This window comes from Tepidiforma sp., assembly GCF_034433535.1.
In the GTDB taxonomy this organism is placed as follows: domain Bacteria; phylum Chloroflexota; class Dehalococcoidia; order Tepidiformales; family Tepidiformaceae; genus Tepidiforma.
This window is the reverse complement of record NZ_DAOUAO010000122.1, coordinates 1-56,862: the sequence shown is the minus strand read 5'-3', so window position 1 is coordinate 56,862 and position 56,862 is coordinate 1. Positions and strand designations below refer to the sequence as shown.

52 protein-coding genes (1 of these 52 only partly in view) are annotated in these 56,862 nt (G+C 69.0%); 36 read left to right on the top strand and 16 right to left on the bottom strand.

All coding sequences use genetic code 11. The features are described from left to right. The 3 genes in view from VAE46_RS06775 to VAE46_RS06765 are tightly spaced (at most 1 nt apart) and all read left to right on the top strand, a layout consistent with a single transcriptional unit that may run on beyond the window. Positions 1–1,332, top strand: the 3' portion of a protein-coding gene (locus VAE46_RS06775) for a class II fumarate hydratase (protein WP_322796165.1). Its footprint begins 60 nt before the window's first position; 1,332 of the gene's 1,392 nt are visible here — the last part of the coding sequence; its start codon lies beyond the left edge, outside the window; it ends in the stop codon at positions 1,330–1,332. Position 1,333: 1 nt separating this feature from the next. Beyond that, on the top strand, positions 1,334–3,088 hold the full coding sequence (locus tag VAE46_RS06770) for a sensor histidine kinase (RefSeq protein ID WP_322796164.1): 1,755 nt from the start codon (positions 1,334–1,336) through the stop codon (positions 3,086–3,088). Further along, positions 3,078–3,806 (top strand): response regulator transcription factor, encoded by a 729-nt coding sequence (locus tag VAE46_RS06765; RefSeq protein WP_322796163.1) that lies wholly within the window; start codon positions 3,078–3,080, stop codon positions 3,804–3,806. Before VAE46_RS06770 ends, VAE46_RS06765 begins: the two co-directional genes overlap by 11 nt. On the opposite strand, the gene VAE46_RS06760 is transcribed toward VAE46_RS06765, so the two are convergent. Further along, on the bottom strand, positions 3,796–5,082 hold the full coding sequence (locus VAE46_RS06760; protein WP_322796162.1) for a DUF1015 domain-containing protein: 1,287 nt from the start codon (positions 5,080–5,082) through the stop codon (positions 3,796–3,798). The genes VAE46_RS06765 and VAE46_RS06760 overlap by 11 nt on opposite strands. 61 nt (positions 5,083–5,143) lie before the next feature. Here VAE46_RS06760 and VAE46_RS06755 point away from each other — a divergent pair, with 61 nt between their 5' ends. Next, entirely contained in the window at positions 5,144–5,476 is a 333-nt protein-coding gene (locus tag VAE46_RS06755) for an HIT family protein (protein ID WP_322796161.1), read from the top strand. On the opposite strand, the gene rph is transcribed toward VAE46_RS06755, so the two are convergent. Both rph and VAE46_RS06745 read right to left on the bottom strand, forming a co-directional pair. Further along, a complete protein-coding gene (gene rph / locus VAE46_RS06750) occupies positions 5,473–6,201 on the bottom strand; it encodes a ribonuclease PH (protein WP_322796160.1) in 729 nt (242 codons plus the stop codon). The two genes, VAE46_RS06755 and rph, sit on opposite strands and share 4 nt — an antisense overlap. Positions 6,202–6,272: 71 nt before the next feature. Next, positions 6,273–8,585, bottom strand: coding sequence for a DNA internalization-related competence protein ComEC/Rec2 (locus VAE46_RS06745; RefSeq protein WP_322796159.1), 2,313 nt, complete (start codon positions 8,583–8,585; stop codon positions 6,273–6,275). A gap of 124 nt (positions 8,586–8,709) precedes the next feature. Here VAE46_RS06745 and VAE46_RS06740 point away from each other — a divergent pair, with 124 nt between their 5' ends. Continuing rightward, positions 8,710–9,903: a thiolase C-terminal domain-containing protein gene (locus VAE46_RS06740; protein ID WP_322796158.1), complete on the top strand. Its 1,194-nt coding sequence runs from the start codon at positions 8,710–8,712 to the stop codon at positions 9,901–9,903. Between the two features lie 2 nt (positions 9,904–9,905). Beyond that, a complete protein-coding gene (locus VAE46_RS06735) occupies positions 9,906–10,313 on the top strand; it encodes a Zn-ribbon domain-containing OB-fold protein (protein ID WP_322796157.1) in 408 nt (135 codons plus the stop codon). Between the two features lie 58 nt (positions 10,314–10,371). Here the strand turns inward: VAE46_RS06735 and VAE46_RS06730 are convergent, their stop codons facing one another. Both VAE46_RS06730 and VAE46_RS06725 read right to left on the bottom strand, forming a co-directional pair. Continuing rightward, positions 10,372–11,031: an NYN domain-containing protein gene (locus VAE46_RS06730; RefSeq protein ID WP_322796156.1), complete on the bottom strand. Its 660-nt coding sequence runs from the start codon at positions 11,029–11,031 to the stop codon at positions 10,372–10,374. 480 nt (positions 11,032–11,511) lie between these two features. Further along, positions 11,512–12,579, bottom strand: a complete 1,068-nt coding sequence (locus VAE46_RS06725; RefSeq protein ID WP_322796155.1) for an Mrp/NBP35 family ATP-binding protein — start codon at positions 12,577–12,579, stop codon at positions 11,512–11,514. A gap of 220 nt (positions 12,580–12,799) precedes the next feature. Between VAE46_RS06725 and VAE46_RS06720 the strand changes: the two genes are divergently transcribed. The 16 genes from VAE46_RS06720 to VAE46_RS06645 all read left to right on the top strand — a co-directional run bounded on the left by VAE46_RS06720 (position 12,800) and on the right by VAE46_RS06645 (position 29,564). Continuing rightward, complete coding sequence (locus VAE46_RS06720; protein ID WP_322796154.1) at positions 12,800–13,015, top strand: hypothetical protein; 216 nt, start codon at positions 12,800–12,802, stop codon at positions 13,013–13,015. 72 nt (positions 13,016–13,087) lie between these two features. Then, on the top strand, positions 13,088–14,029 hold the full coding sequence (locus VAE46_RS06715) for a dihydroorotate dehydrogenase (protein ID WP_322796153.1): 942 nt from the start codon (positions 13,088–13,090) through the stop codon (positions 14,027–14,029). Between the two features lie 4 nt (positions 14,030–14,033). Further along, complete coding sequence (locus VAE46_RS06710; protein WP_322796152.1) at positions 14,034–15,053, top strand: zinc-dependent alcohol dehydrogenase family protein; 1,020 nt, start codon at positions 14,034–14,036, stop codon at positions 15,051–15,053. A gap of 10 nt (positions 15,054–15,063) precedes the next feature. After that, a complete protein-coding gene (argC, locus tag VAE46_RS06705; protein ID WP_322796151.1) occupies positions 15,064–16,095 on the top strand; it encodes an N-acetyl-gamma-glutamyl-phosphate reductase in 1,032 nt (343 codons plus the stop codon). Then, entirely contained in the window at positions 16,095–17,288 is a 1,194-nt protein-coding gene (gene argJ / locus VAE46_RS06700; RefSeq protein ID WP_322796150.1) for a bifunctional glutamate N-acetyltransferase/amino-acid acetyltransferase ArgJ, read from the top strand. The genes argC and argJ overlap by 1 nt, the downstream gene beginning before the upstream one ends. Further along, positions 17,285–18,049 carry an acetylglutamate kinase gene (argB, locus tag VAE46_RS06695; RefSeq protein ID WP_322796149.1) on the top strand — a complete coding sequence of 255 codons (765 nt, stop codon included), beginning with the start codon at positions 17,285–17,287 and terminating at the stop codon, positions 18,047–18,049. The genes argJ and argB overlap by 4 nt, the downstream gene beginning before the upstream one ends. 61 nt (positions 18,050–18,110) lie before the next feature. After that, entirely contained in the window at positions 18,111–20,216 is a 2,106-nt protein-coding gene (gene ppk1 / locus VAE46_RS06690) for a polyphosphate kinase 1 (protein ID WP_322796148.1), read from the top strand. Positions 20,217–20,283: 67 nt separating this feature from the next. Continuing rightward, positions 20,284–21,486: an acetylornithine transaminase gene (locus VAE46_RS06685; RefSeq protein WP_322796147.1), complete on the top strand. Its 1,203-nt coding sequence runs from the start codon at positions 20,284–20,286 to the stop codon at positions 21,484–21,486. Between the two features lie 26 nt (positions 21,487–21,512). Beyond that, complete coding sequence (locus VAE46_RS06680) at positions 21,513–21,869, top strand: SdpI family protein (protein ID WP_322796146.1); 357 nt, start codon at positions 21,513–21,515, stop codon at positions 21,867–21,869. A gap of 66 nt (positions 21,870–21,935) precedes the next feature. Further along, positions 21,936–23,171, top strand: coding sequence for an argininosuccinate synthase (locus tag VAE46_RS06675; RefSeq protein WP_322796145.1), 1,236 nt, complete (start codon positions 21,936–21,938; stop codon positions 23,169–23,171). 14 nt (positions 23,172–23,185) lie between these two features. After that, entirely contained in the window at positions 23,186–23,539 is a 354-nt protein-coding gene (locus tag VAE46_RS06670; RefSeq protein ID WP_322796144.1) for a hypothetical protein, read from the top strand. A gap of 5 nt (positions 23,540–23,544) precedes the next feature. Further along, a complete protein-coding gene (locus tag VAE46_RS06665; protein ID WP_322796143.1) occupies positions 23,545–25,164 on the top strand; it encodes an alpha-amylase family glycosyl hydrolase in 1,620 nt (539 codons plus the stop codon). Between the two features lie 24 nt (positions 25,165–25,188). After that, the gene (locus tag VAE46_RS06660; RefSeq protein WP_322796142.1) at positions 25,189–25,758 is read left to right on the top strand and encodes a hydrolase; all 570 of its coding nucleotides are present in this window, start codon (positions 25,189–25,191) and stop codon (positions 25,756–25,758) included. Continuing rightward, a complete protein-coding gene (locus VAE46_RS06655) occupies positions 25,755–26,228 on the top strand; it encodes an MgtC/SapB family protein (RefSeq protein ID WP_322796141.1) in 474 nt (157 codons plus the stop codon). The genes VAE46_RS06660 and VAE46_RS06655 overlap by 4 nt, the downstream gene beginning before the upstream one ends. Before the next feature lie 91 nt (positions 26,229–26,319). Further along, positions 26,320–28,773 (top strand): leucine--tRNA ligase, encoded by a 2,454-nt coding sequence (gene leuS / locus VAE46_RS06650; protein WP_322796140.1) that lies wholly within the window; start codon positions 26,320–26,322, stop codon positions 28,771–28,773. 131 nt (positions 28,774–28,904) lie between these two features. Continuing rightward, on the top strand, positions 28,905–29,564 hold the full coding sequence (locus VAE46_RS06645) for a polymer-forming cytoskeletal protein (protein ID WP_322796139.1): 660 nt from the start codon (positions 28,905–28,907) through the stop codon (positions 29,562–29,564). 152 nt (positions 29,565–29,716) lie between these two features. Here VAE46_RS06645 and VAE46_RS06640 read toward each other — a convergent pair whose 3' ends face one another. The 6 genes from VAE46_RS06640 to VAE46_RS06615 form a co-directional block, all read right to left on the bottom strand. Beyond that, positions 29,717–29,971, bottom strand: a complete 255-nt coding sequence (locus VAE46_RS06640) for a hypothetical protein (protein WP_322796138.1) — start codon at positions 29,969–29,971, stop codon at positions 29,717–29,719. A gap of 117 nt (positions 29,972–30,088) precedes the next feature. Beyond that, positions 30,089–30,622 (bottom strand): hypothetical protein, encoded by a 534-nt coding sequence (locus VAE46_RS06635; RefSeq protein WP_322796137.1) that lies wholly within the window; start codon positions 30,620–30,622, stop codon positions 30,089–30,091. A 2-nt stretch (positions 30,623–30,624) separates the two neighbouring features. Beyond that, positions 30,625–31,107 (bottom strand): pantetheine-phosphate adenylyltransferase, encoded by a 483-nt coding sequence (gene coaD, locus VAE46_RS06630; RefSeq protein WP_322796136.1) that lies wholly within the window; start codon positions 31,105–31,107, stop codon positions 30,625–30,627. Continuing rightward, entirely contained in the window at positions 31,104–31,664 is a 561-nt protein-coding gene (gene rsmD / locus VAE46_RS06625) for a 16S rRNA (guanine(966)-N(2))-methyltransferase RsmD (protein ID WP_322796135.1), read from the bottom strand. The genes coaD and rsmD overlap by 4 nt, the downstream gene beginning before the upstream one ends. Beyond that, positions 31,664–33,271 (bottom strand): glycosyl hydrolase family 18 protein, encoded by a 1,608-nt coding sequence (locus tag VAE46_RS06620; RefSeq protein ID WP_322796134.1) that lies wholly within the window; start codon positions 33,269–33,271, stop codon positions 31,664–31,666. The genes rsmD and VAE46_RS06620 overlap by 1 nt, the downstream gene beginning before the upstream one ends. 117 nt (positions 33,272–33,388) lie before the next feature. Next, positions 33,389–34,432, bottom strand: a complete 1,044-nt coding sequence (locus VAE46_RS06615) for a S1C family serine protease (RefSeq protein WP_322796133.1) — start codon at positions 34,430–34,432, stop codon at positions 33,389–33,391. 280 nt (positions 34,433–34,712) lie between these two features. Here VAE46_RS06615 and greA point away from each other — a divergent pair, with 280 nt between their 5' ends. From greA to sucC, 7 genes are all read left to right on the top strand, one after another. After that, entirely contained in the window at positions 34,713–35,180 is a 468-nt protein-coding gene (gene greA / locus VAE46_RS06610; protein WP_416223951.1) for a transcription elongation factor GreA, read from the top strand. A 99-nt stretch (positions 35,181–35,279) separates the two neighbouring features. After that, positions 35,280–36,737 (top strand): lysine--tRNA ligase, encoded by a 1,458-nt coding sequence (gene lysS, locus VAE46_RS06605; protein WP_416223950.1) that lies wholly within the window; start codon positions 35,280–35,282, stop codon positions 36,735–36,737. Continuing rightward, a complete protein-coding gene (locus tag VAE46_RS06600) occupies positions 36,737–37,240 on the top strand; it encodes an NUDIX hydrolase (RefSeq protein WP_322796130.1) in 504 nt (167 codons plus the stop codon). The genes lysS and VAE46_RS06600 overlap by 1 nt, the downstream gene beginning before the upstream one ends. After that, positions 37,240–38,532 carry a serine--tRNA ligase gene (gene serS, locus VAE46_RS06595; protein WP_322796129.1) on the top strand — a complete coding sequence of 431 codons (1,293 nt, stop codon included), beginning with the start codon at positions 37,240–37,242 and terminating at the stop codon, positions 38,530–38,532. Before VAE46_RS06600 ends, serS begins: the two co-directional genes overlap by 1 nt. A 143-nt stretch (positions 38,533–38,675) precedes the next feature. Further along, a complete protein-coding gene (locus VAE46_RS06590) occupies positions 38,676–39,242 on the top strand; it encodes a hypothetical protein (protein ID WP_322796128.1) in 567 nt (188 codons plus the stop codon). A 69-nt stretch (positions 39,243–39,311) separates the two neighbouring features. Then, on the top strand, positions 39,312–40,028 hold the full coding sequence (locus VAE46_RS06585; protein WP_322796127.1) for a PP2C family protein-serine/threonine phosphatase: 717 nt from the start codon (positions 39,312–39,314) through the stop codon (positions 40,026–40,028). A 48-nt stretch (positions 40,029–40,076) separates the two neighbouring features. Then, positions 40,077–41,339: an ADP-forming succinate--CoA ligase subunit beta gene (gene sucC, locus VAE46_RS06580; RefSeq protein WP_322796126.1), complete on the top strand. Its 1,263-nt coding sequence runs from the start codon at positions 40,077–40,079 to the stop codon at positions 41,337–41,339. Positions 41,340–41,444: 105 nt separating this feature from the next. On the opposite strand, the gene VAE46_RS06575 is transcribed toward sucC, so the two are convergent. Next, positions 41,445–42,059 (bottom strand): ATP-dependent Clp protease proteolytic subunit, encoded by a 615-nt coding sequence (locus VAE46_RS06575; protein WP_416223949.1) that lies wholly within the window; start codon positions 42,057–42,059, stop codon positions 41,445–41,447. 197 nt (positions 42,060–42,256) lie between these two features. Between VAE46_RS06575 and typA the strand changes: the two genes are divergently transcribed. The 6 genes from typA to VAE46_RS06545 all read left to right on the top strand — a co-directional run bounded on the left by typA (position 42,257) and on the right by VAE46_RS06545 (position 48,030). Then, on the top strand, positions 42,257–44,107 hold the full coding sequence (typA, locus tag VAE46_RS06570) for a translational GTPase TypA (protein ID WP_322796124.1): 1,851 nt from the start codon (positions 42,257–42,259) through the stop codon (positions 44,105–44,107). Between the two features lie 39 nt (positions 44,108–44,146). Further along, positions 44,147–45,214: an alanine racemase gene (locus tag VAE46_RS06565; RefSeq protein WP_322796123.1), complete on the top strand. Its 1,068-nt coding sequence runs from the start codon at positions 44,147–44,149 to the stop codon at positions 45,212–45,214. Between the two features lie 66 nt (positions 45,215–45,280). Continuing rightward, the gene (locus tag VAE46_RS06560; RefSeq protein WP_322796122.1) at positions 45,281–45,430 is read left to right on the top strand and encodes a hypothetical protein; all 150 of its coding nucleotides are present in this window, start codon (positions 45,281–45,283) and stop codon (positions 45,428–45,430) included. 61 nt (positions 45,431–45,491) lie between these two features. Beyond that, on the top strand, positions 45,492–46,658 hold the full coding sequence (locus tag VAE46_RS06555; RefSeq protein ID WP_322796121.1) for an acyl-CoA dehydrogenase family protein: 1,167 nt from the start codon (positions 45,492–45,494) through the stop codon (positions 46,656–46,658). Between the two features lie 11 nt (positions 46,659–46,669). After that, complete coding sequence (locus tag VAE46_RS06550; protein ID WP_322796120.1) at positions 46,670–47,329, top strand: nitroreductase family protein; 660 nt, start codon at positions 46,670–46,672, stop codon at positions 47,327–47,329. Positions 47,330–47,445: 116 nt separating this feature from the next. After that, the gene (locus tag VAE46_RS06545) at positions 47,446–48,030 is read left to right on the top strand and encodes a VOC family protein (RefSeq protein WP_322796119.1); all 585 of its coding nucleotides are present in this window, start codon (positions 47,446–47,448) and stop codon (positions 48,028–48,030) included. Here the strand turns inward: VAE46_RS06545 and eis are convergent. The 4 genes from eis to VAE46_RS06525 are packed head-to-tail and all read right to left on the bottom strand — an operon-like array spanning position 48,027 to position 53,234. Continuing rightward, the gene (gene eis, locus VAE46_RS06540) at positions 48,027–49,244 is read right to left on the bottom strand and encodes a GNAT family N-acetyltransferase (protein ID WP_322796118.1); all 1,218 of its coding nucleotides are present in this window, start codon (positions 49,242–49,244) and stop codon (positions 48,027–48,029) included. The two genes, VAE46_RS06545 and eis, sit on opposite strands and share 4 nt — an antisense overlap. 19 nt (positions 49,245–49,263) lie before the next feature. Further along, positions 49,264–51,072 (bottom strand): CSLREA domain-containing protein, encoded by a 1,809-nt coding sequence (locus VAE46_RS06535; protein WP_322796117.1) that lies wholly within the window; start codon positions 51,070–51,072, stop codon positions 49,264–49,266. A gap of 39 nt (positions 51,073–51,111) precedes the next feature. Continuing rightward, positions 51,112–51,948, bottom strand: a complete 837-nt coding sequence (locus VAE46_RS06530) for an MBL fold metallo-hydrolase (RefSeq protein WP_322796116.1) — start codon at positions 51,946–51,948, stop codon at positions 51,112–51,114. A gap of 53 nt (positions 51,949–52,001) precedes the next feature. After that, a complete protein-coding gene (locus VAE46_RS06525) occupies positions 52,002–53,234 on the bottom strand; it encodes a PLP-dependent aminotransferase family protein (protein WP_322796115.1) in 1,233 nt (410 codons plus the stop codon). A gap of 236 nt (positions 53,235–53,470) precedes the next feature. Here VAE46_RS06525 and gltB point away from each other — a divergent pair. After that, the coding region (gene gltB, locus VAE46_RS06520; protein ID WP_322796114.1) for a glutamate synthase large subunit at positions 53,471–56,862 on the top strand (3,392 nt) is incomplete at its 3' end.

Sequence of the window (56,862 nt, the reverse complement as noted above, 5' to 3'; positions counted from 1 at the left end):
GCGCTCTACGGCATCGACACCGCGCGGGCGGTGCAGAACTTCCCCATCTCCGGCCAGCGCATGCCGCTGCCTATCATCCGCGCCCTCGCCCTGCTCAAGCTCGGGGCAGCCCGCGCGAACCGCGACCTCGGCCTGCTCGACCCCGCCCTCGCCGAGGCCATCATCACCGCCGCAAGGGAGGTCGTCGAAGGTCGCTGGGATGACCAGTTCCCGGTCGACATCTACCAGACTGGCTCCGGCACCTCGACGAACATGAACGCCAACGAGGTCATCGCCAACCGCGCCAACGAGCTGCTCGGCGGCGGCCCCCGCGGCGTCTACCGCCCGGTGCACCCGAACGACCACGTCAACCGCGGGCAATCGTCGAACGACGTCATCCCGACGGCCATCCATCTCGCCGCCGTCCAGCGGATTCGCGAGCACCTGCTCCCAGCGCTGTACCGGCTCGAAGCCGTCCTCCAGGCGAAGGCCGCCGAGTTCGACGGCATTGTCAAGACCGGCCGGACCCACCTCATGGACGCCGTGCCCATCCGCCTCGGCCAGGAGTTCCGCGGCTATGCGGGCCAGGTCGAACGCACGCGCCGCAGGGTCACCGCGGCAGGCGAAGCCCTGCGCGAGGTCCCGCTGGGCGGCACCGCCGTCGGCACCGGGCTCAACACACACCCGGAATTCGCCGGCCGGGTCCTTGCTGCCGTCTCCGAGATCGCCCGCGTCCAGCTGGTCGAAACCAGCAACCACTTCCAGGCCCAGGCCGCCATCGACCCCATCGTGGAGGCCAGCGGCCACCTCCGCACGTGCGCCATCGCGCTCGTCAAGGTCGCGAACGACCTCCGCCTGATGGCGAGCGGGCCCCGGGCCGGGCTCGGCGAAATCGAGCTGCCCGCCCTCCAGCCGGGCAGCAGCATCATGCCCGGGAAGGTGAACCCGGTGATCCCCGAGGCCGTGATCCAGGTCGCGGCGCGGGTGGTTGGCAACGATGCCACCATCGCGATGTCGGGTCAGTGGGGATTCTTCGAGCTGAACACCATGCTCCCGGTGGCCGGCAGCGCCCTGCTGGAGTCCATCGAGCTCCTCGGGGCGGCTGCCGGGGTCTTCGCCGAGAAGTGCATCGCCGGCATCCGCGCCACCGACCGCGGTCCGGCCATGGTCGAGCAGGGCCTCGCCGTGGCGACCCCGCTCGCGCTCGAGATTGGCTACGAGCGGGCGGCGGCCCTGGTGAACATCGCTCTCGCCGAGGGCCTGACCATCCGCGAGGCCGCCCGTCGCGAGCTTGGCCTCAGCGAGCGCGAACTCGACCGGCTGTTCGACTACCGCCGCATGACGGGACCCTGAGATGACTGCCCCGCAGGCCGGCCAGCCTTCGGGCGAGCGCCTGTCCGCCGTCCCCGGGCCGCTGGTAGTGCCGCCGCAGCGGCTGCAGGGCCTGCTCCGCTGGGTCGCTGAGCGCGACCAGCCCCAGCGCGCCCGCGGCTACGCCCTCGCGGTTGCCACCGTCGCTGCGGCCGCCGGGCTGAGGGCAGCGCTCGACCTCGCTGTCGGCGGCCTCGCGCCCACCCTGTTCATTTTTCTCGGAGCGGTGGCTGCAGCCGCCATCTTCGCGGGTGCGGGCCCCGCGCTCGTCGCGGCAACACTTTCGGTGCTCATCGCCAACTACTTCTTTATCGGCGAACGAACCGGCTTCGACCTCGCAGCCGGGGACCTCGTAGCGGGAGCCGCCTTCCTCATCGAAGGAGGCCTGTTCGCGCTCTTCGGTGGGCGCCTGCGCAGCCTCCTCCGTCGCCAGCTGAACCGCGAGGCGGCCATTGCCGGGCTCTACCAGGCCGCCGTCCGCAGCGAGCATGAACTCCGGCGGGCGAATTACTCGCTCCAGCTCCTGGCCGATGCCGGCCTGGCGCTCAACGCCAGCCTCGACCCATCCGAAACGCTCCCGGCGCTGGCCCGGCGCCTGGTGCCGGAGTTCGCCGGGGCCTGCCTGGTCGACCTCCGTGACGGCCGCACCACCCGGCGGGTGGCCGAGGCGTTCGAAACCCCCGAGGTCAGCGACGTGGTCGCCGGGCTGCTCGCGGTCGACCTCTCGGGCGGGCTCCCTCACGCGATGTCGGCCGCAGCCAACGACGGGGTCGCCTGGTTTGTCGGCGCTGCCGAACCGGCAACGTTGCGCCGCCTCTTCGGCCTCCTGCCCGGCGGCGAAGGCGGACCATGCCAGCCGCGCTCCGCGATCGTCGTCCCCGTCGAATCCGGGCGCCAGGTCTTCGGCGCCATGGCCTTCCTCCGATTTGCCCCCTCCGCGCCGTTCCATGGCGCGGACCTGGTGATCGCGCGGCAGCTTGGAACACGGGTCGGCCTGGCCATCGAAAACGCCCGCCTCTACGCGGACGCCCGCCGCGCGAACGACGCCAAGGACGAGTTCCTCGGCGTCATGTCGCACGAGTTGCGCACCCCGGTGACCGTCATCCAGGGCGGCGTCCGCTACCTGCGCGACCATCACGGTTCCCGGCTCGACCCGGCCGCCGATGCCGTCCTGGCCGACCTCGAGCGCGAATCCCTTCGGCTCGCTCGCATGCTCCAGGACCTCCTCGCACTCTCGCGCGCCGAACTCGACGCCCTGGCCACGTCCGAGCCGGTGCTCCTCCAGAGGCTCATTCCGCGTCTCTGCGCGGGGCTCGACCCCGGCAACTCCTGCCGCCTCGAGGTCCGCGGGGACGAAACCCTCCCGCCCGTTTCCGCCGACCCGGTCGCGGTGGAGCACATCCTTCGCAACCTGGTCCACAACGCGGCCCGCTACGGCCCTCCGGGTGGTCCCATCGAAGTCAGCCTGCACGAGGTGCCCGATGGTGTGGCGGTAACCGTCGCCGACCGCGGGCCCGGTGTCGCCCCGGACGAGCTGAACAGGATCTTCGAGCGCTTCTACCGGTCGCCCGCCACCGCCCAGAACACCACGGGTGCCGGTCTCGGCCTGGCCGTTTGCCGCCGACTGGTCGAAGCAATGGGCGGAACTATCACCGCCGGGCTCCGGGAGGGCGGCGGCCTCGCGGTTACGTTCGTCCTTCCCCGATTCCCGGAACCGGAGGTGCACGATGACCTCTGAACCTGTGCTGCTGGTTGTCGACGATGAGCCCGCGGTCGTCCGGGTGCTCGAAATGGAGCTCGCCGGGCGAGGATTCCGCATCCTCACTGCGGCCAGCGCACGTGATGCGCTTCGCGTCTTCGCCGAGCAGCGACCCGATGCGGTGCTGCTCGACGTAATGATGCCTGGCGTCTCCGGGCTCGACCTCCTCCGTCAGCTGCGTGAACGGTCGCCGGTCCCGGTCATCCTCCTCACCGCCCGCGACAGTCCCCGCGAAAAGGTCCGCGGGCTCGAACTTGGCGCCGATGACTACGTCGTCAAGCCGTTCCACCCCGACGAGCTCGCGGCCCGCATCCGGGCGGTGCTCCGGCGCACCCGTCCCCCGGAAGGACCCCGCATCGTCCGCGCGGGGAGCCTGTCCGTCGACCTGGAGCGGCGCCTCGCCGAGAAGGACGGGCACCCGCTTCCGCTTACCCGCACGGAGTGGCAGCTGCTCCAGGAGCTGGCGGCAAGCGCCGGCCGGGTCATCCATGCCCCGGAGCTTCTTACCCGGGTCTGGGGCCCCGAATACCGGGACGACCTGCAGTACCTGCGCGTCTGGGTCTCGAGGCTCCGGGCAAAAATCGAAGACGACCCGGCCAACCCGGCGGTCATCCGCACGCTCCCGGGGATCGGCTACCTGTTCCAGGCCGATGAAGCCGACCCCGCACCCGGCGAGGCCGCCGCGACTACGGATTGAGCGGGTAGAACACCAGTCCCGTGCCCAGTTTCGGGTGAAAGAACGTCGACTTCTGGGGCATGCGCTCGCCCTGGTCGGCGAGGCGCATCACGTCCTGCACCGTCACCGGGTTCAGCAGCAACGCCGTCGACGCGCCCGGGTGCCGGTCGAGGAAGTCGAACACGTCCTCCAGGTCGTGCGTGTACTCCACGGCCCCGGCGCGCAGGTCCTCGTCGCTGATGCCCCAGAGCGGCTCGAGCACTCCGTAGCGCAGCAGGTTCGGCGGAATGCCGAGCCACTGGTCCGAATGCCCGGCGGGCGGCGAGCCGGCAAGCGGCACCCCGGGTTTGCGGCGCAGCGCATGCACCTGGCGCGGCTCGAGTTCGAACGCGACGGTATCGCAGGACTCGAGCAGCGCGAGAATCTCCGCCCGCTGCTCTGCACGGTCGCCGGCGAGTTTCACATGCTCGATGTCGAATGCCCCACCGAGGCGATCCCGCCAGTCGGCCGGCGCCGGCCGCGGCACCAGCCGGTGAATCGGGCGCAGCACCAGCCCGGGGTCATCCGCCGCGACGATCGCCGCCATCGTGAAGCGGGCCGGGTGGTCGGGCGGCAGCTGTTCCTTCGCGAGCCGCCAGTTGCGGTAGTTCACTGCCGTCTCGTAGCGATGGTGCCCATCGGCGATGTAGAACGACTCGGCGAGGAGCGGCGCCAGCTGCCGCATTTCATACCTCCCTGCCTCCACGGCCCAGAAGCGGTGGTGGTCACCCTCGAGGCTCGTCGCGATGGCAGTCGGCGGCTGTTCCGCGATGGTCCGTTCGATGAATTGCCGCAGCTGCCCGGCCCGGTCCCGCGCGATGCAGAACACCGGGCTGAACTGGATGCCCGTCGCCTGCAGCAGCTTCAGGCGGTCCTCCTTCGGCCCCGACATGGTGAACTCGTGCGGCTTGACCGCGCCTTCCTCCCACGGCTGCGCCTCCACGGCCGCCATCACCGCCCGCCGCGTGAACACGTGCCCGCCTTCGATGAACTCCTGCTCGTAGACATACAGCTGCGGGCGTTCGTCGCGCGCCAGCACGCCGCGCGCAATCCAGTCTTCGACCAGCCGCGCCACCCGCTCGTACCGCTCCTCGCCGCCTTCGGCCAGCTCGAGGTGGACGGCGTTGTGCGGGTTGCGGTTCGCGAGGGTCCGCTGCATCGCCGGGCCGATCACGTCATACGGGGGGGCGAGCAGGTCATCGAGCGGGCCGGCAGCGTTGGTGTAGCGGAGCCCGCGGAAGGGCAGGAACTGTGGCATCGAAGCTCCAGGGTCTGTCGTTTGTTTGGGGCTGCCCCGGACCGGTAAGATCCGAATCCCCATGCCGCCAACATACTGCGTCTTTTGCAACATTGTCGCGGGCCGAGAGCCCGCGAACATCATCTACGAGGATGACGAGATTATCGTCATTCAGAATATCCTGCGCTGGGTTCCTGTGATGCTCCTGGCGATGACGAAGCAGCACACCACCCAGGCCGAACTCTGGACCTACCACATGGGCAAGGTTGCCCCCATCGCAACGGCGATCGGCCAGCAGCTCTGCCCCGGCGGATTCCGCCTGCTTTCGAACTTCGGCTACGACGCCATGCAGAGCCAGGAGCACGGCCACCTGCACATCCTCGGCGGCACCTTCCTCGGGCACTACGTGGGCTAACTGGCGCCTTCGAGCGCCGCGCGCTGCCGTTCGAACAGCTCCAGGATGCCGCGCTTCGCAAGGTCGAGCAGCCCGTCCATCGCTGCCCGGCTGAACGGCTTGCCCTCCGCGGTTCCCTGCACTTCCACGAACGCGTCCTCGCCGGTCATGACCACGTTGAAATCGACCTCGGCGGTCGAATCCTCCTCGTAGCACAGGTCGAGCAGCGGCACGCCCTGCACAATGCCGACCGAGACCGCAGCCACCGGCGAAACCACGCACGCCTCCGACACCAGCCCGCTGCGGGCCAGCTTCGCGACGGCGAGCTTCAGCGCCACGTAGGCGCCGGTGATCGAAGCCGTGCGGGTTCCGCCGTCCGCCTGCAGCACATCGCAGTCGAGCGTGATCGTGCGCGGCCCCAGCAGCTCGAGGTCGACCACCCCCCGCAGCGATCTGCCGATCAGGCGCTGGATCTCCTGGGTGCGCCCCCCCGGCCGGCCGCGCTCCACCTCGCGCTGGCTGCGGGTGTGGGTCGCCCGCGGGAGCATCGCGTATTCGGCCGTCACCCAGCCGCTCTGGGTGCCCCGGAGGAACGGCGGCTGGCGGTCTTCGACGCTGGCCGCGCAGAGGACGCGGGTTCGCCCGAACTCCACCAGGCAGCTGCCCTCGGCGAAGTCGAGCACATTCACGGCGAGGTGCACCGGGCGCAGCTGGTCGGGCGCACGCCCGTCGATTCGGGTGGTCATCGGGATTGCTCCGGGGTGTACGGGGTAGGTCGTTGCGAGGGTACCGGCCCTCACGGTCCTGCTCAAATGCGCTACCGCTGTGTGGCGACGCGCACCTCGCCATCATGCACCCGGATGGTGATGCGGCCATCGAGGTCGGTGCGAAAGACGGCGGCGCCCTCCAGCGCGGCCAGTGTGTTCGGGTGCGGGTGCCCATAGCGATTGCCCGCGCCGACGCTGATCACGGCCACGCGCGCCCCCGTCTGGCGCAGGAAATTGGGGTCGCTCGTCCGGGAGCCGTGGTGCGGCACCTTCAGGATATCCACCCTGCCGGCCACCGCCTCCGCGAGCACCTGCTGCGCCCCGGCCTCGATATCCCCGGTCAGCAGGATGGCGGTGCCTTCGTAGCTCACTTCGATCACGAGCGACCGCTCGTTCAGGTCTCCGTCGTCGCCTTGCCGCGGCCAGAGAACCCGGAACACCACGCCATCGAGCTCGAACGAATCGCCGGCGCCCGCGGTGACCGCCTCGAATCGCTGCGCAGTTAGCGCCGCAGTCGCAGTCCGGTTGCTGTCACCGTTGGAAACCGCCGGACCGACCCGGAAGCGCTCCGCCAGCGCCGGGAGCCCCCCGATGTGGTCCTCCTGCGGGTGGCTGATGATGACCAGCTCGATCGAGCGGTCCCAGTGGGGCATCACCGCCCCCAGCTCCCGCGCCAGCCGGAGGCCGCTGGGACCGCCATCGACCAGCACCTGCCGGCCCGCGGGCGTGGTCAACAGGATGGCGTCGCCCTGCCCGACATCGAGCACGTCGATGCGCAGGCCTTCCTCGCGCCCCATACCGCTGACCACCACGACAGCCAGCGCCGCCAGCGCGCCGCCCGCCAGGAGCCGCTGCCCGGCCTTCGCGCGCGACTCCGCCCGCCGGGACGGCGCCTCGACAGGTGCCAGCCGCGCATATGCCAGCCACCCGGCTGCCGCAACCACCGCTCCCGCCGTCAGCGGCAGCCAGCCGCCGGCCGTTTCCGGCGCCGCGCTCGCCCCCGGCACCGATGCGGCCCATTCTGCCGCCTCGACCACGTAGCGGAGCGGGTAGTACGCCGCAAGCCCGGCCAGCCAGCCGAGCCCGGGCGAAACCGCTCCCAGTAGCGCCGTCAGCAGGCTCGCCCAGAACGCCAGCACCACCGCCGGCTGGACCGCGACGTTCGCCAGCGGCCCGATGAGCGACACCCGGTCGAACTGGGCCCACTGGATTGGCAGCGTGGCCAGCGTCGCGGCGCACGAAATGGCCGCAACCTCTCCAACCCAGCCGGGCAGCCACTCGCCCGGTCCGGTGCGGCGCACTTTCTCGAACCCTGCCCGGAACCAGCCGCCGAACGCCAGCAGTCCGGCAGTCGCCGACACGCTGAGCTGGAACCCTGCATCCAGCATCAGGCCCGGCTCCAACCCGGTCATAACAATCGCCGCCAGCGCGAGCGCCGGCATGCCCGCCTGCGGCCGCCCGACCAGTTCTCCCCCCAGCAGCACCGCGGCCATGATCGCGGCCCGCACGACGCTCGGTTCGAAACCCGCCAGCAGCACGTACAGCGCCAGCAGGAGCCCCGCCGGCAGCAACGCCCACCGGCGGCCCACGGTCGCCACGGCCAGCGCCGTCCCGACGGCTGACACCAGCACCAGATTCGAACCGGAGACCGCGACCAGGTGCCGCAGGCCGCTCTCGTTGAACGCGGCCTTGAGGTCCCGCGAGAGCCCGTCGTCCCGCCCGAAGGCGATGCCGGCGCCGAGCGACGCCTCGGGCTCCGGAAGGGCCCGCTGGAGCGCTCCATCGAGGGCGAGGCGCATTTCCGTCAGCACCCGGCCCGGCGAGGGTCCGCCTCCCTCCTCGAGCTCCACGCGCGGGTAGAGCATCGTCCCTGCGATGCCCCGGCGCTGGAGGTACGCCCGGTAGTCGAAGCCATCGAAGACCGGCGCCGGCTCGAGGTCACCTTCCAGCCGAACGCGGTCCCCCGGGAGCAGCTCGGTGTACTGCCCGAGCGTCGCCCGGATGGCCCCGGCGTCCGTCACCGCTTCTCCATCCGCTTCGAGGCGGTCAACCCGGATGTCATAACTGGTCGAAAGGTCGCCCTGGTCGGGTTCAGAGACCACCGTCCCCCAGATCACGACCTCCCGGCCGAGGAAGCTGGCGACGGCGGCCGGGTCTCGCCCGAGCGCCGCGTCCATCCGCCAGCCCGCGGCTCCCGCCAGCACCACGCCCGCAGCAGCCAGTCGCCACCGCTGGGGATGCCGTGCGAGCACCCCCGTTGCCGCACACCCGGTCCAGAGCGATCCCATCCACCACGGCGCCCCCCACGCTGCGACCGGGAACAACCCCGCCAGCCAGGCCGCTCCCGCAACGATGAGCACCATCGCCGCGGAACGCTAGCAGATTCGTCCGCCGGGTGTCCCCCGCGTTTGACGGCGCTCCCGGCCGTCCGTAGAGTCCCGCAGCGCAAGCACCATTCGATTCCCTCGAACCACGCAGGAGCAGTTCATGGTCAGCCAGCGCAGGGATGCCGCCATCGTCGGCATCTACGAATACCCAAAGCGCAAAGCCCCCGGCGTCACTCCGCTCCAGATCAAGGCCGAGTGCGCGGCGCGTGCCCTCGAAGATGCCGGCCTCAGCTGGAAGGACGTCGATGGCCTCTACGACGCCCAGGATGGCGCCGGGATGGCCGGCCTGAGCCTCGCGGAGTACTTCGGCTTTCGCCCGAACGTGATCGACACCACGGCAGTGGGCGGCAGCTCCTACGAATTCCACGCCGCCCACGCGAAGCGCGACATCGCCGCCGGCCGCTGCAAGGTTGCCCTGCTCACTTATGGCTCCACCGCCCACAGCGACGCCCGCCGCATCGGGACGATGGGGGGCGGTGGTGGCGGCGCCCCGAGCCCGCTTTCGAACATGACCGACCCCTACGGCATGACGCTGATTTCCAATTACGCCATGGTCGCCCGGCGCCACATGCACCAGTACGGCACCACCAGCGAGCAGCTCGCCCGCATCGCCGTCGCCACCCGCGCCCACGCCATGCGCAACCCCGAAGCGGTCCAGGCCATGACCGACCTCGAATTCGTGGGCGTCAACGAGATCACCGTCGACGACGTCCTGAATTCCCGCATGATCGCCGACCCGCTCCACCTGCTCGATTGCTGCATGGTGTCCGATGGCGGCGGCGCCGTGGTGATCGCCGCTCCGGAGGTGGCCCGGGATTGCCGCAAGAAGCCGGTCTGGATCATCGGCGCCGGCGAGGCCACCAGTTACTCCGAAAACGGCAGCGATATCACCGTCAGCGCCGCAGCGCAGTCCGGTCCCCGCGCCTGGGCCGAGGCCGACGTCCGGCCCGACGAGATCGACGTCGCGATGATCTACGACTCGTTCACCATCACCGTCCTGGTGATGCTGGAAGACCTCGGCTTCTGCAAAAAGGGCGAAGGCGGCGCCTTCGTCTCGGAGCAGCGCCTCCGCTTCGATAGCCCGCTCAAGCCGGCCCTGAACACCGACGGCGGCGGCCTCAGCTCGAACCACCCGGGCATGCGCGGCATCTTCCTGCTCATCGAGTCCACCCGACAGCTTCGCGGGGAGTCGACCTCCCAGGTCAAGGATGCCCGCCTCGCCGTTGCCCATGGCAACGGCGGCATGCTCGCCACCAGCCACACCGGCGGCACGATCGTACTCGCGAGGGATTGACCATGGACCGGCCACAGCCACGCTTCCCTGAACCCGATACCCAGCCCTTCTGGGAGGCAACCAAAGAGCACCGCCTCCTCTACCAGGTCGACCGCGACACCGGCGACGTGGTCTTCTTCCCGCGCCGCCATAACCCGAAGAACGGCTCTTCGAACCTCGAATGGCGCGAGTCGAAGGGCGAGGGCACGGTCTACACCTTCAGCGTCGTCCGCCTCAATCGGCACCCGGCGTTCGCCAACCTCGGCCCGTACGCCGTTGCCTACGTCGACCTCGACGAGGGCTTCCGCATGCTGACCAACATCGTTGGCGTGGAAGACCCCACGAAGGACATCTACATCGGCCAGCGTGTCCGCGTCACCTGGCTCGACCAGTCGACCGGCATCTCCATCCCGGTTTTCACGCCGATCTGATGCGAAGGGGCCCGGCCGGGAGGCCGGGCCCCATTTCCGCCGTCGTGTACCTCCAGCCTCAGGCGCGGACGCGCTGCAGGATCGACTGGATGTCGATGAAGCGGTCCGCGGCCTGGCGCAGGTTCGATGCCGTGCTCGAACCGACCGAGACGACCTCGACCCGCACGCCCTTGGACTGGATCACTTCGACAAGCCGCTGGAAGTCCCCGTCGCCGGAGACGAGCACGACCACGTCGAGGCGGTCGAGCATCTCGAGGATGTCGAGCGCCATCTCAATATCGACGTTCGCCTTGATCGTCCCGTCCGAGAACCGCCGCAGCGGCTTGGTCACCACCCGGTACCCCTTCTCGAGGAACGGCTCGGCGAAGCGCTGAGTTTCGAGGCTCACTCCCGGGTCGTCGTGGACTGGCGAGTAGGCCACCGCCCGCACCAGCTGCCGGCCCTCGGTCAGGTAGTCGAGCATCTTCTTCCAGTCGACCCGGTGACGGAGGCGGTCGCACGCGAGCTCAATGTTCGCAGCATCGACGAACACGCCGACCCGCGCCAGGGCGGGCGGCTGGCTCGCCGCCGGGGCTTGGGCGCTCGCCTGCGCCACCTTGCGCGCCAGCTCTTCCTGGACACGCACCAGCTGGGCAATCTGCGCGGCCTGCACCTCGAGCGTCCGCGTCAGGCTGGCCAGCTCCGCCGTGAGCACGGCCACCTGCCGTTCGGCGGGCACTGCCGGCGCGGGCCTCGTGCGTTCAGCGGGCACAGGGGGCTCGGCGACTGCCGCCGGACTGGCGTCGGGCTTCGGTTCCGCTTCCCGGGCTGCCCGCGCTGGACCGCGCCGCGGCGAGCGGTCACCCGGCCGGGTCTGCGCTGCTGGCGGAGGAGCGGCCGCGGCGCTCTCGGGCTCCGCCGGGGGTTCAGGCTGGGCCGCGATCGCCGCGACCCGCGATCTCCGCCGACGTGCTGGTGCCGGCTCCGGGGCGGGTGCGGATTCAGCGGCCGGTGCCGTCTCAGGAACGGTCGAATCCTCCGCAGCTGTCGTGGATTCGGTTTCCGGGGCGGCCCGCCGCGGGCTGCGGCGGCGCCGCGGGCGCGGGTCGTCAAGCGCTTCTGGCGCCGGCTCCGGCGGCGCCGGGGTGGGTTCAGTCACTGGTGCGGCAGGACGTTCCCGCCGCGGAAAGATGTTCAAGACCATGCGTAGGTTTGCGGGTTACCCGCCCATCCTTTGCAGAACACTGATCCGGGCCGCAATGTTGCGTGCGATCCGGTCGATGGCCCTCGCTGATTCCGATTCGGGGGCGCCGTAGACGATCGGGACGCCTTTATCGGCGCCCTCGCGAACGGCCGGCTCGATCGGAATTTCGCCGAGGAAGTCGATGCCCAGTTCATCGGCCGCCTGGCGCGCCCCGCCGTGGCCGAAAATGTCGTACCGCTTGCCGGTGTCCGGCGCGATGAAGTAGCTCAGGTTCTCGATCATCCCGAAGACCGGCACGCCCAGCTTCTCGAACATCGCCACCGCCTTCATCGCATCCTCCACCGAGACCTCCTGCGGGCTCGAGACGATCACCACGCCGGTGATGGGCGCATCCTGGGCCATGCTCATCGAGGCGTCGCTCGTGCCCGGCGGCAGGTCGATGACCAGGTAGTCGATCTCGCCCCAGGGCACATCGTGGAGCAGCTGGCGCACCGCGCTGCCGATCATCGGCCCGCGCCAGACCACCGGAGTCCCCCTGGGCAGCAGGAACCCGATGGAGATGACGCGAACCCCATACCGTTCGACCGGCTTCAGCCCCTCGCTCGAACCCGCCTGCAGCCCGGCGGGCAGCCCGAACATGGTCGGCAGGTTTGGCCCGGTAATATCGGCGTCGACCAGGCCGACGCTCGCGCCCGCCTTCGCCAGCGCCACCGCGATGTTCGAGGCCACGGTCGATTTGCCGACACCGCCCTTGTTCGAAGCCACCGCGATGATGTTGCGCACGCCCGGGATCGGCTTCTGCCCCTCGCGCGGGTTCGAAGCCCGTACCTGGGCGCCCCAGGTGATCTCCACGTCGCCGACGCCGGGAACGCTCGAAAGCGCTGCGCGGACGTCGCGGTCGATGGTCTCGCGCAGGGGACACGCCGGCGTGGTCAGTTCGACGGTGAGCCGGACCGTCGAGCCGTCCACCTCGAGGTCCTTCACCATGCCGAGCCTCACGATCGAGGCATGGAGCTCCGGGTCCTGGACCCCGTCGAGGGCCGCCAGGACCGCGTCACGTTCAACTGCAGGTGCTGAAGTCATCTGCGGGGTGCCTTTCTGAGCGCCTGGCCCACTGGTTTCGCGCACCGCCATCCCTCTCGCCGGGCCGCTGCCAGCCGCCACGACCGATCGTACCGGGTTTCTCGACCGCGGCCAAACCGGTTTACCGCGCATTTCGGCAGGTGCGCCTAGCTTGGTTTCGCGCCCCCGGCCGGTGGTATACTCTGGATTACCGACCGGTAAGCCTCACGACGGAGTACCCATGACAGAAGCGCAATCCACCACCGCGGCGGCCGGACAGGCCCTCTGCCGCCACCACTGGGTCATCGAGACCCCCAATGGCGCGGTCAGCAGCGGCCGCTGCAAGCGCTGCGGCCTCGTCCGCGACTTCCGCAACTCCTCGGAAGACCCGATGTGGGACAGCGACAGCTTCAGCCTGAACGGCTCGCGCTTCCGCGGCCGCCGAAGCGATTCCTGACGTTCCCCGAGCCCTTCATCGCGAACGGCCGGCGCCCGCCGGCCGTTCGTCACTTCACTGTACACTTGCCTCGTGCCCGCTGACCTTTCCGTCGACCTCGCGCCCGGCAGCAAACGCAGCCTTGTCCTCCGCAACCCGGTCATGCCGGCAAGCGGCACCTTCAGCTGGGGGTTCGAATTCGCCCGCGAGTTCGACATCAACCGTCTCGGCGCCGTCGTTTCGAAGGGCGTCACGATGGAGCCCCGGGCCGGCAACCGCCAGCCGCGTGTCGCCGAGACGCCCGCCGGCATGCTCAACTCGATCGGCCTCCAGAACGTGGGTATCCGCAGCTGCATCGAGGAGCTCGCCCCCGTGTGGGCGACCTGGGACACGCCGGTCATCGTCAATATTGCCGCCGACACGGTCGACGAGTTCGGCGAGATGGCCAGCATGCTCGATGGCGTGCCCGGCATCGCAGCGCTCGAGCTGAACATTAGCTGCCCCAATGTCGATACCGGCGGCATGGAGATCGGCCAGAGCGTCGAAGCCTCCGCGCGAGCCACCCGCGCCGCCGTCCGCAACACCGACCTGCCGGTGATCGTTAAACTCACCCCGAACGTGACCGACCCCGTGGCCCTCGCGCTCGCCTGCGAGGAGGAGGGCGCCGCTGCAATCTGCGCCATCAACACGGTCCTCGGCATGAAAATCGATATCCGCCGCCGCCGCCCCGTCCTGCCGCGCGCCCGCGGCGGTCTCTCCGGCCCGGCGATTCGCCCCATCGCCCTCCGCATCGTGTACGACGTGGCGGCGGCAGTGCGCATCCCGGTCATCGGCTGCGGCGGAATCGCCACCGCCGAAGATGCGCTCGAATTCCTCATGGCCGGGGCCAGCGCGGTGCAGGTCGGCACCGCCACCTTCGCCAATCCCCGTGCGCTGCTCGACGTGCTCGAAGGTATCGAGACCTGGTGCGATGCCGAGGGCGTGGCCCGCATCACCGAGATCATCGGCTGCGCCCGCCCGGCCCCGGTTGCCTGACGCCATGCGTGCGATGCGCGTCCTCCAGCCCGCCCCGGCCCCGCAACGCCCGCTGGCACTGCAGGACCTCCCCGTTCCGTCGCCCGGGCCGGGCGAACTCCTGCTAAGGCTCACCGCCTGCGGTGTCTGCCGCACCGACCTCCAGCTCGCCGAGGGCGACCTCCCCGCACGCCGTCTGCCGATCACGCCGGGCCACCAGGCCGTCGGTGTCGTCGAGCAGGTCGGGGACGGCGTGGCCGGCTGGCGCCCCGGCGACCGCGCGGGAGTGGCCTGGCTGGCAGGCGCCTGCGGTGTCTGTCGGCGCTGCAAGGCCGGGCGCGAAAACCTCTGCGAATCCGCTGAATTCACCGGGTGGGACCGCGATGGCGGGTACGCCGACTACCTCGTTGCCCGCGCCGACTTCGCCTTCCCGCTCCCCGCCGGCTTCTCCGACCTGGATGCTGCCCCGCTCCTCTGCGGCGGGGTGATCGGCTACCGCTCGCTGCGCATCAGCGGCATCCAGCCGGGCGGCCGGCTCGGCCTCTACGGGTTCGGCGCATCCGCCTCCCTCGCCATCCAGGTCGCCGCCGCCTGGGGCTGCGAGGTCTACGTGGTGACCCGCTCCACCCATGAGCAGGAGCGGGCCCTGCGGCTGGGCGCGGCCTGGGCTGGCGGCTACGACACGGCCCCGCCGGTCCCCCTCGATGCAGCGGTCACCTTCGCCCCGGCGGGCGACGTGGTGCTCCACGCGCTGCGGGCGGTCGACCGCGGCGGCACGGTCGCCATCAACGCTATCCACCTCGACGGCATCCCGGCCTTCCCCTACGAAGACCTCTGGTGGGAGCGTTCGCTCCGAAGTGTGGCCAACTTCACCCGCCAGGACGCCCGCGAGTTCCTGCAGCTCGCCGCCGACATCCCGATTCGCACCGAGTACGACCTCTACCCGCTCGAAGCCGCGAACGAGGCCCTGCTGGCCCTTGCCGAAGGACGGGTCAACGGCGCCGCCGTCCTCGACCTCACTGGTTCGGTTGGCCCGCGCGCGTAACAATTCCCCCGTGACGTACCGGGTTGGCATCATCAACGTGACCGGCTATGCCGGGCTCGAGGCAGCTCGCCTCCTCTGGAACCATCCCCACGCGAAGCTCGTCGCAGCGACCGGTCGCTCCCTGGCCGGTCAGCGTCTCGGCGACGCCTTCCCGTCGCTGGGGATCTACGGCGACTTCCCCATTACCGAGACCATCGACCAGGACGTCGATGTCGTCTTCTCGTCGCTCCCGACGGCCGAAAGCGCGAAGGCCTGCGCCCCGTTCGTGCGGGCGGGCGTGCGCGTCATCGATATCGCCGCCGATTTTCGCCTCAAGGCGCCCGGCGCGTTCGAGCAGTGGATTGGCGGCGGCCAGCCGCACCCCGCGCCCGACCTCCTCGCCGAGGCGGTGTACGGCCTGCCCGAGCTGAACCGCGACGCCATCGCCAGCGCGCGGCTCGTCGCGAATCCCGGCTGCTACCCGGCGACGGCCATCCTGGCCCTCGCCCCGGCCGTCCGTGCTGGCATCATCGGGGAGCCCATCGTCGTCGATGCCAAGTCCGGCATCTCCGGCGCCGGCCGCGGCGGCGGCGCCGGGTTCGGCTACAGCGAAGTCAACGAGGACGTCTCCGCCTACAAGATCGCGAACCACAACCACCAGCCGGAGATCGCCCAGGAGCTGGGCAACCTCCGCGGCGGGGTGCCCCTGCGGGTGAGCTTCGTGCCCCACCTCGTGCCGATGACGCGCGGCATCCATGCCACCTGCTACGCCCCGCTCACCCGCGAGGTTTCCCAGGATGAGGTGCGGGCACTCTACCGCGACTTCTACGCGGGCGCACCGTTCACACGGGTCTCCGACACGCCGCCCCACACCAAACACACCCTCGGGACGAACATCTGCATCGTGCACCCCGTGGTCGACGCCCGGAACGGGCTCCTTGTCGTCGCCGGCGTGCTCGATAACCTCGGCAAGGGGGCGGCCGGCCAGGCGATAGAGAACATGAACCTCATGCTCGGCCTCGATCAGGCTGCCGGTCTCAACCTCCCGGCGGTGTACCCCTGATGCGCATCGACCCCGAAGGCCACGTTACCACGCCCCGGGGCTTCCGCGCCGGCGCTACCTACGCCGGCGTGAAGACCTACGGGGAAGGCAAGCTCGACCTCGCGGTCCTGGTTTCCGACGCCCCGTGCTCCGCGGCGGCGGTCTACACGCGCAGCCGGCTCCATGCGCCCTCCATCGATATCAACCGGGAAAAGTTGGCGCATCGGCCGGCCCGGGGTGTCGTCGTCAACGCCGGGGTCGCCAACGCCAGCACCGGCGAACGCGGCAAGCGGGATGGCTACGAGCTTGCACGGCTTGCCGCGGTCCATGCCGGCATCGCGCCCGAGGAAATGCTGGTCTGCAGCACGGGGGTGATCGGCCACTACCTCCCGATGGACCGGCTCGCATCCGCCATGCCCGCCATCGAGCTTTCCGCCGATGGCGGCCCCGCCTTCGCGCGCGCGATCATGACCACCGACACCCGGCCGAAGATGGGCGCTGTCCGCTTCGGGCCATACCACCTCGGCGGCTGCTGCAAGGGCTCCGGGATGATCCATCCCAACATGGCGACCATGCTTGCCTTCCTGGCGACCGATGCGCCGGTCGAGCAGGCGCTGCTCCAGCGGGCGCTCTCGGCCGTGGTAGATGAGTCCTTCAACCTCGTCTCCGTGGACGGCGATACCAGCCCGAGCGACACCGTCCTCCTCTTCGCCAACGGTGCCGCCGGTGGCGACCGCGTCGATGCGCACCACCCCCTCGCGGGCGACTTTGTCGCCGCCCTGCGGGCACTCTGTGTGCATCTTGCCCGCGAAATTGCCCGCGACGGCGAAGGCGCCACAAAACTCATCGAGTTCACTGTCAGCGGTGCCGCGACCGCCGACGATGCGCGCGCGCTGGTCCGCCAGCTTTCGACCTCGTACCTTCTCAAGTCGGCGATCCACGGCGCCGACCCCAACTGGGGCCGGGTCGCAGCGGTTGTGGGTCGTTCCGGTGTCGAGCTCGATGAGTCAGCGGTGACTATCGACCTTTGCGGTACGCGCGTGTTCGAAGCCGGACGCCCGACGGAATTCGACCCCATCGAGCTCTCCCGCCGGCTGCACCGGGCCGAAGTCAGTGTCGCCGTCCACCTCGGCGTTGGAACTGCGGCAGCCACCGGCTGGGGTTGCGACCTTTCCGCCGAATACGTCTCCATCAACGCGGACTACCACACATGAACGGGCCGATGGTCATCAAAATCGGGGGCAGCACCCTCGGGTCGGCCGACACCACCTTCGCGGACGTGGCCGCGTTCGCGAACGCCGGCGATATCCCGGTCGTGGTGCACGGGGGCGGCGCTGAAGCGAGCCGCTGGCTGGAGGCGATGCACATCCCCTCGCGCTTCGAGCGGGGTCTCCGCGTGACCGATGCCGCGGTCCTGCCGGTCGTCGTTGCCGTGTTTGCCGGCCTCGTGAACAAGCGAATCGTTGCCGCCATCAACGCGGCCGGGGCGCGCGCCCTCGGCTTTTGCGGCGCCGATGGCCGGGTGCTCGAATGCCGCATCGCCCATCCCGACCTTGGCTTCGTCGGCGAACCGGTTGCCGTCAACCCCGCGCCGATAGAGGCCCTCCGGGTCGCCGGCGTGGTGCCCGTCATCGGTCCCATCGGCTGCGTGCCTGCACCCGGCGCCGACCAGCTCGTCAACGTCAACGCCGATACGGTCGCGGGAAATATCGCCGCGGCCGTCGGCGCGCGCCGGCTCGTGTTCCTCACCGACGTCGATGGCGTGCGCGGGCCCGACGGCGAACGCATCCCGGACCTCACTGCCGCCCGAGCCCGCCAGCTCATCTCCGACGGCACCATATCCGGCGGCATGATCCCCAAGGTCGAAGCCTGCCTGCACGCTCTCGCGCTGGGCATCGAAGTCCAGATCGTCGACGGCCGGGTACCGGGCGCGCTGCGCCAGCTCGATGGCAGCGGCACCGTTTTTCGGCCCTGACCCCACCACATGTTAACCGCGACACGCTATCCTCTGCGGAGGATGGGCTGCAGGTGCGCCGGTGACAACACGTGACAGGTTTGACCCAGAAACCCTGGAGGCAGCCGCCCCGGCGCCGATCCCCGGGGGCTGGGATCTTGAGGACCCCGCGCTGTATCTCAACCGCGAGCTGAGCTGGCTCGAATTCAACCAGCGCGTCCTCGCCGAAGCCGAAGACCCGCGCAACCCGCTCCTCGAGCGCGTCAAGTTCGTCGCTATCACCGCTTCGAACCTCGACGAGTTCTTCGCCAAGCGGGTCGGCTGGCTCAAGCGCATGCTGGCCACTGATGCACGCGCGCAGACCGTGGATGGCCGCACGATCGCCGAGCAGTACGGCCTGGTCGTCGAACGCTGCCACCGGATGCGGCGCGATACCGAGCGCGCCTGGTCGGCGGTTCTCCTGCCGCTCCTCGCCGAACGGGGTATCCGCATCGTCCGTTTTGCCGACCTCGACCCCGCGTCCCGCGAACGCCTGCGCGAGTATTTCGAGCGCTCGATCTTCCCGGTGCTGACTCCGCTGGTGGTCGACCCGGCCCACCCCTTCCCGTTCATCTCGAGCGGTTCGCTGTCACTCGCCCTCAACGTGCGGCACCCCCACACCGGCCAGGACCGCTTTGCGCGTGTTAAGGTCCCGCCGAACCGGCCGCGGTTCGTCGATGCCGGCGACCTGCGCTTCGTGCTGCTCGAAGACCTGATCGCCGCGCACTGCGACCTCCTCTTCCCCGGCATGGAGGTCACCGAGTGGCACGAGCTCCGCGTGCTTCGCAGCGCCGAAACCGGCACGCCCGGCGAAGAAGCCGATGACCTGCTCGAGCTCATCGAGAGCGCCCTCCGCCGGCGGAGACTGGCCGAGGCCGTCTCGGTCGAAATCACCGGTTCGCTGCCGCCCGCGCGGATGGAGCTGCTGCTCGAAGAGCTGCAGGTGGCCGAATCCGATGTCTACCAGTCGGCCGGGCCGCTTGGCCTCCAGGATTTGATGCAGCTCGCCAGCCTCGAACTGCCGGAGCTGCGCGACCCGCCGTTCACGCCCGCTGTTCCGTCCGCGTTCGCCGCCTCCGGCGATGCGCCCACCCTGTTCGCCGCCATCCGCGAACGTGACTTGCTCGTGCACCACCCCTACGAGTCCTTCGACGAAACCGTCGCGCGCTTCGTCGAAGAAGCGTCCGAGGACCCGGCGGTGCTCGCCATTAAGGCAACGATGTATCGCACTTCGCCGGATTCCCCGATCCTCGAGGCTCTGATCGGCGCGGCCGGTCGCGGAAAGCAGGTGGCGGTGCTCGTGGAGCTTACGGCCCGCTTCGACGAAGCGAACAACATCCTCTGGGCGCGCAAGCTCGAATCGGCGGGTGTGCACGTCGCGTACGGGCAGCCCGACTTGAAAATTCACTCGAAAATCTGCCTGGTCGTCCGGGAAGAGGCCAACGGGGTCACGATGTACGCTCACATCGGCACCGGGAACTACAACTCGCGCACCGCCCGCGTCTACACCGACCTGGGCCTCTTCACGGCAGACCCCGGCATCTGCGGCGAAATCCTCCAAATTTTCAACCTGCTCACCGGCTTCGGTGAGCGGGTCGAAACGCGCGAGGTGCTCTCGGCCCCGGTGACGCTCCGCGCCGGCATCACCGAACGCATCCGCCGCGAGATCGAGCACGCGAGCGCCGGGCGGTCCGCCCGGCTCATCTTCAAGATGAACGCCCTGGAAGACTTGGAGAGCACCCGTCTCCTCTACGAAGCAGCACAGGCCGGCGTCGCCGTCGACCTCATCATCCGCGGCATCTGTCGCCTCCGCCCCGGGTTGCCCGGACTTTCCGAAAACGTCCGGGTGGTGAGCGTCATCGGCCGCTTCCTCGAACACGCCCGGGTCTACTATTTCCATAACGACGGCAATCCGGAGTTCTTCATCGGCAGCGCCGACCTCATGAAGCGCAACCTCGATGAACGCATCGAAGTGCTCGCGCCCGTGCGCGCCCCGGAACTCCGCGAGCGGCTGCTCGACCTGCTCGAGCTCCAGCTCAACGACCGCCGCCAGGGCTGGCGCCTGGTCGATTCGACCTGGCACCGCGACCCGGCCATCGACGCCCCCGGCTCGCAGGCCGTGCTCCTCCAGCGTGCCCCCTTCTCCTGAGCCGCCGAACGGTGCGGTTCTCTCCGTCGCACTTCCGCCGTACGATGGCGCTTCAGGAGGAACCCGCATGACCGACTGGATCGCCGAAGAGCACCGTTACCTGTTCCAGAACTACGGCCGCCAGCCGGTCGTCATTGAACGCGGGCAGGGCACCCGCTGCTGGGACACCGAAGGCAACGAGTACCTCGATTTCGTTGGCGGTGTGGCGGTCAACATCCTCGGGCACAGCCACCCGGCGGTGGTCCGTGCCCTCTCCGAGCAGGCCGCCACGCTCATGCATACCTCGAACCTCTTTTACTCCCGCCCGATGATCGAGCTCGCCCGCGTCCTCGTCGAACAGTCGGGGCTCGACCGCGCGTTCTTTTGCAACTCCGGCACTGAAGCGGTCGAGGCGGCCATCAAGCTCGCCCGTCGCTGGGGCCGGGATGTCAAACACGGCGCCTTCGAAATCATCACCACGGTCGACGGGTTCCACGGCCGCACCATGGGCTCGCTTTCGGCCACCGGCAACAGCCGCTACCGTGAGCCCTTCGAGCCCCTGGTCCCGGGGTTCGTCATCGTGCCCTGGAACAACCTCGAGGCCGTTCGCGCCGCCACCAGCGAGCGCACCGTCGCCGTCATGGTCGAACCCATCCAGGGCGAAGGCGGCGTCAACATGCCAGAGCCCGGCTATCTGGCGGGCCTCCGGCAGTGGTGCGATGAGCGCGGCCTGCTGCTGATCTTCGACGAGGTGCAGACCGGCATCGGTCGCACCGGCACCCTGTTCGCATTCCAGCACGAGGGCATCCGCCCGGACATCATGACCCTGGCCAAGGGCCTCGCGGCGGGCGTGCCCATCGGTGCCATCCTCGCCCGCGACGAGATCGCTGCCCACTTCGTGAAAGGCGACCACGGCAGCACCTTCGGCGGCAACGCGCTCGCCTGCGCTGCCGCGCTGGCCACTCTCCGGGAGGTGCTTGCTCCCGGGTTCCTCGAGCGCACGCGCGAGGCTTCTGAGCGCCTCATCTCACGCCTTCGCGCCATCGAGGACCGGCACGGGCTCGTGACCGGGGTCCGCGGTCGCGGCATGCTGCTGGCCGTCGGACTCGCCGCCGACGTCTCCGCCGACGTGGTCGAACAGGCGCGGCGCCGCGGCCTGCTGGTCAACAACGTGCGCCCCAACGCCATCCGCCTCATGCCGCCGCTCAACGTCTCGGACGACGAGATCGACCGCGCCAGCGACATCCTCGAAGCCGCGATTGCCGCCGTCGAATCGGCGGGAGGGAAGTAGCGGCGGGGCGCGAAAGGAGCGTTGCGATGTGGGTGGTGTTCCTCCTCACCCTGCTGGGCAGCGTCCTGGCGACGTGGGTCGGCTGGCGCGGCTGGCAGGAGCGGCTGCCCCGGCAGCACATCGCCGGCATTCGCACCCCGTACACCCTTTCCAGCGACGAACGGTGGCGCGCGGTGCACCGCTTCGGTGCCCCCTACCTCATCTTTGGCGGCGTTGCGGTCGCCGCCGGCTCCCTCGCGCTCCTGCCGTTCGCTATCGCCGGCCGCCTGCCGGGTACCTTCTCCGCTGGTGCGGCACTCGCGATGGCCATCGTGATGGTTACTGCCGCACTGGCTGCCTGGCAGCTGGGCGTCCGGTCGGCGCGCGCCTCGCTGGGCGAGTAGCAGCCGATTTCCCCAGCCGGCCCGTCAGGGGATACTGAGCGCAGAAGCATCGCCCCGGGAGCAGCCGTGCCGAAACTCGTCCTCGCCTACTCCGGTGGTCTCGATACCACCACCGCCATCAAGTGGCTCACCGTCGAACAGGGCTACGAAGTCATTGCCCTGAACATCGATGTCGGGCGCAGCCGCGAGCAGCCTGTGGTCGAATCGCGCGGGCTCGCGGCCGGCGCCGTCAAGGTTCGCGTCATCGATGCCCGCGAGGACTTCCTGCGCTACTTCGCCTTCCCGGCCCTGGCCGCCGGCGCGGTCTACCAGGACCAGTACCCCCTTGCCACGGCCCTCGCCCGTCCGTTGATGGCCAAGCTCCTCGTGGATGTTGCCCACGAGGAAGGTGCCACCGCGGTCGCCCACGGCTGCACCGGCAAAGGCAACGACCAGGTCCGCTTCGATGTCGGCATCCAAACGCTCGACCCCACCCTGAAAATCGTCGCGCCGACGCGCGAAAACGCGATGCCCCGTGACTACCAGATCGAGTACCTCCAGAAGCACGGGGTCGATATCCCCTGGGGTGAAAAAGGTCCCTTCTCCATCGACGAGAACCTCTGGGGCCGCAGCGCCGAGGCCGGCGTCCTGGAAGACCCGTGGCTCGAACCGCCGCGCGAGGCCTATGAATGGACCCGCGACCCGGAGGAAGCCCCTTCGACGCCGCAGTACGTCGAAATCGAGTTCGAGCACGGTATCCCCGTTCGGCTCGACGGGGAGGAGCCGGGGCCGGTCCAGCTCGTTGAACGGCTGAACGAACTCGGCGGCCTGCACGGCGTGGGCCGCATCGACCATGTCGAGGACCGGCTGGTCGGGATCAAGAGCCGCGAAATCTACGAGGCGCCGGCGGCGGTCATCCTGCACGCGGCCCACGCCGCCCTCGAGTCGCTCACGCTTTCGAAGCAGCAGCTCCGCCTCAAGAAACAGATCGCCACCGAATACGCCGAAATCATCTACAACGGCCTCTGGTTCAGCGCGCACCACCAGGACCTGGCCGCCTACGTCGCCAGCACCCAGCGCCACGTGACCGGCACCGTCCGGGTGAAGCTCCACCGGGGCAAGGCCACCGTGGTCGGTCGGAAGGCGCCACGCTCCCTGTACGACCGCGGACTGGCCACCTATGATCGCGGCGACACGTACGACCAGTCGGCGGCGGTCGGCTTCATCAACATCTGGGGCCTGCAGACCCGAACCCAGGTCCGCACCCAGCTCCTCGCCGACCTGCCCGCCGCCCTCCGCATTGCAACCCCGAACCAGGACTGAAACGGAGTACCGCCATGGCCACTGCCACCGCGACGGAAGGCCACATCAGCTACGAGGGTCCAAGCCCCGATACCGAGTTCCTCGGCTATTCGCAGGGCAATTTCCTTGTGACGGTTCCCGGCTGGAAGGCCCGCGAGGTGGCCGTGCTGCTCAATGCCCCCGCAGCCCGGCGGCTGATCGGCGAACTCGGCCTCGAGGATTCGCCCGAGACGCGGGACCACCTCACCCGGCTGGTCGGCGAAGCGTGGCTCCGCCGCGTGGTCGCCGGGGCTGCACCGTTCGAGTCGTTCGTCACTGTCTCGAACGGGTTTCTCGATGAGCATCCCGACCTCCTCGCCGAGGTCCGCGCCGCGGTGACCTCGGCCTGACCGCCATGACGGAGTGGTGGCGCGAGTCGGTCGTCTACCAGGTCTACCCGCGGAGCTTCCAGGACTCCAACGGCGACGGCATTGGTGACCTCGAGGGCATCATCTCCCGCCTGGACTACCTCAACGACGGCACACCCCGCTCCCTCGGCGTCGATGCGATCTGGCTTTCGCCCACGTTCCCCTCGCCGATGGCCGACTTCGGCTACGACGTCGCCGACTACTGCGACGTGCACCCCGATTTCGGCACGCTGGCCACCATGGACCGGCTCGTCACGGAGGCCCATCGGCGCGGTATCCGTGTCCTGCTCGACTGGGTTCCCAACCACACCAGCGACCGGCACCCGTGGTTCCTCGAGTCGCGCAGCTCCCGCGACAACCCCCGCCGTGACTGGTACGTCTGGCGCGACCCGGCGCCGGATGGCGGCCCGCCCAACAACTGGCTCTCGGTCTTCGGCGGCCCCGCCTGGACTTTCGACCCGGCAACCGGCCAGTACTACCTCCACTCCTTCCTGAAAGAACAGCCCGACCTGAACTGGCGCAACCCGGACGTCGAGCGGGCGATGCTCGATACCTTGCGCTTCTGGTTCGAGCGCGGCATCGATGGATTCCGCATCGACGTGATCGGCCGCATCCTCAAGCACCCCGAGCTGCCCGACAACCCGGAGAACCCGGAGTGGCGCCCCGGCGACCGCGAGCGGTTTCGCCAGCTCTCGGTGTACAACCACAACTACCCCGACGTTTTCGATGCGGTGAAGCGCATCCGCCGGGTCTTCGACGCCTACGAGGGCCGGGTCGCGGTGGGCGAGGTCTTCGGCACGCCCGAGGAGATCGCCCGGTTCTACGGGGAACCCGGTGAGCCCGGCCTGCACCTTGCCTTCAACTTCCACTTCATCCACGAGCGCGGGCACGAAATCACGCCCTGGCAGGCGCCGGTGCTCCGCCGCATCATCGCGGCCGCTGAGGCCACGGTGCCGGCCTTCAGCCAGCCCTGCTACGCCCTCAACAACCACGACCGGTCCCGCTTCGTCACACGTCATAACCATGACGGGCTCGGCGCCGTGCGCGCCCGCGCCGCAGCGCTGCTGCTGCTCGGCCTTCGCGCCACGCCGTTCGTCTACTACGGCGAGGAGATCGGCATGGCCGATGTCGACATCTCGCCCGAGCGCCAGCAGGACCCTGCCCGCTTTCGCTCTATCGGGCGCGACCCGGAACGCACCCCCATGCAGTGGGATGCTTCGCCCGGCCGGGGCTTCACCACCGGCGAGCCCTGGCTCCCATTCGGCCCGCTTTCGCCCAATGTCGCCGAACAGGATGGCGATCCGGGCTCGCTGCTCTCGCTCTACCGCGACGCGATCTGGACCCGCAAGGCGCAGCCGTCCCTCCATCGCGGGCGGCTCGAGGAGCTGCGCTGCGATGATCGCGTGGTCGGCTGGGTGCGCCGCGCCGAAGGTTCATCCCCGGTGTTGGTCGCCATCAACACTTCATCGGAGCCTGCCATTGTGTCGCTGCCGTTCGATGCCGGGACGGTGCTCATCTGCACCGAGCGGGGTCGCGATGGGCAAACCGTGAGGGCTGCCCTCGAACTCCCGCCGCTGGGCGCCGCCTGGGTCCAGGCCTCGGCCTAAGACCCGGTCTGCTATCCTCCAGCCATGACGGAGCCACGCCGCCGGATCCTCATCAGGGGCGAATCAGCCGGTGCAACGGAACGCGACAGCGACGAACGGCCCGCGCCGGCACCTGCACGCTGCGACTGCCCGCTCCTCGACCCGGACGAGTGGCACGAAGTCGAGAGCGACTGGTCCGATATCGCCTTTCTCAAAACGATGGTGACTGCGGTCGCCGGCGTGCCGGTGGGCTTCGATACCGCCCGTGCGGCACTCAAGGCGGCCGCTGCTGAACGCGGCATCGCCCTCCCCGGGGACGAGCAGCCGATGCTGCTGATCGGCGAAGGGCGCTTCCGGCGCCCCCTGCTCCTCGAGGTCGAGGCCGACCCGGGCGCCCGCGATGCCGACCTCTATCGGCCGGGCGGCTTTGCCTTCAGCCGCCTCGTGGAAGCGCCCTGGGGCGAGCTGGGCAAGGCCGCTCGCCAGCTCGAAGCCGACGCAGCCGCGCGGTACGGCCGCAAGCCCGACGCACTCTACGCGTGGTACCTCACCTGCGGTGTCTGCTCGCGCGACCGGAATTTCGAAACCCTCCTGCTCGCGCACTACCGCGCATGAGCGCCGCCGACCAGGTCGAACTCTACCTGCGCGTGCTTCTGGCCTTTGCGCTTGGCGGAGCCGTCGGCCTGGAACGCGAATATCGCGGCCACGAAGCCGGCATCCGCACTAACGCGCTGGTCTGCGCCGGGGCCGCCATGTTCGGCTCGATCTCGCTGCTGCTGGGTGATGACCGCGTCGCTGCCGCCGTGGTGCAGGGCATCGGGTTCCTCGGCGCCGGCATCGTCTTCCAGCGCCAGGGCACCGTCCGCGGTGTGACCACGGCCGCCACGGTTTGGGTGATGACCGCCATCGGCCTGGCCGTCGCCAGCAGGCTCTATCTGCTCGCGGTGCTCGTTGCCGCAACCACCATCGTCCTGCTCGAACTCGCGCCAGCCAGCGATTGGGTCCTCCGGACCGGGCGCCGGAGGCGGGCGCGCCGGCCTAAGCGGGCCGCTCCTGACGCTCAGGAGGGCGGCGGACTATCATGAGCGGCACAATGCGCGCCGTTCGGCGCACTGCCCGTGCCGGAGCGGCCCGGGCGACCACCTGATCAACCCCGTTCCCCTCCCGGAGCACGTCATGCCCGACCGTTATGACCCGTCCGTGATCGAACCGAAGTGGCGCGAGCGCTGGCTCGCCGACCGCCTCTACCACGCTCCGGACGACGACCCGCGGCCGAAATGGTACGCGCTCACCATGTTCCCGTACCCCTCCGGCGATCTCCACACGGGCCACTGGTACGCCATGGCCCCCTCCGATGCGGCCGCGCGCTACCGCCGCATGCAGGGCTACAACGTCCTCTTCCCGATGGGCTTCGATGCCTTCGGACTCCCCGCCGAAAACGCCGCCATCAAACGCGGCGTCGACCCGAAGGCGTGGACCTACGCCAACATCGAACGCATGCGCGGGCAGCTCCGCCTGATGGGGGCCGGCTTCGACTGGGACCGCGAAGTCATCACCAGCGACCCCGAATACTACAAATGGACCCAGTGGTGGTTCCTCAAGTTCTACGAAAAGGGCCTCGCCTACCGCGCCGAGGCAGCCGCCAACTGGTGCCCGGGCTGCCAGACCGTGCTCGCCAACGAGCAGGTCATCGACGGCCGCTGCGAACGCTCCGATGACATCGTCGAGCGCCGCTTCCTTACCCAGTGGTTCTTCCGTATCACGGCCTACGCCGAGGAGCTCTTGAAATTCGACGGCATCGACTGGCCCGAGCGCATCAAGGTGATGCAGACCAACTGGATCGGCCGCTCCGAAGGCGCCACCCTCCGCTTCCCGGTCGACGTCCCGGGCATCGACGAGCCCATCAGCGTCTTCACGACCCGCCCGGATACGGTCTACGGCGCCACCTTCATGGTGCTCGCGCCCGAGCACCCGCTGGTCGAGCGCATCACCACGCCGGAATGCCGCGCTGCGGTCGAGGCCTACCGCGTCCAGGCCAGCCGCCAGACCGAGATCGAGCGCCTTTCGACCGAGAAGGAGAAGACGGGCGTCTTCACCGGCGCCTATGCCATCAACCCGTTCAACGGCCGACGCATCCCGATCTGGATCGCCGACTACGTGCTCGTCACTTACGGCACCGGCGCCGTGATGGCGGTCCCGGCTCACGACCAGCGCGATTTCGAGTTCGCGACCCGCTTCGGCCTGCCGGTTATCCCGGTGTTCGACCACGACGAAATCGACGTCACGAAGCCGCTGACGGCCGCCTTCACGAAGGGGCGCCGGATGATCAACTCCGGCCCGTTCGACGGGACGCCCGCGGAGGAGGCGATTCGCAAGGTCATCGCCTACGCCGAAGCGCAGGGCATCGGCCAGGCGACCGTCACCTACCGCCTCCGCGACTGGCTCATCTCGCGCCAGCGGTACTGGGGCGCCCCCATCCCCATCATCCACTGCCCCGACCACGGCATCGTGCCCGTGCCGGAGTCGGACCTCCCCGTCCTCCTGCCCGAAAACGTCCGCTTCGACCCCACCGGCCAGTCCCCGCTCACCCAGGTCGAGGAGTGGGTGAACGTCCCCTGCCCCATCGATGGTCGCCCGGCCCGCCGCGAGACGGACACCATGGACACCTTCATGTGCTCCAGCTGGTACCAGATGCGGTACATCGACCCGCACAACGACCGGGAGCCGTTCAGCAAGGAGCTGGCCCGAAAGTGGCTGCCCGTCGACCAGTACACCGGCGGCGCCGAGCACGCCGTCATGCACCTCCTCTACACGCGATTTTTCTGGAAGGCCGCTCGCGACCTTGGCCTGGTGGAAGGGGATGAGCCGATGCTCCGCCTGTTCAACCAGGGCGTTATTCTCGGGCCGGACGGCAACCGGATGTCGAAGAGCCGGGGCAACGTGGTCGCCCCCGATGAGCAGGTTGCCCAGTGGGGCGCTGACTGCTTCCGCTGCCAGCTGATGTTTGTCGGCCCGTGGGACCAGGGCGGTCCGTACAACCCCACCGGCATGGCCGGCATCTCGCGCTGGCTCCACCGTCTCTGGTCGCTGGTGGTCGACCCCGTGCAGCTGACGGAGGCGCCGGACGCCCCCGCCACGCGGGAGCTGCGCCGGGTGACGCACCGCACCATCCAGGCCGTAACCGAGGACATCGAGCAGTTCCGCTTCAACACGATGATTTCGCGCCTGATGGAGCACAGCTCCGCCCTCCAGCGCGCCCGCGATGCCGGACCGGTGGATGCCGCGGCCTGGAACGAGGGCATCCGCACCGCGCTGCTGCTCACCGCACCCCTCGCGCCGCACATCACCGAGGAGCTCTGGGAGCGCATCGGCGGTCTGTACAGCATCCACACGCAGCGCTGGCCCACCGCCGACCCCGCCCTCGCCCGCGAAGAGGAAGTCGAGATCGCTGTGCAGGTGAACGGCAAGGTGCGCGACCGCATCGTCGTCCCGGCCGATGCGGCGGAGGCGGAGGTCGTGCAGCAGGCCCTCCGCCTCGAGCGCGTGGCGGCGCTGCTCGACGGCAACCAGCCTCGCAGGGTGGTGTACGTCCCGGGCAAGCTGGTCAACATCGTCGTCCAGGGCAGTTAGGCGTTCAGGTTAGGTCGTCCTTCGGTACACGGAATTTACATTTCCCGGTGGACTGCTGGTGACGACGGGGGTACGTTGCACCTGTGCACGGCGAGCGCACCCCGCAGGCGCATCCGCCGGCAGGAGGGCCTATGCAAATCAAAAAATCCCCCCGCGAAACTCCCTACCCGGACGCCGTCTCCCGCTACGAACGGGAACGCTTCACCGCCGAATCGGACCTCTACGCCTCCGACTCCGCCGGCGAGGCCTACGGTCGGCCGGCGGCCGGTAGCCGGACCCAGCAGGCCCCGCAGCGCGATGAGCCCCGGGCCGAGGCGCCGGTCCGGAGCGAGAGCCTGATCGATCGCCACTCCTCGTTCGATGGGCGCTTCGAGACCGAGCAGGACCTGCGCATCGAGGGCGCGATTAGCGGCGAAGTCATCTGCCGCGGCCTCCTGACCCTTGAGAAAGATGCCTCCGCGCGCGCCCGCGTCCAGGCCCGGGAGGCCCACCTCAAGGGGCGCCTCGAAGGCGACATCGTTTGCTCCGGCCGCCTGACCATCGCCGCGACCGCTGTGGTCACGGGAACCATCAAGGCCCCGGTGCTGGTGGTCGAAGAGGGCGCCTCCATTTCGGGCAACGTGGATACCACCCAGAAGTCCGCCGAGACCGTTGCCCGCTCAGCCGCCAGGGCTGCGGAGCCCGCCCCGGCTGAGCCCGCTGCCCCGGTTTCACGGGTCAGCCGCCGCGAGGTGCCAACGTTCGCCCTGGTTTCCAGCGAAGCCGAACCTGCAGCTGCTGAGCGGCGCTAATTACTGGACTGCCCGTGCCGGCCGTTAGCGGCGTTTGGCACGCGTCGATTGGTGAGCATTACGCCAGCAGAAGAGGGGTGTCATGTCGACACCCCTCTTCTGATCCTGCCTTCATCCGGGCCAGGTGTGTGAACGCCGGCCGATTTGCCCGCTCAGGAAACGGTGAAGTACACGACTCCGTCGACTACCCAGGTGTTGGCGCTCTTCCCAAGACGGCGTGCAGCGCGGCTGATGCGCATCGCAATGGCGCGCGGAGTTTCGCCCGGGGCGGGGACGAGCTTGCCTGCGCGCCCGGCGGGCACCGATTCGACGTACTTCTCATATTCCCGCATGCGTGGCGCCAGCCGACCGGTCTGGCGCGCAGGGCGGGGCGCTTCCGTATCTTTGATGACAGTAAATTCGGCCATGTGATGAACTCCTGCCGTGGCGCTTGCCTGCGCCGTTGATTGCACCTCAAGTGTAACGATACGCGCTCGTGTGCACGGGCGACAATCCTGTGTCGCGTTGAAATATCGAGCCCGCGCTCAGCGCTCGCGCTGCAGGTTGTCGATGCTGACGCGGATCGAATCAAGAAAACTCTGGAGCTGGTGCTCCAGCCGGCGGAGCACTTCAAGCGCATACCGGTCCGCATCGTCGAGCTCTTTGCTCGCCGCTTCTGCCGCTTCGCTCAGGTGCGCCGCAGCCGTAGCGTCAGCCTCGGCAATGATTTGCCGTGCGCGCGCTTCGGCGTCCATCAGCATCTGCTGGCTGCGCTCCTGCGCCTCGCGCGTGATGGCGTGCTCCTCCACCAGCTGTGCGCGCTCGCGCTCAGCCCGTTCGATCATCTTGCGCGCGCTCAGGTGCGCGTCATCGAGGATTTGCTGTCGCGCCTCAAGAATCTGTTGCGCCTGCCGCAAATCGGCGGGGATTGCCAGCCGCAGCTGGTCGACAAGGTCGAGCAACCGTCTCCGGTCGACCACGAGATTGCCACCCACGGGCAGCCGGCGCGATTCCAGCACCAGCTGTTCCAGCGCGTCGATGAGGTCGAGGAATTCGAGGTTCGGCCCTTCCGGGCTCACGGCTACTCCTGCCCGAGCTTCGCGCGGATCGCTGCCCGCACGTGGGGCGGCACAAGGTCCGCAACATCATAGCCGAAGCGCGAAACCTCCCGAATCCTGCTCGCGCTGATGTAGAGAAATTCCTGGTTGGCCATCAGAAACACCGACTCGAGGTGGGGCGCCATCTTCCGGTTCATCATCGCCATATCGAACTCGACCTCGAAATCGCTGACCGCCCGGATGCCGCGCACAATCGCCACCGCGCCCTTGCGCTTCGCAAACTCGACCGTCATCTCGTCGAACCCCTCGACCTCGACGGTCGGCAGGTTCGCGACCGCCTGCTTCACCATGTCGATCCGCTCTTCCCAGGTGAACATCGTGGCTTTATCGCGTCCCTTGACCACGGCGACGATCACCCGGTCGAACAGGTGCGTCATCCGCACAATCAGGTCGAGGTGACCGTTGGTGATCGGGTCGAATCCGCCCGGGTAGACTGCGATTCTCATTCCCCCTCCAGGTGCCCGTAGAGCGCGATTGCGGTATCGCCGTAGGTCCGCCGCTCGAGCAGCTGTAGCCCTGCCGGGCGTCCCGGCGGATTGTACCGGCTCGCATGCTCGAAGACGATCAGCCCACCGGGCGCCAGCAGCCGCACCGAACCAAGCAGCACTTCCTCCCGGGCAGGGTCGTCGTACGGCGGGTCGATGAAGATCAGGTCGAATTCGCCCTCCAGCTGGGTCAGTGCAGCCGGCAGGCGACCGCGCAGCACGGTGCCCTGCGCGGCGAAGCCAGTGCGGCTCAGGCTCTGCAGGATGGCCGCCGTGCAGGCGCCCTCGGCTTCGACGAAGGTGGCATGCGCTGCGCCCCGGCTCAGCGCCTCGATCCCAAGCGCACCGGTCCCGGCGTAAAGGTCGAGGACGCGTGCCCCGCGCACGCGCTCGCCGAGGATGTTGAAGATCGCCTCGCGGACCAGTCCCGAGGTCGGTCGGAGCCGCACGCCTTTGGGTTCGGCGAGGGGAACGCCCCGCGCCGTTCCGCCCGCAATCCGGACGCCCCGGGTTGCCATCAGTTGCCGGACCCCGGGGTCGGCGTCGTCGCGGCCTCGCGCTGGCGCACGACGACTTCGACCGAGTTTTCGAACAGGGCCACGCCGTCGCTCAGGGTCAGCGAAATCGTGTAGGTGCCGGGCTGCGACGGCGTGAACCAGCGCGCTGAGCCGCGTCCCGTGTCTTCCATGTTGCCGCCCGAGGCCGCCCAGCGCGGCTTGAGGTCCTCTGCGTTGGGCTGCGTGAGAGTGGGCAGGCCGCTCGTGACGAACGGGATGATTGCCGGCCAGATGTTCCCAAGCAGCACGTTCTCAGAGGCGTCTTCCACGGCGACACCCCCCAGCCGATAGGTCGGGATCAGCTCGAGCTTGAAGCCGATGCTGAAGACGTTCTCGATGTACACCGTCCGGCTGCCGCCGCCCTGCGGCTGCTTGTAGCTGAACGCCACGGTGGCCGTCTCCGGGTACCACCGCAGCCCCGTGAGCCCCTCGTCCCGGTCGATGTTCGTCCCGGCAACATCAACCTGGGTGCTGGTCGTAATCGCTTCGGCCTGCGCGCGCACGCTGATGCGCGTGGCGATATTCATCGCATCGACCAGCGTAAGCCTGCCGATCACGTCGCCCCCGGTTTCGGTCGAGTACGGCGAGACGGTGAGCACCAGCTTCGACGGCGTCACCCGCTCCGTGAGGAACTGGAGCACCTCGGACATGACCAGCCGGAAGGTCGCCTGGTCGCGGTAGGGCGCGATCTTGATCAGGTCCGCGCGCTTCGCGAGCTCCGCATAGTCGTACGCGCCTTCATCGATCCGGTTCTGCGTCTTGATCGGCGAGGGAAGGGTGAGCGTGAGCTGTCGCCCCTGCGCGTGCAGGGCATCGGCCAGCTCGCCGACGAACAGGGTGAACGACGTCCGCTGCGTGGCCGGCAGATCGAGGTAGGCGATGTCGATGCCGCGCAGCCCGAGCTCGTTCACTTTCGCGAGGATCTGCTGCACGTGGTTCGTCCGGGACCGGGCATCAGCGAGCAGCGATTCCACCACTGCCACCTGCCCCTGCACGCTCGCGTTCGCCGCGATGACGGGATACACCTCGTACCCCCTTCCCTGGGCCACCGTCGAACTGAGCTCTCCCCCGATAGTCCCGTCGGCATTCGGGGCGAAATCGAGCGGGTGGACAATCGTGACGTGCGGCTGGGCCTCCCGGTGGAGCGTGGCATTGTGCGGCAGATAGGCCACCAGCACGCCGCCCGGCGTCATCCGCCGCAGGACGGCCATCACCGCCGGCGCCTCTTTGAACGTCGCTGTCGCGACGCGGCCCTGTGCATCCACGACCGCCGGCGCGATGGGGTCCCAGCGCTGCGCCGTCTCGTCGTAGCGGAAGAAGCTGAGCAGCTGACCGTCGGTCGCCTCACGGGTGAGGGCCGCCTGCACCTGGAGGTCGAAGCCCGGCTGGGTCGGTGTCGCCTCGGGGTTGAGCTCGAAAATGCGCGAGGCGAACTCATAGCCTTCAGGTGCAGCGATATTACGGTCCGAAGGGCAGTAGACGTCGACGCACTCGCTGCCGCCGCAGGCCCGAAGGAAGACGAACCCGCCGAGCAGAACCAGCCCGACCAGGATCGCGCCGAGCGCCACGGCCCGGCCGACGCCTGGCCGCCTGTTCCCTCGCCCCAGCACCTGACCGCCGCCGGCTCCCCACGGGAGCCGCCCGCCGCCGCTCATGAGCGGCCCATCTCCCGCCGGCAACCGGTGTCATGACCGTTTCGCAAGTCGTACCTCGGTCTCGATTATCCGGCCATTCCGATTGAGGACAACCTTCACCGTTTCGCCCGGCGCGTGCTCTTCCAGCGCGTTCAACAGCGGCGTCGAACGGTCCACCTGGCGGTCCCCGACCTGGATGATGACGTCGCCCGCGCGGATGCCGGCGCGGGCAGCCGCCCCGCCGCTCGCCAGGTTCAGGATCACCGCTCCCGAATCGGTCGCAAGCGCTGGCAGGCGGGCCGCAACCTCATCCGTCAAATCCAGGTGCTCCGCCTCCAGCGACGGCCGCGGAATCGGCCCCTGCGCTTGGATAATCTGCCGGGCAATGGCCATCACACGGTTGGAGGGGATGGCGAACGCCACCCCCTGAACGGACTGTCCGCTGCCTGTTTGGCGCAGTACCGACGTCGGCATGCCGATGAATTGCCCGGCCAGGTTGACCAGCGCACCCCCGCTGTTGCCGCTGTTGATCGCTGCATCCGTCTGGATGATGTCGTCGCGTCGAACGCCGTCGGAGACGCGCGACCTGCCCAGCCCGCTGATGACCCCGACCGTCACCGCACCGTACAGCTCGCCGAGGGGATTGCCGATGGCCAGCACAGTCTGTCCGACGCGCAGCTCTGTGGAATCTCCGACCTCCATCACCGTCAGCCCCACCGGCGCCACCTGGAGGACCGCGACATCGTTGAACGGGTAATCATGGCCGATGAGGACGGCCGGCCGCTCGCTCCCGTCCGGGAAGACGGCTTTCAGCTGGTCGGTTCCCAGCACCACGTGGGCGTTGGTCACGATGTAGCCCTCGGCGCTGATGATGACTCCGCTGCCAACGTCGAGTTCGCGCCGGGTCGCGCTCTCGATTCGTACTACCGCCGGCGCCGCCCGGGCAGCTGCCTCCGCAATGGCGTCGCTGACCTCGACCTGCAGGGCCGTCGTCGACGTCGGGGATTCCTGGTCCGCGTTGCCTGCTCCGTCCCCGGCAAGAAGCGCTCCGACCACTCCCCCGACCACCCCGCCGAAGAGGGCGGCTGCGGTCACTCCCGCGAGGATGCGCCAGGGCCCGCCGCGCCGGGGGGCGGCGACAGGTTCAGGCCCGGGCGGGCTGGTCTCCGGTTCTGCGGCCGGCGTTCGCGGCGGCTCCGCGGGCGGCCGCCACACGTACCCCGGCTCCGGCCGCCCCTGACTCTCGTCGCTCATCCCGTACTCCCGACCGCGTCGATTGCCGCGCCTCTTCGCGCACCGCTATACTGCAGCCCGAACTGAGGCAAGGCGCGGCCTCAGTTCGTTTGTTCTGGTGCACCTGGCCAAAGGGTACGACATGACTGAGAAGACGGTTCCCCTCACCCGTGAAGGAAAGGCAAAGCTCGAGCAGGAGCTCGAGCAGCTCCGCATCCGCCGGCGGGAAGTGGCCGAAATGATCCACAACGCCCAGGAGCAGGGCACCAGCCAGAACGACGCGGAATACGACGACGCCAAGATGGAGCAGGGCCGCGTCGAAGGCCGAATCCTCGAGCTCGAAGACATCCTGCGCAGGGCGAAGGTGATCGACGAAGCCGCCGCGCACTCCGCCGACCGCGTCATGGTCGGCTCCACCGTCGACGTCGAGCAGGATGGCGTCGTGCGCCAGTACCGCATCGTCGGCGGCCCCGAAGCCGACCCCCTGCAGGGCAAAATTTCGAACGACTCGCCCGTTGGCACGGCGCTCCTTGGCAGGGCCGTCGGCGATGTCGTCACGGTCAACGTGCCGAAGGGCGTCATCCGCCTGAAGGTCCTCAAGATCGAGTAATCACCGGCGTTCGACCGAACCCCGAGAGCGCGAGAGCATATCCGACGGGCCGCCGGCAGGCGGCCCGTCGTCCTGAGGAGCAACGCTGTGGATGAATTGATGGCGCAGCGGCTCGCCAAGCTCGAAGAACTGCGCCGCCTTGGCATCGACCCCTACCCGCCGCGCTGGCATCGCACCCACACCTCCCGGCAGGTTATCGCGATGGTCGAGGCCCTGCCCGAGGGCGAGACCGAAGTCTCCGGGGTCACCGTGAGCGTCGCCGGCCGCGTCATGGCCCGCCGCGACATGGGCAAGGCCACCTTCATCGACCTGCTCGACGGCGAAGGCCGCCTCCAGGTGCTTCTGCGGGCCAACCAGTGCGAACGCTACGACCTCCTCCGGCTGGTGGACCTCGGTGATTTCATCGGGGTCACCGGCACGCCGATCCGGACGCGCACCGGCCAGCCCACCGTCCAGGCCGAGTCGTGGACGATGCTGACCAAGTCCCTCCACGCCCCGCCCGAGAAGTACCACGGCCTCTCCGACCCCGACCTCCGCCAGCGCCGCAGGTACCTCGACCTCATGGCCAACGAGGAAACCCGCCGCGTCTTCGAAATTCGCAGCCGGGCAGTGGCCGCGGTCCGCCGCTTCCTCGATGACCGCGGCTTTCTCGAGGTCGAAACCCCAATCCTGCAGGTTTCCGAAGGCGGCGCCGCAGCCCGCCCCTTCGTGACACACTTCAACGCGCTCGATGAGCCGCGCGTCCTCCGCATCAGCCTCGAACTCCACCTAAAGCGGCTGCTGGTCGGTGGCTTTGAACGGGTCTACGAAATCGGCCGAAACTTCCGCAACGAGGGCATGAGCTTCAAGCACAACCCGGAATTCACCATGCTCGAGTCGTACGAGGCCTACGCCGATTACCTCGACGTGGCGCGCATGGCCGAGGAGATGGTGAGCACCGTCGCGGGGCGCGTCCTCGGCACCACTGTCATCGAGTTCCGAGGCCACCGCATCAATCTGGACCCGCCCTGGCAGCGGATCACGTTCACCGAAGCCCTGAAAGAATTCGGCGGCCCGGACCTCGAGCAGTTTCCCAATGCCGACTCCCTCCGCGCGGAGCTGCGACGCCGCGGCCTGCCGGTCGCGGACACCATGGGCTACGGCAAACTCGCCGATGAGGCCATGTCGCACTACGTCGAGCCCAACCTCATCCGGCCGACCTTCCTGCTGGACTACCCGGTCGAGCTTTCGCCGCTGGCCAAGCGCAAGCCGGACAACCCCCGCCTCGTCGAGCGCTTCGAGTGCTTCATCGCCGGTTTCGAATGCGGCAACGCCTACACCGAGCTCAACGACCCGATCGACCAGCGCCAGCGATTCGAGCAGCAGCTCGCCCTCAAGGCCGCCGGTGACGACGAGGTCGAGCTCGTCGATGAGGATTTCCTCTTCGCCCTCGAACACGGGATGCCCCCGACCGGCGGCTTCGGTATGGGCATCGATCGCCTCGTGATGCTGCTCACCGGCCAATCGTCGATTCGCGAAGTGATCCTCTTCCCGCCGGTGCGCTCCCTCGAGGACTGATGGACGGCGTCGAACGGCATCACACCGCGACCGCCTACATCGTGGCCGGCGGCCGCACGCTCCTCCTGTGGCACCGCGGGCTGCGCATGTGGCTGCCCCCGGGCGGCCATCTCGAGCCGAACGAGGACCCGGTTCAGGGCGCCCTGCGGGAGGCTCGTGAGGAGGCCGGTCTTGAGGTTGCCGTCATCCCGCCGCCCGGTCTCCTGCGGGTCGAGCGGCCGCTGGTCCTTCCCCCGCCGGCCGTCATCCTGATCGAAGACATCGTTCGGCCGGACCAGCCGTTCCACCAGCACATCGACCACGTCTACTTCACCCGTGCGCTCGGCGCCGTCGACTTCGACGCTCCGATTCCCCACGGGCCGCACCTCTGGGTCGATGCCGAGCGGCTTGCCGGCGCGTTTGCACTCCCCGCACCCGATGGTACGCTCGTGACCGTTGCCGAAGACGTTCGGCTCCTCGGCATCAGCGCCATCGAGGCTGCCGAACGGGAGAACCGCGCCTGATGTTGAGCATCCAGTTCATCCGCGAACACACCGAGCGGGTCCGCCGCGACATGCTGCTCCGCAACGCGCCGGTCAACATCGACCGCGTGCTCCAGCTCGATGAGCAGCGCCGGGCCCTGCTGCAGCAGGTGGAGTCCCTCCGCGCCCGGCGCAACACCGCCAGCAAGGCGATCGGCGCCACCCGCGACCCGGCCGAGCGCGAGGTGCGCATCACCGAGATGCGCCTCGTGGGCGAGGAAATCGAACGGCTCGAGGCGAAGCTGCGCGCAATCGAAGAGGAGCTCCAGCAGCGGCTCTACGAAATTCCCAACATCGTCGACGAGGCGGTCCCAAAGGGCCCGGATGAGACCTCCAACGTGGTAGTCGAGACCATCGGCGAGCCCCGGCCGTTCGATTTCGAGCCCCGCCCGCACTGGGAGCTCGGAACGATGGTCGACGGCCTCGATATCGACCGCGGCGCGAAGATGTCCGGGTCGCGCTTCTATGTCCTGAAGGGGCCGCTCGCCCGCCTCCAGCGTGCCCTCATCCAGTTCATGCTCGATGAGCACCTCGCCGCCGGTTTCACCGAAGCCTACGTGCCCTACATGCTGAACGAAGCCTCGCTCCTGGCATCCGGCCAGCTGCCCAAGTTCCGCGACAACCTCTACCGCGACGCCGAGGAGGACTTCTACTTCATCCCCACCGCGGAAGTCGCGCTCGTCAACTACTACCGCGACGAGATCCTCCCGCCCGGTTCGCTCCCGCAGCGGTTCGTCGCGCACACCCCCTGCTTCCGCCGGGAAAAGATGAGCGCCGGCCGCGATGTTCGCGGCATCAAGCGCGGCCACCAGTTCGAAAAGGTCGAGATGTTCGTCTATTGCGAGCCCGACCAGAGCCCGGCTGAGCTCGAGCTCCTCGTCTCGCGGGCGAAGCACATCGCCGCCGCCCTCGAATTGCCGCACCGGGTAGTAGCGCTCTGCAGTGGCGACCTCGGGTTCAACGCAGCGCGGACGTTCGACCTCGAGGTGTGGGCACCCGGGCAGGGTGAGTGGCTCGAGGTGAGCTCCGCGTCAAACTGCCTCGATTTTCAGGCCCGCCGGGCGAACATCCGCTATCGCCCTGCTCAGGACGCGCCGCCGCGGCACCCGCACATGCTCAACGCAAGCGGCCTTGCCTTGCCCCGCACCGTCATCGCCGTCATGGAAAACTACCAGCAGCCCGACGGCAGCATCGAGGTCCCGGCGGTCCTGCGCCGCTATCTGGGAGCCGACCGGATCGCGGCGGTGCGGCCGCCGGCCTCGTCAGGGCGCTGAGGCCTTTTCGGGGGCTTTCCTCCCGGGCCGATTTCACACACAGATTACGCGGCCGAACGAATTCGTGCGTTTTCTGAACCGGCCCGCACCCGACACTCGTTGTATCCGCAAGGGGATACTCGCGACCTCAGGAGGGAAGTCTGATGCTTCAGTACGTGCAGCCGGGACTGCGCCTTGCATCCCAGGCAGCGATCGCAGCCGGGGCGACGCTCGCAGCGGTGACCCTCGGCGCCGGTGCCGTGATTGCCCAGGCGCCGCCGGAGCCGCCCGCACGGTTCGTCGGCACCGTCACGCTCAACGGCCAGCCCGCGCCGGCCGGCACCCCGGTCGAGGCGCGGGTTGGCTCGGCCAGCTGCGGCGTGACCGCGGTCTTCGTCCAGGGCGGCCAGTCGCGCTACACCATCGATGTCCCGGGGGCCGCCAGCCAGCCCGGTTGCGGCACGCCTGACGCGGCGGTCACCTTCCTCGTCGGCGGCGTGCCGGCGGCACAGTCAGGCAGCTGGCGCAACTACGAGCTCAATCAGCTCGACCTCACCGCCGTCAGTGCCACGCCCACCGTACAGCCCCCGGCCACCCCGACCCCGCGGCCGCCGTCCGCCGGCAGCGGCCAGCCCCTCGATGGCGGGGTCAGCGGCCTGTGGCTCGCATCCGCGGCGTTGCTGGCGTCGCTCGCATTTGTCGGCATGGGCTGGGCCGCCGCCCGGCGGTAGCATCGCCCGGCAGAAGCGGAGAAACTTGACGGCGGCGCGCCGTCCCGCGAACGGCCGCCGCCGGGGTTCATGATGTTTCTTGCCGGGGAGTCCAACGGGTTCGTCTATGCCGGAGCTTCCGACATCGGCAGGCGCCGGCAGGAGAACCAGGATGCGCTCCTCATCGTGTCTGTCGGCGATGGACTCCTGTGCGCTGTCGCCGATGGCCTCGGCGGCCACCCGAACGGCCGCTGGGCGGCAAACTTCGCCGTGCAGCAGCTCGCCTCGCTGGCAGAACAGTCCCGCGAATCCGGGTCCGCATTTAACCTGCGAATGGCCTTCGAGGCCATAAACAGGCTGCTTTATGAAGCTGCCATCTCCGTCGGTACGCCGGGTGCCGCCACCACCCTCGTCGCCGCGCTCCTGCGGGGCGACCGCTTCGACTGGGCGAACGTCGGCGATAGCCGCCTGTACGCCCTTGAAGGCGCCAGGCTGAAGCAAATTTCGCGCGACCATAATCTGGCCGCTGAGCCCGACGGCGAGCCGGGCCTCGCGAATGTCCTGACCCGCAGCGTCGGCTGTGATCCCGGCGTCGAAGCCGATGGCGGCGAATCCGTCCCGCTTGGGGGAGGGCTCGTCCTCGCTTCAGATGGTCTCTATGCGCTGGTCTCCCCCGATGAGCTGGCGGCTGCCCTCCGGGCCGACGACCCTGGCGCGGCCGTCCGCGACCTGGTCGCCCTCGCCAACCGCCGCGGCGGTCACGATAACATCACCGTGCTCCTCGTCCGCCGGGCAGGTGTCGGCTAGCGCGCGGACGCGGTACGCTTCCCTGCGCATTCCCTACCGGAGCAACCCATGAAGCTTCATGAGTACCAGGCGCGCGACCTGCTGGCCCGTTACGGCGTCCCGGTGACTGCCGGTCGCGTCGCAGCCACGCCCGAGGAGGCGCGCCGCATCGCCGAAGAGCTCGGCGGCAAAGTCGTCGTGAAGGCCCAGATCCACGCTGGCGGTCGCGGCAAGGGGCGCCTGGTCGCCCAGTCCGAAACGGCCGAGATGTACCAGAAGCTCCTCAGCGACCCCGACAACTACTCCGGCAAGGTGCGCGGCGAACGGGTCGGCGGCGTGCGCCTCGCCGATACCCCCGCCGAGGCCGAAGAGGCCGCGGCGGCGATCCTCGGCAAGCACCTCGTTTCCATTCAGACGGGGCCCGAGGGTAAGCTCGTCAAGCACGTCCTCGTGGCGGAGCAAACCGACATCGCGAAGGAGTACTACCTCGCGGCCATCATCGATGGCATGCAGGGCTGCCCGCTCATCATGGCCTCCGCCGAGGGCGGCCAGGAGATCGAGGTCGTCGCCCACAACAACCCCGACGCGATTGTCCGCATGCCGGTCCCGGCCGCGGCGGGCTATTCGCCCTACATCGGGCGGACGCTGGCGGCGCGGCTCGGCTTCAGCGGCGACCAGGCCGACCAGTTCGGCCGCGTCGTGGAAGGACTCTACCGCACCCTCATGACCACCGATGCCAGCCTCGTGGAAATTAACCCGCTCGCCCTCACCGCGGACGGCCGGGTGGTGGCCGTCGATGCCAAGCTGAACATCGACGACAATGCGCTCTTCCGCCAGAAGGAGGTCGCGGCCATGCGGGACCGCGACGAGGAGGACCCGCTCGAGGTCAAAGCGCAGGAGCTCGGGGTCGCGAACTTCATCAAGCTCGATGGCAATATCGGCTGCGTGGTCAACGGCGCGGGCCTCGCCATGGCGACCATGGACACCATCAAGCTGGCCGGCGGCGAACCCGCCAACTTCCTCGATATCGGCACCGTCAACGACCCGCAGCGCGTGGTCAACGCCCTGAAGGTCATCCTCGAAGATCCCTCCGTCCGCGCCATCCTGGTCAACATCTTCGGCGGCATGGCGCGGGTCGACATCATCGCCCAGGGCGTCATCGAGGCGCACCGCCAGATGGAGATCAAGGTGCCCGTGGTTATGCGCCTCGTGGGCACCAACCTCGCCGAGGGCGAGCAGCTCATCAGGGAATCGGGCCTGCCGCTCATCCGCGCCACGGGCCTGTTCGAAGCCGCAAAGAAGGCGGTGGAGGCTGCCGGCAGCGCCGCCTGAGCAGCGCCCGTCCGAATCGCCGCTCGAAAGCCACGGAGAGGGGGCTGGCATCGCGCCAGCCCCCTCTCCGTATGCGGAACTCCGTATGCGGAACCGTCGGTGGTCCTAGTTCGCGGCGACCTTGCCGTTCGGGCTGCTCTCGCCCCTGGGCGGCCGCTCGAGGATCTCGTCGATCAGGCCGTACTCCTTCGCCGCCGGCGGGTCAAGCCAGAAGTCGCGGTCCGTGTCGTGCTCGATCTTCTCCATCGGCTGGCCGGTGCGCTCCTGGATGATGGTGCGGAGCACGCGCTGCAGGCGGAGCGTCTCCCGCGCCTGGATTTCGATGTCGCGTGCCTGGCCCTGCGCGCCGCCCAGCACCTGGTGCAGGTGGATGGTGCTGTGGGGAAGCGCGTAGCGCTTGCCCTTCGTGCCCGAGCAGAGGATGACCGTGCCCATGCTCGCCGCCAGGCCCATGCACAGGGTCGAGACGTTCGGCCGGATGAGGTTCATCGTGTCATAAATCGCCAGCCCGGCCGTGACGCTCCCGCCCGGGCAGTTGATGTACATCATGATGTCCTTCTCGTCGTCCTCGCGGGCCAGGTAGAGGAGCTGGGCCACCACCAGGTTCGCCACCATCGCGTCGATCGGCGTCCCGAGGAACACGATCCGCTCCTTCAGGAGCAGCGAGTAGATGTCGTAGGCCCGTTCCCGGCGGCCGTCGCTCTCGATGACGAACGGCATGATGTCCGATGGGCGCACCAGGTCGGCGTCCGGTCGCTTGCCGGCAATCAGCTCCTGGATGAGGTCGTAGCTGCTGCTCATCGCGGCTCCTCCGTACTTCGTGGTACCAGTGTGCGGCCGCGCCGGCGGATTCGCAAAGGCCGCCGCTGACAGCCTGCCGGCTTCACCGAGCGCAGGACCTCCCGCACACTGGAGCTATGTCCTCCCGCCGCGCCGACCTGCGCAACGTCGCCATCATCGCCCACGTCGACCACGGCAAGACGACGCTCGTCGATGCCCTGCTCAAACAATCGAACGTCTTCCGCGAAAACGAACAGGTGGGCTCGCTCATCCTCGATTCCAACCCGCTTGAGCGCGAGAAGGGCATCACCATCATGGCCAAGAACGCCGCGGTCGAGTACCGGGGCGTGCGCATCAACATCATCGATACCCCCGGGCATGCGGACTTCGGCGGAGAGGTCGAACGGGTCCTCAACATGGCCGACGGCTGTCTGCTATTGGTCGACGCGGTCGAAGGCCCCATGCCCCAGACAAAGTTCGTGCTCCGCAAGGCGCTCGAACTCGGCCTGCACCCCGTCGTGGTCATCAACAAGATTGACCGGCCGAACGCCCGCCCGGCCGAGGTGCTCGAGGCGACCAGCGACCTTTTCCTTGACCTCGCCACACAGGAGTACCAGCTCGATTTCCCGGTGCTGTACGCCAATGCCCGGGACGGCTACGCCGGGCTCGAGCCCGGGGTTACCGGCGGCACCATGGAGCCGCTGTTCGAAGCCATCCTCGCGGCCATCCCCGGGCCGGAGTGCGACGAAGCCGCCCCGTTCCGCATGCTCGTCACCACGCTGATGTATGACAGCTACCGCGGGCGCATCGCCATCGGCCGTATCCGCGACGGATCGGTGCGCCCGGGTATGCCCATCGTGCGCTTTGCGCACGACGGCACGCCCCAGCAGTTCCGCGTCGCTCAGCTGTTCGGCTTTCGCGGCCTGGACCGTGTGGAGATTCCCTCGGCCAGCGCCGGCGATATCGTGGCCATCACCGGGGTCGCGGATGTCCTCATCGGTGAGACGCTGGCCGACCCGGAGGTCACCGAACCGCTCCCGCCCATCGCCATCGAGCAGCCCGCCATCAAGATGACCTTCCGCGTGAACGATTCGCCGTTTGCCGGGCAGGAAGGGCAGTTCGTGACCAGCCGCCAGCTCCGCGAACGGCTGTTCCGCGAAATCGAGACCAACGTGGCCCTGCGCGTCGAGGAAGGCGACTCGCCCGACGCGTTCATCGTCAGCGGCCGCGGCGAGCTGCACCTCGCCATCCTCGTCGAGACCATGCGGCGCGAGGGCTACGAGTTTGCGGTCACCCGCCCGGAAGTCATCGTCCGCGAGGGCCCGAACGGGCACGAGGAGCCGTTCGAACGCCTCTACATCGAAGCCCCCGAGTCTGCCACGGGCTTCCTCATCGAAACGCTCTCCGGTCGCAAAGCCCAGATGGTAGGCATGCACACCGACCACGACGGTCGCGTCCGGCTCGAGTTCGATATTCCCACCCGCGGGCTGATTGGCTTCCGCGATGCCTTCATCTCCGGCACCGGCGGCGAAGGCATCATGAACACCGAGTACCTCGGCTACCGCCCGTGGGCCGGGGAAATCACACGCCACCGCAACGGCGCTCTCGTCGCCAGCGAAACCGGGACGGCGCTCGCCTTCGGCATCGCCAATGCACAGGAGCGCGGCATCCTCTTCATCAGCCCCGGCGATGAGGTGTACGCCGGCATGGTCGTTGGCCTCCACTCCCGCGACAACGACCTCGACGTCAACGTTTGCAAGGCAAAGCACCTCACGAATATCCGCAGCTCCACAGCCGATATCGCCGTGAAGCTGGTCCCGCCGCAGCCGCCCTCGCTCGAACGCGCCCTGACGCTCATCGAAGCTGACGAAATGGTCGAGGTCACGCCGAAGTCGATTCGCATCCGCAAGACGGAGCTCAATGCCTCGATTCGCGCCCGCGAAGCCCGCCGCGCCAAGTACGCCGCGCTCGAGGCCGCCCGGGGCTGAGCGTGGCGCCCCCGCCCGCCTGCCGGTAGAGTCTCGGCCATGCGCATCGACGACATCGACACCCCGGCCCTGCTCCTCGACCTCGACGCGGTCGAAGACAACATTGCCACCATGCAGCGCCTGCTCGCCGGGAGCGGCGTGCGCCTTCGCCCGCACTTCAAGACGCCGAAGTGCCCGCAGGTGGCGCGGATGCAGCTCGATGCCGGGGCGATCGGCATCACCGTGGCGAAATTGGGCGAAGCCGAGGTCCTCGCCGATGCCGGGCTTGGCCCCATCCTGGTGGCGAACCAGGTGATCGGCGAGCCGAAGGTGAACCGGCTCGCCGCCCTCCTCGCCCGCGGGGTCGATATCACCGTGGCCGTCGATTTGGATGCGACCGTCGACGCCCTCGCTGAGGCCGCAGCCCGCGCCGGGACCCGCGCCGCCGCCGTGATCGAAGTCGACGCAGGCCTGCGCCGCTGCGGGACCTCCTCGCCTGCCGAGACCGTTCGCCTCGCCCGGCGGCTGGTCGAAGCCGGCATCGATTACCGCGGCATCATGGGCTACGAGGGCCACATGTATGGCCAGTCCGACCCGCAGGCACGCGAGGCGCTGATTCGCGAAGCGCTGGGCGTGGTCGGCACGCACGTGGAGGCCCTCGCCGAGGCCGGGCTCCCGCCGGCCATCGTCTCGACCTCCGGAACGGCGAGCGTCGAGCTGGCCCGAACGTTCCCGTTCATCACGGAGGTCCAGGCCGGCACCTACGTCTTCAACGACCTGCATAACGAGGAGTTCGTGCCGGGCCGGTTTCGCTTCGCGCTGACGCTGCTGACGACCGTCATCTCGGTCCGGGAGCGCTACGCCGTCGCCGATTGCGGCCTCAAGTCGCTCACCAACGAATTCGGGCCGCCGCTCAGCCCGGATGGCCGGCTGAAGGCGGCACGCCTGAGCGAAGAGCACGCCATCCTCAGCGGCGAAGGCGTCGCGGGCCTGCGCCCCGGCGACCGCGTGGAGCTTATCCCGAGCCACGGCGATACCACGCTCAACCTTCACGACGTCTACTACGTGCGCCGCGGAGGCGAGGTCGTCGATACCTGGCCGATCCTGGCCGCCCGACGCTTCCGCTAGGGGCTATCATCGTCGCTGCAAGGGCCCGGCGCCGGCCGGCCGCGACCAACCAGAAGGAGGACCACCATGCGAACCTGCCCGTGGTGCGGCCGCGAAAACCTGAACGTCTATGCCTACTGCCAGGGGTGCGGCCGCGGTTTCGCCCCGCCAAAGGAATCGACCGAACAGAAGCCTCGCCGGCGGCTCTGGCCGTTCGGCGCCCGCAAGGCCGCCTGAGTTCACCTCTTGCCGGCCGGGCGTCACCCGCGGTACCGTTCCGCAACCGCTGGAGGTCTCCATGCAGGTCGCGGAACGCTCTCCTGTCGAAGCCGCCGTTGCCATCTCGAAACTCGCCCGGGAGCACGCCGATGCCACCGAAGCCGGTCGGCGGCTGGCGGCTCCGGTCGTCGATGCGCTGCGCCAGGCGGGACTCTTCCGCATGCTGGTGCCGCGCGAGATCGGGGGCGGTGAAGCCACCGTGGCCGAACTGGTGGCCGCTATCGAGGCGGTCGCCCGCGGTGACGGCTCGGCCGGCTGGTGCCTGATGATCGCGGCCACCACCGGCATCACCGCCGCCCTCCTCCCGAAGGAGGGCGCGGTCGAGATTCACGGCAACCCCGATTCCATCACCGGCGGCATGCTCATGCCGAAGGGCCACGCGACCCGCGTCGACGGCGGCTACCGCGTCACCGGCCGCTGGGCCTACGGCAGCGGTTCGCCGCACTGCACCTGGCTGCTGGGCGGCTCGCCCGTCGTCGGCAACGACGGGCGCCCTGAATTGCTGGACGGCAACGTGCCCCACCTGCGCATGTTCTTCTTCCCGGCCGGCGACTACCGCATCCACGATACGTGGCACGTTTCCGGCTTGCGCGGCACGGGGAGCCACGACTACGAGGTGGTCGACGCCTTTGTGCCCGAATACCGCACGGTCCCGATCGGTGCGGCCCGGCCCTGGGCCGAGGGGCCGCTCTACCGGTTCCCCCTGTACGGCCTGCTGGCCCTCGGGGTCGCCGCTGTCGGGCTCGGCATCGCCCGCGACGCCATCGATGAGCTGCTCGTCCTCGCCCGCGGAAAGACCCCCACCGGCAGCCGCCGTCCGCTCGCCGAACGGGCCGCCGCCCAGTCCGGCATCGCCGAGGCGGAGGCGCTCCTCGGCTCGGCCCGGGCCTTCCTGTTCGAGACCGTCGGTCACGCATGGGAGCGAGCCGCCGCCGGCGACCCGCTCACCATCGAGGACCGCGCCCGCCTTCGCCTCGCTGCCACCAACGCCGCCCTCCAGTGCGCCCGGGCCGTCGATATCTGCTACAACCTCGGCGGCGGCACTTCCATCTACGAGACCAGCCGGCTGCAGCGCCACTTCCGCGATATCCACACCCTCACCCAGCACGTCATGGTCGGGCAGCCCACGTACGAAGTCGTCGGGCGCATCATGCTCGGGCTCCCCACCGACACCTTCATGCTCTAGGAGCGCCGCGCATGGACCTGCTCGAAGGCATCATGACCCTCCGCGCCATCCGCCGGTTCACTGACGAGCCGGTCACCGACGACGAGGTGCTCACCTGCCTGCGCGCCGCGCGGCAGGCCCCCAGCGGCGGTAACATCCAGCCATGGCAGTTCCTCGTTATCCGCGACCCGGACCTCCGCGAACGGGTCGGCGAGCTCTACCGGCGCGCCTACGAGCGCTACGAACCCCGCATGCTCGCGGCCACGCCGCCCTTTCGCGACGAGGCGGAAGCCGAGCGCCACCGCCGCGTGCTCGAATCGTCGCGCCACCTGGCACGGAACATCGGCCGCGCGCCGGTGCTGGTGGCGTTCCTCATGCCCAATATCTCCATGACCCTCGAAGACGACCAGGGACCGCTCGATGTCGGCACCCCCTACGCATCGGTCTACCCGGCGGTCCAGAACTTCATGCTGGCCGCCCGCGCGCTCGGCATCGGCACCACGCTGACGACGGTCATTCGTGTCTACCAGCACGAGTTTCGCGAGCTGCTGAATATCCCGCCCCGTTTCGAGCTGGCGGCACTCGTGCCAATGGGCCGCCCCCGCGGGAGGTTTGGCGTCGCCCCGCGCAAGCCGCTTGGCCCGATCACCCACTGGGACCGATTCGGCAACCGGCGACAGGACATCGACTGAGCCGACCCGGGCGAATCGGCCGGACAATCTTTTGGACGCCCTGTACAGGCGCGGCGCCGCTTCGTGTAAGCTGAGCGCATCCGCCGGTGCTGGAGCCGGTCGATGGAGGCAGCAGTATGGAACGCACCAACCCCGAGTTCGAGATTCGCGGCATCAATCACCTTGCCCTTGTCTGCCGCGACATGGAGCGGACCGTCGACTTCTACACGAACGTCCTCGGCATGCCGCTGATCAAGACCATCGAGCTGCCCAACAACATGGGCCAGCACTTCTTCTTCGACATCGGCAACGGCGACTCGCTCGCCTTCTTCTGGTTCCCCAACGCGCCCGAGGCCGCGCCGGGCATCTCCGCACCGGCTGGCATGCCCGGGGAAGGCGAAATGGTGAGCGCGCACGGCTCGATGAACCACGTCGCGTTCAACGTCCCGGCCGATAAGTTCGAGGAGTACCACGCGAAGCTGAAGGCAAAGGGCGTCCACGTCACGCCCATCATCAACCACGATGACAGCCCCCGGCAGGTCTCCCGCGAACTCCACGACGGCGTCTTCATCCGGTCGTTCTACTTCCAGGACCCGGACGGCATCTTGCTCGAGTTCGCGACCTGGCTGCGCGCCATGGGCCCTGATGATGTGAAGCATCGCCCGGCGCGCGCCGTTGACCGCGACCGCTACCTCGGGCTGGTCGGCTCGGCCGACCGCTAGAAGCTGTTCGGGCAGTACGGTTCGTACTCGGCCCGGAACAGGTCGTCCGCCCGCCGCAGGACCCCAGCGTCACGTGCGACGAGCTGACCTGCGCGCGCGTGGAAGGTTGCGCTCCGGTGCCCGGCCAGCAGCGACGCCAGCACCGCCGGGCGGAGCGTAATGTCCGGCTCGCGCTCCGTCCGACGTGCTTCAGTCGCGGCCCCATCGGTTTCCAGCAGCCAGGTGCCCTCATTCCACGGGCAGAATTCGTCGCCGTCGATGCGAATTACCAGCTCTCCGCGTGCACCGTAGGGCCGGGCAGCCAGCGCGGCGTCCGCATCCACCACACGCATCCAGATGGCGTCGGCGGTCCGCCGGTTCAGCGCGCGCGGCTCGAGCAGCAGCGCCGGTGCCGGGTCGTCCGGCGCCACCCGCGCGAACTCAATCCGCCGCGCCAGGTCGTGCGATCGCAGGAACTGCCAGAGCGCGCCGTAGGCCTCCGGGTCGAGCGCCACGAAATCGGCCACGCGCAGCTCCTGCTCCCCCTCGTCGGGCTGGTGGTCGACGTTCTCGGCCGTGTAAACGACATAACCTGTCGGTTCGCCGTCCGCGCTCCGGTAGAGCCCGACGTGGACCGGCAGGCCCTTCTTCCGCGGCCGAAGGGTCGAGACCCGCCACAGCTCGGTCGAGCGGTGGATGCACAGGTTTCTCGGCGTCGCCCACGCGATGTAGATCCGTTTCAGCTCCGGCAGTGCCTCTTCGGGCGTCAGGAGCTCCACGCGGCCTGATGCCGGGGGCGCCGGGTTCGCGAAGCCGGCCAGCCGGGGGTCGAAACGATACGAGACGTGCGTCGAAGCCAGGCCGTACCCGAAGCGCTGGTAGATCGCGCCCATGCTCGCCCAGAGGATCGCCAGCGGCTGGCGGCGCTCCCGCATCACCTCGAACGCGCGGCGCATCGTCATCCGCAGCAGGCCGCGGCGTCGGTAGTTCGGCAGCGTCCCGACCGCGGTCACCCCCGCCATCGGCACTGGCGCGCCATTCAGGCGCACCGTGAACGGGAACATGCCCAGGGTCGAAGCCATCCGCCCATCGACGAACGCGCAGACCGTCCAGTCGGGCTGGGTGCTGGCAAGCTCTTCGTCCATGCCCTCGGACGAGGCGAAGACATACGACACGATCCGGGCGTACTCCTGAAGCTCCTCCCGGTCGGCGCAGGGGCGAATCTCGATCGTCATGGCGGCCGAGTATACGCGCTCAGGGCTGGAGCGGTGCCAGGGTCGCCGGCTCCGCCACTTCGATCTGGTAGACCGCGCAGGCGGTAACCTCCGTCAGCTCCTGGGCCCACGCGGGGATAGTCTCGTTGCCATAGCGAAGCCACGCCTGCCGGTCCGCATCCCAGCGGGCGAGCGTTCGAACCCTTCCTGCGAGCGAAGCCAGTGCGTCGCGCGGGTCGGCCGAGGCCCCGAGGTAGGTGAAGTCGTTCCAGCCGGCCTGGAGGGCCACCGGCACCGGGAAGCTCACCGAGAACCCGCCCTCGACCGTGGCCGGCGCGGTTGCGAGCACCCAGTACTCCTCGCCCGGCTCCAGCGCGGTCAGCGTCCTTCCGATGGTCGTGCCGGCCAGCCAGCGCTCGTAGCCGCCCGTCCCATCGACGTACCGGTAGATGGCCGTGACGGCGCCCGGCTGTCCCGGCGGGAAGCTGTTCCCGAGAGCCAGCGGCTGCGCCCCGAAGTAGGCCACGTGGTTCCACCCCGGGCGCAGCATCATTGCCCCGCACGGGATCGCGCCCGCGCCGACCCGCGCCGGGGCGCTGAACTCACTCGTATTGCCCTGGCTGTCGGTCGCCGTTGCGACCAGCCACTGCCCGGGGCTCAGCCCCGCGACGGCCGCCGAAAAACGCCCGCTCTCGTCGGCAGGCACGGGCGAACCCAGCGACACCGTGCCGTAATCGCCGACCCCGCCCGGCGTGTGGAACGCGAGGTAGAGCTCGATGAGGCAGCCGGCGCAGGCGCTCCCCTCGACCGCCGTGCCGACGGCCCGCGTGATGTTCGGCGCCTGAGCCCAGTCGTTCGGCCCGGGTGGCTCCGCGCTACCCGGCGTGCCAGCCCCATCCGCGCCGAGGTCGATCGCCGGTCCGCGCAACCCGGAAAATTCGTTCGACCTGATGGTGACCCCCCGCGGGGCACGCGAGTCCTCCTCCGCCGGCGTGAGCACCACCCCCGCACCGCAGGGGCCGACCGCGTTCAGCCGCACGAGCGCCGGGCCGACCGCCCCGCTGAGTTCGATGCACCGCTCCATCGCCTGTCCCGGGCCATCGCCGTCGCGGAGTTCGTTGCCTTCTACCGTAACGCCCGTGACCGGCGGGGCGGCCGGGCCGGCAATCCGCACCCCCACCGAGGGGCCGCTGATGATATTCCCGCGCCCGCTGCCCGGCGGTCCGCCGACCTGCACGTTGGAGGCGGTCACCGCCACGCCGACCCGTTGCGTGTCGTTCGGTGAGCTGACGGTGATGACGTTGCCCTCCACCTGGGCGCCGGGGCCATCTGCCAGCACCGCCACGCCGCAATCGACGAAGCGGTTGCCGGCGCCCGGACCGCCGATCCGCGCCCCCTCTCCGCTGGCGGCCAGGCAGGTGCCGCCGAAGCCCTCGATGGTCAGCCCCAGCACGGTCGCCCCGGCGCCGGTCAGCCGCAGCCCATCGTGCGACCCGCTGATGCTGACCCCGGCCCGCCGCAGCACCACGCCGCGCCCGGTGGCGTCGATCACGCCCCCCGCTCGTGAGAGGGCCGGCAGCGGCGTGGTGCCGATCTCGATGACCCCCGGCGCTTCCGGTTCAAAGATGCCGGGCGCAAAGCTGATGGTCGCCGGGTCACCATCGCTGCCGTCGTTGACGGCCTGGATCGCTGCCCGCAGCGTGCACTGGGTCGGGTGGGGGCAGGTGCCCGCAGTGTCAGCGGTCGAGGTCACGACGATCGACCCCGCAGCAAGTGCCGGGGACCCGCTCAACCCGGAGTCGGCACCAAGGAGGAACGCCAGGAGCACGAACCATGCGACCCGCCGCATGGCGCAACGCTAGCCCCGGCGCGCGTCCGCGGCAACCGCTCAGCCGAGCGGCTCGAAAACGCGCACGCCGTCCCGGCGCACCAGGCGGCCGATGCCGGGGAACGGCCAGTGCCCGGCAAGCAGCGTCCGCCCTTCGGCGATGACCCGGTCGAAGAGCGCGTCGCGCGTCTTCGCCGAGAGGACCGGGTCGACGTCGAAGGCCGGCGACCAGTCAGGGTGCAGCAGCTGCATCGGGTGGTGCGAGGCGTCGCCGATGATGATCCCGCGCTCCGGACCATCGACGATGCCGATCGCGACGTGCCCCGGCGTGTGGCCCGGTGTCGGGACGAAGACCAGGTGCTCGTCGATCGCATCCTCACCCTCCACGAAGCGGATGCGGCCGGTGTGGCGGAGCGGCTCGACGCACTCGACCAGGTGCTCGTTGCCGGGCTCGTGCATGCGCTCCGGCTGCATCCAGTAGTCCCATTCGGCCCGCTGGATGACGAACTCGGCGCGCGGGAAGAACACCTCCCGCGCGCCGCCCTGGCGGTCCACCGTGTTCCAGCCCACGTGGTCGATGTGGAGGTGCGTGTGCACCACGAGGTCGATATCCCCGGGGGCGACCCCGGCATCCGCGAGCGCGCCATCGAGCCGCCCGACCGGGAAGCCCGGCCGCCTGCGGCTCCCAAGCCCGGTGTCGATGAGGATCGTCTTCCCGGCGGAACGCACCAGGTAGCACGTCACCGCCATGGTGAACAGGCCGCGCGCGTCGGCCTGGTGCCCGAACTCCTCGAGGATGCGGGATGCGTGCTGGGGCATGAACCGGTGCGGGTCCATCAGCACCGGCGCATCGAGCAGCGGCTGGATTTCTACCGAGCCAAGTTGCAGAACGGCCATCGGTTCCCCCCGGGCGGCATGGTGCGCCGCATTCTACGCCGGGGAGCAGTGGGCTACTTGCCGCCGGCGCGTTCCGCGACCTCCGCCATCGCCTCCCCGAGGCGCTGGATGCCCTCCTCGATCTCCTCCATTGGGACATAACTGAACGCGAGGCGCAGGTGGTTGGTCGCCTGGCCATCCGCGAAGAACTGGGGGCCCTGACCCACAATGACCCCGCGTTCGTTGGCGGCCAGCTGCACCTCGCGCGAGCTCAACCCCGGCCGCAGCGCCAGCCAGAGGAAGAACCCGCCCTTCGGCCGCGTGTACGAAACATAGGGCGCGCAGTAGCGGGCGATGGCCGCCTCCACCCGCTCCAGCTTCCGCCGGTAGATCTCGCGCAGCCGCTCGATGTGGCGGTCGAGGTCGCCGTTGCGAATCATCTCGGCGACGACCCGGCCCAGGAACGGGCTGGTCCCCATGTCGTACCGGAGGGCGGCGATGCGGGAGATCAAGGCCGGCGGCCCCTGGATCCAGCCCATCCGCAGCCCCGTGGCGATGGTCTTCGAAAAGCTCGCCACCTTCACGCCGTGCTCCCCGCCGCTCAGGGCGAAAAGGGACGGCGGGGGCGGCTCCTCGAACCACAGCTCGCCGTAGGCGTCGTCCTCCAGGATGAACGTCCCGTGGTCGCGCGCCAGCTCAAGGAGGTGCTCCCGGCGGCGGAGGCTCATCGTGCACCCTGCGGGGTTTTGGTGATTCGGGATGCAGTAGATGAACTTGGCCCGCTTCCCCCGTTCCGCGACCTCTGCCAGCCGCTCGGCGAGGACATCGGTGCGCATGCCCTCCTCGTCCAGCGGGATGGCCACCTGCTCGGCGCCGAACGACCGGATCGTCCGCATCGAGCCGGGGAAATTGGGACTTTCCACCATCACGACATCGCCGGGGTCCAGCAGCGTCTCGCAGACCATGCCGATGGCGTGCGCCGAACCGCTGGCGATGATGACGTGGTCTTTCGTCACCGGGATCCCTTCGAGGCGGTTGGCACGCTCGGCGATGGCCTCTCGCAGCGGCAGGGGACCGAAGGTGCCGCCGTATTCGAGCGCCTCCTTGCGTTCGCGTTCCAGCACCGCGTGTGCTGCACGCAGGAGCTGCTCGGCTGGGAGCGAGGGAATATCAGGAAGGCCCCCGGCGAACGAAATCAGGTGACGTGGGTCGGGCGTGGCGGCTGCCCACACCTGCGGGCCGAGAATCTTCGCCCGCGCGCTGACCAGTTCCTCCAGGCGCTCCGGCGTCCAGTACGGTTCAGACACGGGCGGCCTCCTGCTGCGTTTGCGCGATTATACGCCGGCATCCTGCCGAAACCGCGGGCCCGCGCGAGGGTCTCGACACCGCCCCAGCCCGAACTGTTATACTTCAAGCTCACCCACTTCATCGCGTGAGATTGCGAAGTATTTCACAAGTGGCGCCCGCCCCTGCGGTACGCGCCGGCGGGCATTCCATTTTCGTAATCGACCCGCGATCGTGAGTCGCACAGCGAGGGGACAGGATGCAGCAACCCGACAGGCGCACCCAGCGAGGGCTCTACCGGCCGGGATTCGAACACGACGCATGCGGTGTCGGTTTCATCGTCCACCTGAAGGGGCACCGCTCCCACCAGCTCGTGCTCGACGGCCTGACCGCGCTGGAGAACCTCCACCATCGCGGTGCCTCGGGCAGTGAACCGAACACCGGCGATGGTGCGGGCATCCTCATCCAGATGCCCCACGAGTTTTTCCGCCGTGAGTGCGCCCATCTCGGCATCCGCCTGCCCGAGGCCGGCCACTACGGCGCCGGCCTCTTCTTCGCCTCCCGCGACCAGCGCGCCACCGACCAGGCCAGGGCGCTCTTCGCGGCCATTGTGGAGGAAGAAGGGCAGCACCTCCTCGGCTGGCGCCGCGTCCCGACCAACAACGCCTCGCTCGGCGCTACCGCCCTCGCCGCCGAGCCGGACATCTGGCAGGTGTTCATCGGCCGCGGTTCCAACATCGCCGATGATGATGCCTTCGAGCGGCGCCTCTACGTCATCCGCAAGCGCTTCGAAAAGGCCATCCAGCGCTGGGGCATCCGCGACGCCGAATGGTTCTACTTCCCCAGCCTCTCCTCGCGCACCATCGTCTACAAGGGCATGCTGACTGCCACCCAGCTGCGGGAGTACTTCCCGGACCTCAGCGACCGGCACCTCATCAGCGCCCTCGCGATGTTCCATTCGCGCTTCAGCACCAACACCTTCCCGAGCTGGGAGCTGGCCCATCCCTACCGGATGATCGCCCACAACGGCGAAATCAACACCCTCCGCGGGAACCGCAACTGGATGGCCGCCCGCGAGGCGCTGTTCGCCTCGCCGCTCTTCGAGGACATCAACAAGATCCTCCCGGTCATCAACGAACACGGGAGCGACACGGCCAGCCTCGACGAAGCGCTGGAGCTGCTCGTGATGGCCGGGCGCAGCCTGCCCCACGCGATGATGATGCTCATCCCCGAGGCCTGGCAGGGCCACGCGTCCATGGACCCCGCCAAGAAGGCCTTCTACGAGTACCACTCCTGCCTGATGGAGCCGTGGGATGGCCCCGCGTCCGTCGCCTTCACCGACGGGCGGAGCATCGGCGCGGTGCTCGACCGCAACGGCCTCCGGCCGTCCCGCTACTACGTCACCAAAGACGACCTCGTCATCATGGCGTCCGAGGTGGGCGTGCTCCCCATCGAGCCGGAGCGCGTGCTCCACAAGGGCCGCCTCCAGCCGGGCAAGATGTTCCTCATCAGCCTCGAAGAGGGCCGCATCATCGACGACACCGAGCTCAAGATGAAGCTCGCCAACGAGCGGCCCTACGCCGAATGGCTGAAGCAGAACCTCATCAGCATCGACGACATCCCCGCCACCGAGACGCCGCCGCCCCCGCCGCCTGACGTGCTCCTGCAGCAGCAGATGGCCTTCGGCTACACCATCGAGGACGAGAAATACCACCTCGGGCCGATGGCGGAGAACGGCGAGGAAGCGGTTGGCTCCATGGGCACCGATACCCCGCTCGCGGTGCTCAGCGACCGGCCGCAGCCGCTCTACAACTACTTCCACCAGCTGTTCGCACAGGTGACGAATCCGCCGCTCGACGCCATCCGCGAGGAGCTGGTCACCTCGGTCAAGACGGTCATCGGCCCTGAGGGCAACCTGCTCGACCCCGAGCCGGAGAGCTGCCACCTGGTCAGCCTCGAAAGCCCGTTCATCGACAACGAGCAGCTGGCCAAGTTCAAGGCGCTCAAGGACCACGCCCTGCGCGCCACCGTGATTCCGATGCTCTTCCCGGCGAAGGCCGGCCCGGCCGGCCTCGAAGCCGCGATGGAGGAGCTCTGCCGCGCCGCCGACCGCGCCATCGACGAGGGCGCGAAAATCCTCATCCTCTCGGACCGCGGCGTCGATGCCGAGCATGCCCCGATCCCGTCGCTCCTGGCGGTGGCGGGCCTCCACAACCACCTCGTGCGCGAGAAAAAGCGCACCCGCGTCGGGCTCATCGTGGAGACCGGAGACGCCCGCGAGGTGCACCATTTCGCCCTGCTCATCGGCTACGGCGCCGGCGCGGTGAACCCGTACCTCGCGCTGGATTCCCTCGAGCAGGTGCGCGAAGACGGCTACATCACCGCCAACTACCCCATCGAGAAGCTCCGCGCCAACTACCTCAAGGCGATCAAGAAGGGCGTCGTAAAGGTCATGTCCAAGATGGGCATCTCGACCATCCACAGCTATCGCGGCGCCCAGATCTTCGAGGCGGTCGGCCTCTCCGAGGAGTTCATCGACCGCTACTTCACCAACACGGTCTCCCGCATCGGCGGCATCGGCATCCACGAGGTTGCCATGGAGGTGCTCGCGCATCACCAGCGGGCGTTCCCCGAACGCGACGGCGGCCTGCGCGAGCTTGCCTGGGGCGGCCAGTACCAGTGGCGCCGCGACGGCGAGTACCACCTCTTCAACCCGGAGACGGTCTTCCGCCTCCAGCACTCCACCCGCACCGGCCAGTTCGAAATCTTCCGCGAGTACACCCGCCTCGTGGACGACCAGAGCCGCCGGATGGCCACCCTGCGCGGCCTCTTCGAGCTGAAGTCCGACCGGCCCCCAATCCCAATCGAGGAAGTCGAACCGGCGGAGAACATCTTCAAGCGGTTCGCGACCGGCGCCATGTCCTTCGGCTCCATCAGCGCCGAGGCCCACGAGACGCTCGCCATCGCCATGAACCGCATCGGCGGCAAGAGCAACACCGGCGAGGGCGGCGAGGACCGCCGGCGCTACACGCCCGACCCCAACGGCGACTCCCGCCGCAGCGCCATCAAGCAGGTCGCCTCCGGCCGCTTTGGCGTCACCAGCGAGTACCTCGTCAACGCCGACGAGATCCAGATAAAGATGGCCCAGGGCGCCAAGCCCGGCGAAGGCGGCCAGCTGCCCGGCAAAAAGGTGTACCCGTGGATCGCGGAGGTCCGCCACGCCACCCCGGGCGTGGGCCTGATCAGCCCGCCGCCGCACCACGATATCTACTCGATCGAGGACCTCGCCCAGCTCATCCACGACCTCAAGAACGCCAACCCGCGGGCCCGCATCAGCGTGAAGCTCGTCGCGGAGGTCGGCGTGGGCACGGTCGCGGCCGGCGTCGCTAAGGCCAAATCCGACCACGTCCTGATTTCCGGTCACGACGGCGGCACCGGCGCGAGCCCGCTCACGTCGATTAAGCACGCCGGTCTGCCGTGGGAGCTCGGCCTCGCCGAGACCCAGCAGACGCTTGTGATGAACCGCCTGCGCGACCGCATCGTTGTGCAGGTCGACGGCCAGATGAAGACCGGCCGCGACGTCATCATCGGCGCGCTCCTCGGCGCTGAGGAGTACGGCTTCGCCACGGCGCCGCTGGTGGTGATGGGCTG

Bases quoted from the DNA above. Each gene is read 5' to 3' on its own strand.
- typA (WP_322796124.1), top strand. From the start codon at position 42,257: ATGTCCTCCCGCCGCGCCGACCTGCGCAACGTCGCCATCATCGCCCAC.
- VAE46_RS06660 (WP_322796142.1), top strand. From the start codon at position 25,189: ATGACGGAGCCACGCCGCCGGATCCTCATCAGGGGCGAATCAGCCGGT.
- VAE46_RS06740 (WP_322796158.1), top strand. From the start codon at position 8,710: ATGGTCAGCCAGCGCAGGGATGCCGCCATCGTCGGCATCTACGAATAC.
- VAE46_RS06535 (WP_322796117.1), bottom strand. From the start codon at position 51,072: ATGCGGCGGGTCGCATGGTTCGTGCTCCTGGCGTTCCTCCTTGGTGCC.
- eis (WP_322796118.1), bottom strand. From the start codon at position 49,244: ATGACGATCGAGATTCGCCCCTGCGCCGACCGGGAGGAGCTTCAGGAG.
- VAE46_RS06590 (WP_322796128.1), top strand. From the start codon at position 38,676: ATGCTTCAGTACGTGCAGCCGGGACTGCGCCTTGCATCCCAGGCAGCG.
- VAE46_RS06670 (WP_322796144.1), top strand. From the start codon at position 23,186: ATGGCCACTGCCACCGCGACGGAAGGCCACATCAGCTACGAGGGTCCA.
- rph (WP_322796160.1), bottom strand. From the start codon at position 6,201: ATGACCACCCGAATCGACGGGCGTGCGCCCGACCAGCTGCGCCCGGTG.
- argB (WP_322796149.1), top strand. From the start codon at position 17,285: ATGAACGGGCCGATGGTCATCAAAATCGGGGGCAGCACCCTCGGGTCG.
- VAE46_RS06755 (WP_322796161.1), top strand. From the start codon at position 5,144: ATGCCGCCAACATACTGCGTCTTTTGCAACATTGTCGCGGGCCGAGAG.
- rsmD (WP_322796135.1), bottom strand. From the start codon at position 31,664: ATGGCAACCCGGGGCGTCCGGATTGCGGGCGGAACGGCGCGGGGCGTT.
- VAE46_RS06655 (WP_322796141.1), top strand. From the start codon at position 25,755: ATGAGCGCCGCCGACCAGGTCGAACTCTACCTGCGCGTGCTTCTGGCC.
- VAE46_RS06710 (WP_322796152.1), top strand. From the start codon at position 14,034: ATGCGTGCGATGCGCGTCCTCCAGCCCGCCCCGGCCCCGCAACGCCCG.
- VAE46_RS06600 (WP_322796130.1), top strand. From the start codon at position 36,737: ATGGACGGCGTCGAACGGCATCACACCGCGACCGCCTACATCGTGGCC.
- VAE46_RS06645 (WP_322796139.1), top strand. From the start codon at position 28,905: ATGCAAATCAAAAAATCCCCCCGCGAAACTCCCTACCCGGACGCCGTC.
- VAE46_RS06555 (WP_322796121.1), top strand. From the start codon at position 45,492: ATGCAGGTCGCGGAACGCTCTCCTGTCGAAGCCGCCGTTGCCATCTCG.
- VAE46_RS06585 (WP_322796127.1), top strand. From the start codon at position 39,312: ATGATGTTTCTTGCCGGGGAGTCCAACGGGTTCGTCTATGCCGGAGCT.
- argJ (WP_322796150.1), top strand. From the start codon at position 16,095: ATGCGCATCGACCCCGAAGGCCACGTTACCACGCCCCGGGGCTTCCGC.
- VAE46_RS06760 (WP_322796162.1), bottom strand. From the start codon at position 5,082: ATGCCACAGTTCCTGCCCTTCCGCGGGCTCCGCTACACCAACGCTGCC.
- VAE46_RS06725 (WP_322796155.1), bottom strand. From the start codon at position 12,579: ATGACTTCAGCACCTGCAGTTGAACGTGACGCGGTCCTGGCGGCCCTC.
- VAE46_RS06550 (WP_322796120.1), top strand. From the start codon at position 46,670: ATGGACCTGCTCGAAGGCATCATGACCCTCCGCGCCATCCGCCGGTTC.
- VAE46_RS06720 (WP_322796154.1), top strand. From the start codon at position 12,800: ATGACAGAAGCGCAATCCACCACCGCGGCGGCCGGACAGGCCCTCTGC.
- sucC (WP_322796126.1), top strand. From the start codon at position 40,077: ATGAAGCTTCATGAGTACCAGGCGCGCGACCTGCTGGCCCGTTACGGC.
- leuS (WP_322796140.1), top strand. From the start codon at position 26,320: ATGCCCGACCGTTATGACCCGTCCGTGATCGAACCGAAGTGGCGCGAG.
- VAE46_RS06530 (WP_322796116.1), bottom strand. From the start codon at position 51,948: ATGGCCGTTCTGCAACTTGGCTCGGTAGAAATCCAGCCGCTGCTCGAT.
- VAE46_RS06770 (WP_322796164.1), top strand. From the start codon at position 1,334: ATGACTGCCCCGCAGGCCGGCCAGCCTTCGGGCGAGCGCCTGTCCGCC.
- VAE46_RS06765 (WP_322796163.1), top strand. From the start codon at position 3,078: ATGACCTCTGAACCTGTGCTGCTGGTTGTCGACGATGAGCCCGCGGTC.
- serS (WP_322796129.1), top strand. From the start codon at position 37,240: ATGTTGAGCATCCAGTTCATCCGCGAACACACCGAGCGGGTCCGCCGC.
- coaD (WP_322796136.1), bottom strand. From the start codon at position 31,107: ATGAGAATCGCAGTCTACCCGGGCGGATTCGACCCGATCACCAACGGT.
- VAE46_RS06575 (WP_416223949.1), bottom strand. From the start codon at position 42,059: ATGCCGTTCGTCATCGAGAGCGACGGCCGCCGGGAACGGGCCTACGAC.
- VAE46_RS06735 (WP_322796157.1), top strand. From the start codon at position 9,906: ATGGACCGGCCACAGCCACGCTTCCCTGAACCCGATACCCAGCCCTTC.
- VAE46_RS06665 (WP_322796143.1), top strand. From the start codon at position 23,545: ATGACGGAGTGGTGGCGCGAGTCGGTCGTCTACCAGGTCTACCCGCGG.
- lysS (WP_416223950.1), top strand. From the start codon at position 35,280: ATGGCGCAGCGGCTCGCCAAGCTCGAAGAACTGCGCCGCCTTGGCATC.
- greA (WP_416223951.1), top strand. From the start codon at position 34,713: ATGACTGAGAAGACGGTTCCCCTCACCCGTGAAGGAAAGGCAAAGCTC.
- VAE46_RS06565 (WP_322796123.1), top strand. From the start codon at position 44,147: ATGCGCATCGACGACATCGACACCCCGGCCCTGCTCCTCGACCTCGAC.
- VAE46_RS06745 (WP_322796159.1), bottom strand. From the start codon at position 8,585: ATGGTGCTCATCGTTGCGGGAGCGGCCTGGCTGGCGGGGTTGTTCCCG.
- VAE46_RS06680 (WP_322796146.1), top strand. From the start codon at position 21,513: ATGTGGGTGGTGTTCCTCCTCACCCTGCTGGGCAGCGTCCTGGCGACG.
- VAE46_RS06560 (WP_322796122.1), top strand. From the start codon at position 45,281: ATGCGAACCTGCCCGTGGTGCGGCCGCGAAAACCTGAACGTCTATGCC.
- VAE46_RS06545 (WP_322796119.1), top strand. From the start codon at position 47,446: ATGGAACGCACCAACCCCGAGTTCGAGATTCGCGGCATCAATCACCTT.
- VAE46_RS06640 (WP_322796138.1), bottom strand. From the start codon at position 29,971: ATGGCCGAATTTACTGTCATCAAAGATACGGAAGCGCCCCGCCCTGCG.
- VAE46_RS06685 (WP_322796147.1), top strand. From the start codon at position 20,284: ATGACCGACTGGATCGCCGAAGAGCACCGTTACCTGTTCCAGAACTAC.